The following is a 55,024-nucleotide window of genomic DNA, read 5'->3' on the forward strand; positions in this document are numbered from 1 at the left end:
GCCCACGCCCCTGACTACGGCGGCCGTCGTGGCGACCTGTGGGGGGCCAAAGCCGGAGCACCGTGCGCAACGTGGGACGATATCCCCCATGTCGACGACCGCCCCCCGCCCCGATGAGCGCGCAGACGCGCGCTACTCGCGGCCCGACGCGTCGATGTCGCTGCTCACGAACGTGGTGGAGCACAGCCTCGACGACGGCTATGCCGACGAGGCGCGGCGAACCGGCCGCTACGGGAGCAGCCGTCTTCCGACGACGTTGCGCGGCAAGCTGGTCCTCGGGCTGGGGATCGCCCTGGTGGCGACGATCCTGTCCATGGGCGTCAGCCAGGTCCAGCAGAACGCTCCGGTCGCCGCGAAGCAGCGGCAGGAGTTGATCGACCGGATCAACCAGACCACCACGACGGCGGACGGGGTCCAGCAGCAGGTCGGCCAGCTGGAGTCGCAGCTGGACCAGGCCAGGAGGAACGCGGTCAGCGCGCCGGACACGGCGCAGCTCGACGAGCTGGAGCTCGTCGTGGGGACGACGCCCGTGTCGGGGCCCGGGATCCAGGTGTCGGTCGACGACGCTGCCTCGGCCGGCACGGATCTGAACAACGCGAGCCCGCGGGCCGGGGCCGGGTTCTCGAACACCGGGCGGGTGCGCGACAGTGACCTGCAGCTCGTGGTCAACGCGCTGTGGCAGTCCGGCGCCGAGGCGATCGCGATCAACGGCCAGCGCCTGACCAACCTCTCGGCGATCCGGGCGGCGGGAGACGCGATACTGGTCAACGACCACCCGCTCACGCTGCCGTACGTGCTGCAGGCCATCGGCGGGCCGGGACTGGAGCAGTCGTTCCAGAACAACGCGTACGGCGGGCTGTATCTGGGTCAGTTGAAGCAGAACTACCAGATCCGTTATGGCGTCTCCGCTCAGGGCGGCCTCTCGCTGCCGGCGGCGAGTGTCGGTCCGCTGCTCAATGCTCACCCGTCTCCGTCGGAAGGGACCAAGCGACCGTGATCGCCGTACTCGGGCTGGTGCTCGGAGTCGTCGTCGGGCTGTTCGTGCAGCCGGACATCCCTGCTGCCTGGGTTCCGTACCTGCCCATCGCCATCGTGGCCGCGCTCGACGCGGTCTTCGGGGGCGTGCGCGCGATGCTGGACGGGATCTTCTCCGACAAGGTCTTCGTGGTCTCCTTCCTGTCCAACGTCGTCGTGGCGGCGCTGATCGTCTTCCTGGGCGACCAGCTCGGCGTCGGTTCGCAGCTGTCGACGGGCGTGATCGTGGTCCTCGGCATCCGGATCTTCTCCAACGCCGCCGCGATCAGACGCCATCTGTTCAGGGCCTAGGCCCGGACGTGGTGTCCGTGACGTTCTGTGACAGAACCGGAGTGCAGTGACCGAATACCGGGGTAGTACGGATGGCAGGATGATCGGCACAAGCCGACAGGCAGGTACGCGAGCGGCAGGAGCAGTACGGTGAGCAGCGACGAGGCACCCCGGGGTCCGGAGGACCGGGAGCCCGAGCGCGCGCCCGAACCGGAGACCGCCGCGGAGCACGCCGGAGAGGGCGTCGGCGGGGACATGCCTGAGACCCCCGCGCACGCCGACGAGGCCGACGCGTCCGCTGATTCCGACGAGTCGGAGGAGTCCGTCGAGCCCTCGCCCGAGGCGAAGCCGGAGCCGGCGCTCAGCGGACGCCAGCGCCTGGCCGCCGCGCTGTGGCCGCCTCGGGTCAACCGGGCCCAGCTCGTGGTCGCCCTGCTGCTGTTCGCCCTCGGTCTGGGCGTCGCCTTCCAGGTGCGGGCGAACACCACCCAGAACCAGATCCGCGGTGCGCGCCAGGACGACCTGGTCCGCATCCTCGACGAGGTCGACGCCCGGCAGCAGCGCCTGGATCAGGAACGCACGCAGCTGCAGCAGTCGTTGACCCAGTTGCAGACCAGCTCGAACCAGGCCAAGGAGGCGCAGGCCCAGATCCAGCTGAAGGAGCAGCAGCTCGGCGTGCTCGCCGGGACGGTCGCCGCGACCGGCCCGGGGGTGACGCTGACCATCAAGGACCCGGGCGGGAACGTCCAGGCGGCTATGCTGCTCAACACGCTGGAGGAGCTGCGCGCGGCAGGGGCGGAGGCGGTACAGATCAACAATGTCCGGGTGGTGGCGGGTACCTGGTTCTCGGATGCGAACCGGGGGACGGTGACGATCAGCGGCACGACGGTCTCCGAGCCGTACGTCTTCACGGCCATCGGCAACCCGCAGGATCTCGATACGGCGCTCAACATCCCGGGTGGTGTGGTGCAGTCCGTGGCCAGCGACAAGGGGACGGCGACGGTGAAGCGATCGCAGTCGCTGGACGTGACTGCCTTGATCCCTTTGAGCACGCCCGACTACGCTCACACGACGCATCCATGACGTTCACGACGTTCACGTTCCGACCAGATCCAGCCGCACCAGTCCTGTCCACGATGGCTCCACCTCGCCCCACGGGCGGGTCCGTGTCACGCAAGGGGTATCGCCCGTGAGTCTGTTCTCGAAGCTGTTCGGCCGGAAGTCCCGCGAGGGCGCCGCGGTCGAGGCGCCCACCGCCCGCCACCGCCGGGCGGACGCCGAGTACGGGGCCGGTGTCCCGGGCATGCGTGCCCCCGAGGCCGACAACTACACGCCGGCCGGTGAACGACCGCTCTTCCGTGACGAGGACGGCCGACACGCGGGCGTGCCCAGTGGCGGTCCTATAGCCTCCCAGCCGGTACCCTCAAGCTCAGGTGGAGGGTTTGCGGCCGATCCGTATTCCCAAGGCCAGTCAGGCGATCCGCGACAGGAGGCCGCAGGCGTGTCGTTGTGCACCCGATGCGGATACAACAACCCCGAGTCCGCCCGCTTCTGCTCCAACTGCGGCGCCCCGCTGCGGGCTCGTACGGGCGGGGCCGAGCGTCCCTCGGAGACGACGTCCACGATCTCGATCTCGGGTCTGGAGGCTTACGAGCCCGAGACGGCCACCCAGGTCCCCGGCCTCTCGCCGGAGGCGCAGGCGGCCGTCGACGCGCTGCCGCCGGGCTCGGCCCTGCTGGTGGTGCGCCGTGGTCCGAACTCGGGCAGCCGGTTCCTGCTGGACACCGACCTGACCACGGCCGGTCGCCACCCGGAGAGCGACATCTTCCTCGACGACATCACCGTCTCCCGGCGCCACGTGGAGTTCCGGCGCCACCAGGGCGGTGCGTTCACCGTGGCCGACGTCGGCAGCCTGAACGGCACCTACGTCAACCGGGAGCAGATCGACGAGGTGCCGCTGAACACCGGCGACGAGGTGCAGATCGGGAAGTACCGGCTGGTCTTCTTCGCCGCCCGCCCGGGGTACTGAGACGCGGTGCCCCGCCCCTGGGAGGAGTGAGTCAACCGTCGTGCAAGCTGACAGCGGTATCCCCGGGGCGGTGGCGCCCTTCGTCCCCACCGGCCGTCGGGCCGGAGCGGTCGCCCTGCGGCCGCAACTGCTCAGCATCGGCGCGGTTCTGACCGAGCTGCAGGCGGAGTTCCCCGAGGTCACCATCTCCAAGATCCGGTTCCTGGAGGCGGAGCGGCTGGTCGAGCCGCAGCGGACGCCCTCGGGGTACCGCAAGTTCAGCGCCGCGGACGTGGAGCGGCTGGCGTATGTGCTGCGCATGCAGCGGGACCACTACCTGCCGCTGCGCGTCATCCGCGAGCACCTCGCCGCACTCGACCGCGGCGAGAACCCGCCCGCGTTGCCCGGCCCGGGCGGACCCGGCGGCCAGGGCGGCCATGGCGGTGCGGGGGAGGAGCCGCAGGACACGGTGACCACGCCCGGTCCCTCGGTCTCGGGCCCCCGGCTGGGGCGTGCCGAGTTGTTGGCCGCCGCCGGGATCACCGAGCAGCAGCTGACCGACTGGGAGTCCTACGGGCTGGTCGCCGCGGAGGGGGACGGCGGCTTCGACGGCGAGATGCTGCAAGTGGCGCGCCTCATCGCGGAGTTGGGCCGCTTCGGCCTGGAGCCGCGGCATCTGAGGGCGGTGAAGGCCGCCGCGGACCGCGAGGTGGGCCTGGTCGAGCAGGTCGTCGCCCCGCTGCGGCGGCACCGTAATCCGCAGACCCGCGCGCACGCCGCGGCGATGGCCCGCGAGCTGGCCAACCTCTCGGTGCGCCTGCACGCCGCCCTCGTCCAGGTCGGCCTGCGCGCACGGCCATGACTGTTGCGCTCCCCTAGCGAAGTGCGGCTTCTCGCTTGCGTCCCCGAACCATGGAGCAACTGGCCTATCGGCCCAGCGCGCCCTAGGGTTGCATTGTGAACGAGCTAGACGTCGTGGGCGTCCGGGTGGAGATGCCGTCGAACCAGCCGATCGTGCTGCTGCGCGAGGTCGGCGGGGACCGCTACCTGCCCATCTGGATCGGGCCCGGCGAGGCCACCGCCATCGCCTTCGCGCAGCAGGGCATGACACCCGTGCGTCCGCTCACGCACGACCTCTTCCGCAACGTGCTGGAAGCGGTCGGGCAGCGCCTCACCGCCGTGCGGATCACGGACCTGCGGGAGGGCGTGTTCTACGCGGAGCTGGTCTTCGCCAGCGGCGTCGAGGTCAGCGCGCGTCCGTCGGACGCGATAGCGCTGGCGCTGCGGACGGGTACGCCGATCTACGGCGCGGAGGACGTGCTCGACGAGGCCGGCATCGCGATCCCGGACGAGCAGGAGGACGAGGTCGAGCGGTTCCGCGAGTTCCTCGACCAGATCTCCCCGGAGGACTTCGGCAGTTCCGGCTCTCAGTGACTTCAGTAAGGGGAGGGTTTGAGCCGCTCCATTCGAGCGGAGATACCCGGCTCGGGGACACGCAAAACCACCCACGAGGCTGACGTCACCCGCCATGCCGAGCGTGGCGATCGTTGACGCGCTCTTGCCTACTGCCTACCTTCGACTGTGAACGTCCCGGGTGTGCCACCCCGCACCCCCGCTGCGGCGGTTCCGGAGTCGACAGGACGGAGGGTCGTGTTGAGCAGCACGGGTGACAGAACAGCCACAAGCGGCTCATGCCCCATCCATACCCCGGTCCGGACGCTGCCGCGTGCGGCGCGGTCCGGGTGGGAGGGGATGCCGACGGTGCCGCTGCCGGCGGAACCACAGGACGACGTGCTGCCCAGTGCCGAGCTGATCGGCTACCGCGGACCGACCGCCTGCGCGGCGGCGGGGATCACCTATCGCCAGCTGGACTACTGGGCCCGCACCGGCCTGGTCGAGCCGAGCGTGCGCCCGGCCCAGGGCTCCGGGACGCAGCGGCTCTACGCGGTCCGCGACATCCTCGTGCTCAAGGTGGTCAAGCGGCTGCTCGACGCGGGCGTCTCGTTGCAGAGCATCCGGACGGCCGTCGACCATCTGGCCCAGCGGCCGGAGGAGGCGCTGCCCGGCATCACGCTGATGAGCGACGGCGCGACGGTCTACGAGTGCAGTTCCGCGCACCAGGTCGTCGAGCTGCTCCAGCGCGGGCAGGGGATCTTCGGCATCGCCGTCGGAGCGGTGGCGCGCGAGGTGGAGTCCTCGCTCAGCCGACTGCACGGCGAGCGCGCCGACACCGGGGAGAACGTCCTCGGCTTCGACCCGGCCGACGAACTCGCCCGGCGCCGCAACCGCGCGGTCTGAGCCGCGCGTCCGCTCCGTCGAAGAGGGAAACGATCGACGGCGGGTGGGGGACGTATGCGGGTGGGGCTGCCACGGTTGCGCCGGTGGGGCTGGTTGCGCCCGGTGCGCTGGCACGAGCGCAGGACCCGGCGCAGGGCGTTCCAGCTGCTCTGCGCGGCGGCGCTGGCGGTGCTGGTGCCGACGGGCGTGGTCTGGTTGCAGGGCGGCCCGAGACTGCGGACCGTCGCGGACGCCCCCGCCGAGCCGGTCGTGATGGTCTTCGGCGCGGGGCTCGACGGTGGCAGGCCGTCCCCGTACCTGGCGCACCGGCTCGACGCCGCACTCGCGCTCTACCGTGAGGGCCGGGTCCGCGCGGTGCTGGTGACCGGCGACAACAGCCGGGTCAGCTACGACGAGCCCGACGCGATGCGCGCCTACCTCGTGCAGCACGGAGTGCCGGCCGACCGGGTCGTGCGGGACTACGCGGGGTTCAACACCTGGGACTCCTGCAGCCGCGCGCACCGCATCTTCGGGGTCACCCGGGCGCTGCTGGTCAACCAGGGCTACGCGGTCCGGCGCGCGGTCGCGCTGTGCGAGGCGGCGGGCATCGACGCGTACGGCATCGGCGTCGAGGAGCCGCACGACGTGACCTGGCAGGCGGGCGTGGTGCGGGAGATCGCGTCCATGGACAAGGCCGTGCTGCTCGACGAGCTGTTCGATCCGAATCCGCACCTGCTCGGGCCCAAGGAGACCTCGCTGGCCTCGGCGGAGGCCGCGGCGCACTGACGGAGGGTCGGGCGGCGGCGTCGCCGCGGCTCCGTTGTCGTACCTGTGCGCGATGATCGGGCTATGCGTCCCGTGCCGTCGATCCTGCACCTCGACATGGACGCCTTCTTCGCCTCGGTGGAGCAGGCGTCCAAGCCGAGCCTGCGCGGGAAGCCGGTGATCGTCGGCGGCCTGGGCGCGCGGGGCGTCGTCTCGACGGCCTCCTACGAGGCGCGGCGCTTCGGGGTGCACTCGGCCATGGCGATGGCGCAGGCACGTCGACTGGCGCCCAACGCCGCCTACCTGATCCCGCGCTTCGAGCTGTACCGGCAGGTCAGCGACGAGGTGATGGCGCTGCTGCGGGAGCTGTCCCCGCTGGTCGAGCCGCTGAGCCTGGACGAGGCCTTCGTCGACCTCGCGGCGGGCCCGTACGGGGAGGCGCTGGCGACGGAGGGTGCGGAGCTGGCCCGTGCGGTGGCGGAGGACCTGCGGGAGGACATCCGCACCAAGGTGGGCCTCACCGCCTCGGTGGGCCTGTCGACGACGAAGTTCCTCGCCAAGATCGCCTCCGAGCAGGCCAAACCCGACGGTCTGGTGCTGATCGAGGCCGGGCGGGAGCGGGAGGTGCTGGACACGCTCTCCGTCCGCGCGCTGCCGGGGGTCGGCCCGGCCACGGAGGAGACGCTGCGGCGCGCGGGTCTGACGCAGATCCGGGAGGTGGCTGCTCTCCCACAGGAGGAGCTGGTGCACCTGCTCGGCCGCGCGCACGGCGCGGGCGTCCACGCGCTGGCGCTCGGGCTCGACGACCGCCCCGTGGTGGCGGAGCGGGACGCCAAGTCGGTCTCCGTCGAGGACACCTTCGAGGTGGACCTGCTCGACCGCGACCACATCGTCACCGAGTTGGAGCGGCTGGCCGACCGCTGCGTGCGCCGGCTGCGGGCCGCCGGGCGGTCGGGCCGGACGGTCGTCGTCAAGATCCGCCGCTTCGACTTCAGCACGCTGACCCGGAGCGAGACGCTGCCCGCGCCGACGGACGACTCGCTGGTCATCGCGCAGATGGCCCGTCGCCTGCTGGACTCGGTGGAGCTGCTGGGCGGCATCCGGCTGCTCGGCGTCGGCGTGACGGGGCTCGCCGACTGGACGCAGGAGGACCTCTTCGCCCAGGCGCTGCGGGAGGGCCTGGAGGAGGACGCGGCGGACGAGGCCGCAGGCGAGGCTGCGGGCGAGGAGGAGGCGCGGGAGGACGCGGCGTACGGAGGCCCGGCCGGTCCGCGTGCCTTCCACCCGGGCGGGGAGCCGAAGGCCCGGCGCTGGGCGCCGGGACAGGACGTGGAGCACACGGAGTTCGGGCACGGCTGGGTGCAGGGCAGCGGCGTGGGCCGGGTCACCGTCCGCTTCGAGACCCCGAACTCGCCGATCGGCCGCGTGCGGACCTTCGCCGTCGACGATCCGGCCCTGAGCACGGCCGGGGCCCTGCCGCTGCTGGGCGGCGTGTAGCCGCAACAGGTGGACGACCCGCGTCGTGCCCCCGGCCGGAGGCCGGAGGCCGGGGGCACGTGGCGCTTTGGCCTTCCGGGCCGGGATCAGGCGCCGAGGGCGTGGCCGGGGAGGTCCGGGTTGCGGCTCGGCCCCATCGGGGTCGCCGTGCGGAGGGGGCCGCCGGACGACTGGCCGAGTGAGGGCTGCGCGTGCGACGGCTGGGATCCCGAGGAGTGGCCCCCGTTGGCCCCGGTGCCGGCCGGGGTGACCGGCGTGCCCGCCGGCTTGCTGCCGTCCTGGACCTGGATGTGCTCGCGGTGGAGCTGTTCGCGGACGACCTCCTCCTCGGTGACGCGCTCGGTGACCAGCCGGATGCGCTCGACGGGGACGACGGTCTTCTTCACCACCAGCCGCTCCTCGTGGAGGGTCACCTCCTCCACGCTCTCCGCGATCTCGGCCTCGGTCAGCTGCGCGCGCTCCTCCGCGCTGACGGGCACGCGCTCGACGCGGATGCGCTCGCGCACGACCGGCACCCGGCGCTCCACCTGCTCGCTCGTCACGTACTTGCGCAGCCGCGCCCGGCCGAGGACGTGCCACTCGGTGGTGATGTCGAGGCGCTCCTCCCGGCAGACGATCTCGAGGGGCTCCGGCACCGGGCCCTTCGAGCCGGCAGAGGCGGCCCCGGCAGCCGGGAGACCGAGACCCGGCAGCGGGTCGGTCAGCGGATCGGGGCGGCGCTGGGTCTGCGGCTCGGAGGCGGCCGAGGTTCCGGTCACGGCGCCCATGCCCACGCCCATCCCGGCGCCGCCGGCCGGGAACGGTGCGGGAGGCGGCGTCTGCACGGCGGGCGTCTGGACGGTGGGCGCGCTCGGCGAGGACACCGCGGCCGCGGCCGGAGCCGCCGCCACGGCCTGACCCGCCGTGCCCGGCTGCTGGGACGAGCCGGCGTGCGACGTCGGGGCCGTGCCGGTCATGAAGGAGGAGGTGCGGCCGTTGGCCAGGGGCTGGACCGTCGGCGTGGTCAGGGTCTGCTCGACCGGCTTCTCGTGCTCCGGCTTGTCATGACGTCCCGCCGCCATCCCGGCGGCCGCGCCGCCCGCAGCCCCTGCCGCACCGGCGCTTGCGACGACGGTGGCCGGGGCCCCGTTCGAGCCCGCCGTGCCCATGCCCGGCTTCCCGCCCGTCTTCTCACCGGCCTTCACGCCCGGCTCCGCCGCGTGCTGACCGGTGCCGGTCGGGACCTCGAGGCCGTAGTAGCGGTACAGCTGCAGCTCCTGCGCGGGGGAGAGGTGCTGGCCCACCCCGAAGTCGGGCGAGTCCTTGACCAGTGCCTTCTCGTACGGCACCCGTAGCTCGTCCGAGATGAACTCGCTCGTCGTGAGCGGCACGAAGGCGTCGCGGCCGAAGAGTCCGGTGCGCACGGCGGCCCACTCCGGCTGACCGGTGGCGTCGTCGAGGTAGACCTCGTCCACCGTGCCGATCTTCTCGCCGTTCTTGTCGACGGCCTTGTGCCCGATCAGATCCCTGGGGTCGATCTCGGTCTGCACGTGTTCCACTCCTCCATCGACCGCACCGGGTCTGCTCAAAAGACGAACGTGCTCAAGTCATACGAAAAGGCACATTGATGTCTTTGTCGAACGCTTGCGACTCTCCCGGTGTGTCGCTGCGCCGTACGGGTTGCCCCGGACCCGTCGGACGGATGATCCGCGCTGGTACCCTGGCGATTGACCGTCGAGCACGTGCGGGAGAGTCCGATCGCCCCGGAGGGCGTCGGCGCCGAAGGAGCAACTCCTCCCCGGAATCTCTCAGGCCGAAGTACCGCACTGGCGAGGTCGACTCTGGAAAGCAGGGCCGTGCCACCGGAACTCCACGGGGTTCCCCGGAACGGCGCTCACCGACGGTGAAAGCCGATCTCGAGTGGATCGGTGAAGCTCTCAGGTTCCATGACAGAGGGGGAGGCCGCCCGGGCGCCCCAGCGCGCTCACCCGGTCCGACCAGGAGGCCAGACTCCCCATGACGTCGTCGCTTTTCGAGCTGGAGCATGCCAGCCCCTTCGAGAACCGCCACATCGGCCCGACCGCCGAGGCGCAGGCCAAGATGCTGGCGCAGGTGGGCTACGGCTCCCTGGACGAGCTGACCGCGGCCGCCGTCCCGGACGCGATCCGCAGCCTGACCGCGCTGGACCTGCCCGGGGCCCGCTCCGAGGCCGAGGTCCTGGACGAGCTGCGTGAGCTGGCCGGCCGCAACCAGGTGCTGCGTTCCATGATTGGCCTGGGCTACTACGGCACCTTCACCCCGCCGGTGATCCTGCGCAACGTGCTGGAGAACCCGGCCTGGTACACCGCCTACACGCCCTACCAGCCGGAGATCTCCCAGGGCCGCCTGGAGGCCCTGATCAACTTCCAGACCGTGGTCACCGACCTGACCGGCCTGCCGACCGCCGGCGCCTCGCTCCTGGACGAGGGCACCGCCGCCGCCGAGGCCGTGGCGCTGGCCCGCCGCATGGGCAAGGTCAAGGGCGGCGTCTTCGTCATCGACGCCGACACCCTGCCGCAGACCACCGCCGTCATCGAGACCCGTTGCGTCCCGACTGGTGTGGAGACCGTCGTCGCGGACCTCAGCGAGGGCATCCCGGCCGAGATCGCCGAGCGTGGCGTCTTCGGCGTGCTGCTGCAGTACCCGGGCGCCTCCGGCGCGGTGCGCGACCTGGCCCCGGTCATCGCGCAGGCCAAGGAGCTCGGCGCGGTCGTCGCGGTCGCCGCCGACCTGCTGGCGCTGACCCTGCTGAAGTCCCCGGGCGAGCTCGGCGCGGACATCGCCGTCGGCACCACCCAGCGCTTCGGCGTCCCGATGGGCTTCGGCGGCCCGCACGCCGGCTACATGGCCGTGCGCGCCGAGTACGCGCGCAGCCTGCCCGGCCGCCTGGTCGGCGTCTCCGTCGACGCCGACGGCAACCGCGCCTACCGCTTGGCACTGCAGACCCGCGAGCAGCACATCCGCCGCGAGAAGGCCACCTCCAACATCTGCACCGCCCAGGTGCTGCTGGCGGTCATGGCCTCCATGTACGCCGTCTACCACGGCCCGGACGGCCTGGCGCAGATCGCCGCGCGCACCCACCGCTACGCCGCCGTGCTGGCCGAGGGCTTGCGCCGCGGCGGCGTCGAGGTCGCGCACGGCGCGTTCTTCGACACCGTCACCGCCCGCGTCGAGGGCCGTGCCGCCGAGGTCGTCGCGGCTGCTGCCGCCGCTGGTGTCAACCTGCGCCAGGACGGTGCCGACCTGGTCGGCATCGCCTGCGACGAGACCACGACCCGCGCCGACCTGGCCGCCGTCTGGGGCGCGTTCGGCGTCCCGGCCGACCTCGACGTGGACGCGCTGGACGCCGAGGCGGGCGCCTCCCTGCCGGATGCGCTGCTGCGCACCGACGAGTACCTGACCCACCCGACCTTCCACGCGCACCGCTCCGAGACCGCGATGCTGCGCTACCTGCGCTCGCTCGCCGACAAGGACTACGCGCTGGACCGCGGCATGATCCCGCTCGGCTCCTGCACCATGAAGCTGAACGCCACCACCGAGATGGAGGCGATCACCTGGCCGGAGTTCGCGAACGTGCACCCGTTCGCCCCGGTCGAGCAGGCCGCGGGCTACCTGCAGCTGATCAACGAGCTCGAGGACCGCCTGGCCGAGGTCACCGGCTACGACAAGGTGTCCATCCAGCCCAACGCCGGTTCCCAGGGCGAGCTGGCCGGCCTGCTGGCCGTCCGCGCCTACCACCTGTCGAACGGCGACACCGGCCGCGACGTCTGCCTGATCCCCTCCTCGGCTCACGGCACCAACGCCGCCTCCGCCGTCATGGCGGGCATGCGCGTCGTCGTCGTCAAGACGCTGCCGGACGGCGACGTCGACGTCGACGACCTGCGCGCCAAGATCGAGCAGCACCGCGACTCGCTGGCCGTGCTGATGGTGACTTACCCGTCCACGCACGGCGTGTACGAGGAGAACATCGGCGACATCTGCGCCGCGGTCCACGATGCGGGGGGCCAGGTCTACGTCGACGGCGCCAACCTGAACGCACTCGTCGGCCTGGCGAAGCCGGGCAAGTTCGGCGCGGACGTCTCGCACCTGAACCTGCACAAGACCTTCTGCATCCCGCACGGCGGCGGCGGCCCCGGCGTCGGCCCGGTCGCGGTCCGTGCGCACCTCGCGCCGTTCCTGCCGAACCACCCGCTGCAGCCGACGGCCGGCCCTGAGACGGGCGTCGGCCCGATCTCCGCCGCGCCGTGGGGCTCGGCCGCGATCCTGCCGATCTCCTGGTCGTACGTCCGCCTGATGGGCGGCGAGGGCCTCAAGCGCGCCACGCAGGTGGCGGTGCTGAACGCGAACTACATCGCGAAGCGCCTGGCCCCCTACTACCCGGTGCTGTTCACCGGCCCCGGCGGCCTCGTCGCGCACGAGTGCATCATCGATCTGCGGCCGCTGGCGAAGTCGGCGGGCGTCTCCGTGGACGACGTGGCCAAGCGCCTGATCGACTACGGCTTCCACGCCCCGACGATGTCGTTCCCGGTGGCCGGCACGCTGATGATCGAGCCCACTGAGAGCGAAGATCTGACCGAAATCGATCGCTTCTGCACGGCGATGATTGCTATCCGTGCGGAAATTGACAAGGTTGGCTCCGGAGAGTGGCCGGCGGAGGACAACCCGCTGCACAACGCCCCGCACACGGCTTCCGCGCTGGCGGGCGAGTGGGACCACGCCTACACCCGCGCCGAGGCGGTCTTCCCGGCGGGCGTGAACCCGACGACGAAGTACTGGCCCCCGGTCCGCCGCATCGACGGCGCGTTCGGTGACCGCAACCTCGTCTGCAGCTGCCCGCCGCTGGACGACTACGAGGGCTGAGGGCGCGTAGCGCCCAAGTAGGGGCGCGCGGAACTGCGCGACAAGCCACCAATAAGCAGACGGTCCCGATGGAACAGGGCCAACCGCTCAGGGTGGGTTGCTCACGCAGTTCCCCGCGCCCCTTGGTGTTGCAACGAGCCCCTGTGCGGAACTACGCGGCCCCGGCCAGGGCACGCCTCGGGGCAACCGCGCGGCCGTCGGGGAGGATCTCGCCGGTGTCCTCGAAGACGAGGACGCCGTTGCACAACAGGTTCCACCCCTGCTCCGGGTGGCTCGCGACGATCACGGCCGCTTCGCGGTCCGGCGAGTCGGCGGACGGGCACTCAGGACGGTGCTGGCACATAGCTCGTACCCTCGTTTCGGAAACCAGAGCCGCGGTTGCGGGCGCGGAGGTGTGAAGTGCCTTCTCGCCGGGTAGGACGTTGGGCTTGTTCCGCTGGTTCACAGTCTCCGCGTCCCGAGACCGAACCGCAGCCATTTGGTGACATGCGTCACGTCCGATCGGACCCGAACAGCAGAAACCACCCGTTGTGACCATGTGCCAAGTGGTCACAACGGGTGGTGCCAGGTGGTGCCGCGGGGTCAGCGTGTGCTGGTGAGCAGTGCTGCCGCGCCGGAGCCGCCCCCGGCCTTCGTCTTGGGCTCGCCCGGCTCGCCGCCGGTGAGCGCGAGCAGCGCCAGCAGTTCCTCCGCGTGGTGGGGGATGTGGGCGGTCACCCCGAGCGGAGCCGGGACCAAGGGGATCAGCAGGTCCGGCGTCGGCGTGGCGGTCAGCACGGGGTGCAGCCACAACGCGGTCATGTAGTGGGCCGGCACGGACAGCAGGCGCGGCATGTAGGTGGTGGGGGTGCCGGCCGTGTGCAGGCGGGCCTGCTGCAGGGCACGGAGCGTCGCCGCCGGGTAGGGGCCCTCGGCGAAGTGCGAGAAGACGTGCGGCTCGCCCGCGCCCAGCTCGTCGGGGCCGCGTTCGACGGTGACCGCGGCGGCGACGACCTCCTCGCCGTCCTGGATCAGGAAGCGCCAGCCGGTGCGTCGAGCGCCGGTCAACTGTGCCACGGCGTCGCCCCGAGCCGGAGCCGACATCGGGTCGAGAAGATGGAGCGGGAGCGGCAGGGCGGGGGTGAGCGGTCCGATGCAGCGTCGCATCGCCGAGGAGCGGACGGGCAGAGCGCCGGGGGCGTCCGGGTCGTCCAAGGCGTCGAGAACGGCGCGCAGGGCGGCGGCGGGCGGCTGGGGTAGCTGCAGGGACATGTCGGTTCGCCTCTCGTGGCAGCAGAGACAGGCGGGACGGGGAATGAGCGTGCGGAGCGAGACGCAGCGCGCAGGCTGAGGGCCCGCGCGGTGCGGGTGACAGCAGATCGTGAGGCAGGGCAGGCCTCTGGGGCCGGGCGTCCCGGCGGCATCGGGCCATGCGTACCTGTATCTCGCGATTCTATATGAACGGGTGCACGGCGTGACTCTTCTACTACGCTGCGTGCACGCCCGCAAGGGAGATTTCGGGCAGTTCGTATACCAGGCGCCGTTTTGGCACATGCCTTTTCGCGCATGTGGTCGGAGTGTCGATCACCCCTTCGGGGCATGCTCCCCGATACCGCCGATCGAGGGAGGGATGGGCGCCCATGGGGGAGAAGGTGGTCGTCGCCGGCTCAGACCTGGCAGACCGTCAGCTCTACCGGCACAAACTGCGCCAGTGCGTGGACGCGTTGGAGAGACTCCTCGCCGAGGAGCGCTTCGACCGACCCCGGGCGATGATGGGCCTGGAGATCGAGATCAACCTCGCCGACGAGGCGGGGCTGCCTGCCATGCGCAACGAGGCCGTCCTGGAGGAGATCGCGAGTGGGGACTTCCAGACCGAGCTCGGTCGGTTCAACATCGAGGTCAACATCGCCCCGCACCGGCTCGGCGGGCGCGTCTTCGAGGAGCTGCGCGAGGAGCTCGCGGTCGGCCTCGCCTACGCAGACCGGCGTGCCCAGCGCGCCGGGGCGCGGATCGTCACGGTCGGCATCCTGCCGACGCTGACCGTCGACCACGCCGTCCTGGACAACATCTCCGCAGGTGACCGCTACCGGCTGCTGAACGACCGCATCCTGGCCGCGCGCGGGGAGGACATCAACCTCGACATCGACGGGGTCGAACGGCTGCGGGTCGACGCGGTCTCCATCGTCGCCGAGGCCGCCTGCACCTCGCTCCAGCTGCACCTGCAGGTGACGCCGCGGCGCTTCGCCAAGCTGTGGAACGCGGCGCAGGCGCTGACCGGCGTGCAGCTCGCGCTGGGGGCGAACGCGCCGTTCCTGTTCGGGCGGGAGCTGTGGCGGGAGACCCGCCCGGTCCTGTTCGAGCAGGCCTGCGACACCCGTCCCGCGGAGCTCAAGGCGCAGGGCGTGCGGCCGATCACCTGGTTCGGCGAGCGCTGGATCGACTCGGTCACCGATCTCTTCGAGGAGAACCTGCGCTACTTCCCATCGCTGCTGCCGATCTGCGACGAGGAGGACCCGCTCAAGACGCTCGCTGCCGGAGGCGTCCCCACCTTGCGTGAGCTGCGGCTGCACAACGGGACGATCTACCGCTGGAACCGTCCCGTGTACGACGTCGCCGACGGCGTCCCGCACCTGCGCGTGGAGAACCGGGCCCTGCCGGCCGGTCCGACCGTGGTGGACACCCTCGCCAACGCCGCCTTCTACTACGGGCTGGTGCGCACCCTCGCCGACCAGCCGCGTCCGGTCTGGCAGCGGATGTCGTTCGAACTGGCCACCGAGAACTTCCACGCCGGGGCCCGGCACGGCATCGACGCCGAGCTGTGGTGGCCGCGTGGCGGTGGACGCCGGGGCGGGGGCGTGGTGCGGGTCCCGGCGCGGGAGCTGGTGCAGCGGGAGCTCTTGCCGATGGCTTATCAGGGCCTTGACGCCTGGGGTGTCGACGCGGTCGACCGGGACCGGTACCTCGGGATCATCGAGGGCCGGTGCCGCACCGGGATCAACGGTGCGGCATGGCAGAGCGCGGTCTTCCATGACCAGATGGCACGGCACGGCCTCGACCGCGGCCCCGCGCTGCAGGCGATGACGCGCCGCTACATGGAGCTGTCGCGGGCGGGCGAGCCGGTGCACACCTGGCCGCTGCGGTGAGGCGGCCCGACGGGAGACGGGCGGGGTGAGTGCGGCAGGTGAGGCGATGGTGAGAGGCGGCGGCTGACACAGCCCGCTGTGCGATGATCGGGCCAACCCACCCGATCATCGCCACCACCGTCGTCGGAGTCATCCCGTGAGCAGCACCGAGACGCTCCCCACCCTCCCGCAGCCGGTCCGCCTGACCCGCCGCCTGCTCGGTCAGGAGCTGTTGATCGTCCTCGGCCTCTCGCTCGGCGCGAGCGGCGTCTCCGCGGTGATCAGCTTCGTCGGCTCCCTGACCGCGCACAAGTCGCTCGAGTCGCAGCAGGCGACCCTGAACGGCTCGATCACGCCCGGCCGTCCCTGGCTGGACCTCACCTGGCACCTGTTCGACATCGCGACCGCGCTGGTGCCGGTCTTCCTCGTCGCCTACCTGCTGCTGCGAGAGGGCTCGTCCCTGCGCGCCTTCGGCTTCGACCTCTCGCAGAAGTGGCGCGACCTCGGCAAGGGCGCGGTCGTGGCCGCCGTCATCGGCGGCTCCGGTCTGGCCCTGTACCTGGGGGCGCGCGCCTCCGGCGCGAACCTCACCGTCGTGCCGAGCGGCCTGCCGGACGTCTGGTGGCGCATCCCCGTGCTGATCCTCTCCGCCGCGCAGAACGCCGTGGTCGAGGAGGTCATCGTGGTCGGCTACATGCTGCGCCGGCTGAACCAGCTGGGCTGGTCCTGGCCGGCCATGGTCGCGGCCAGCGCGCTGCTGCGCGGTTCCTACCACCTCTACCAGGGCGTCGGCGGCTTCGTCGGCAACGTGGTGATGGGCGTCATCTTCTGCTACCTGTACCGGCGCTGGGGTCGGGTCGCGCCGCTGGCGATCGCGCACACGCTGATCGACACGGTCGCCTTCGTGGGCTTCGTGCTGCTGGCGGGTCACGTCAGCTGGCTGCCGACGTGACCCGGCTCGGCGCGCGTCAGGGCCGGGCGGCCTCGCTCAGCGTGCCGTCGAGCACGGTGACCGCCCTGCCGGTGAGCAGCACCCGGTCGCCCTCCAGGTGCAGCCTGATCGTCCCGCCGCGTCGGGACACCTGACGGCCGACGAGGGTGTCGCGGTTCAGGTGTGCGGCCCACAGGGGCGTGAGCGCGGTGTGCGCGCTGCCCGTCACCGGGTCCTCGCCGACGTCGACGCCGGTGCCGAACCAGCGTGAGACGAAGTCGTAGCCGCTCGCCTCCGGATCGTCGGCGCGGGCGGTGACGATGACGCCGCGCGGGATGCCGACGTCGACCAGCGCCGCCAGGCGGGTGTGGTCGGGGCGCAGTGCGCGCACCGAGGCCTCGTCGATGAACTCGAGCATCAGGTCGCCGAGCGCGCCGGTCTCCCACACGCCGATCCACGCGTCCGAGCCGAGCGCCTCCGCGAGCGCCTGGGGAGCGCGGCCCGGCTTGGGCGGGTTCGCGGGGAAGTCGAGGGTGATGCCGCCGTCCGCGGCGATCCGCGCGCGCAGCGGCCCGCTGTGGGAGTCGAACACCGCCTCCCCGCCGACCGCGACCAGGCCGTCGGCGGCCAGCGCGTGGGCGGCCGCCAGCGTCGCGTGCCCGCACAGGTCCACCTCGACGGCGGGCGTGAACCAGCGGATCGCCCACCGGCCCGCCTCGACGGGGCGCACGAACGCGGTCTCCGACAGGTTCATCTCCGTGCCCAGCCGCGCCATCCAGCCCTCGTCCGGCCACGGCCCCTGCGGCAGCAGGCAGACGGCGGCGGGGTTGCCCGCGAAGGGGGCGTCGGTGAACGCGTCGATGATCCTGATTCGCATGCCGGGAGCCTATCGAGCGCAGCCGGTGCGCCTTTCGGTGTCAGGCCCCGCGTCAGGCCTCCGCAGCGACGGAGGCGCTGGAGGCTCCGCGCAGGGCCGGGGTGGCGACGGCCACCGCGGCGACCGCGGCGACGCAGAGCAGGCCGCCGCTGACGAGGGAGAACGTCCCCGACGTCGCCTCGGCGAGCAGGCCACCGCGGAGGTTGCCCAGCTCCGGACCGGCCTGACCGACCAACTGCTCGGCGGCCGAGACCCGCCCGAGCAGCCCGGGCGGCGTGTGCAGCTGGATGATCGTGCTGCGCGACACCACCGAGACGGTGTCCGCCGCTCCGGCCAGCACCAGGCAGCCGAGGCCCGCCCAGGCCCCGGGGACGGTGCCGAAGAGGATCAGCGCGCCGCCCCAGGCCGCCGAGCCCGCCGGCATCACCACCCCGGGCCGCGGCAGGCGCGTGAACGTCCCGGAGAGCGCGGACGCGCCGACGCCGCCCACCGCGATCGCGGTCAGGAAGAGGCCGAGGGTGCGCGGGGCGCCGCCGAACCGTTCGGCGTTCACCAGGGGGAACAGGCTGATCGGGAACGACAGCAGGGTCGCCGCCAGGTCCGTCAGCAGCGCGCCGCGGACCACCGGCGTGCGGACCAGGAACGCCAGCCCGTCCGCCACGCCGCGCAGCCCAGGCCGCGCGGGCGTCTCGCCGGGCGGCAGCAGCGGCAGGCCGAAGGCGCCGTAGAGGGAGGCCGCGAAGGTGAGCGCGTCGACGAGGTAGCAGGCGCCGACCCCGAAGCCGCCGACGACCAGGCCGCCGAGCGCCGGTCCCAGCAGCATCGCGGCCTGCCCGGCGATCCGCTTCAGCGCCAGCCCGGCCGCGAGCTCCCCGGGCGGCAGCAGCACCGGCAGGAACGTCCGCGAGGCGGGACCGCTGCCGGCGCTGAAGCAGGACTGCACCGCGACCAACCCCAGCACGCCGGCTGTGGGGAAGGTGCCCAGCCCTCCCTGCGCCGCGAGCAGGAACGAGCAGACCGCCTGCGCGGCGGTGGTCAGCAGGTAGAAGCGGCGGCGCTCCACCCGATCGACGAGCGACCCCGTGAACATCCCGAGGGCGACCAGCGGCAGTGCCTGCGCCAGACCGACCGCACCGGTCCACGCCGTGCTGCCGGTCTGCTGCCATACCTGGGCCATCACGGCGATGAGCGTCATCTGCCCGCCCAGGGCGGAGAACGCCTGTCCGAGCCAGAGCCGCCGGAACCGCGGCGAGGACCGTATCGGCCCGGTGTCCAGCAGCGCGAGGCTCATCCCCATGCCGGGTCCTCGGCGAGCTTCGCCGCGATGCGGTCGTGGAAGCTGCGGCGCGCCAGCGCCTCCTGGAGATCCGCGACCACGCGGGAGAGCGGGTAGGGGATCTCCGCCTCCAGCTCCGCCAGGGCCGCCTCGGTGGCCCGCCACTCGGCGGCCAGCCGGCCGACGACGGCGCGGCCCTGCTCGGTCAGCGCGACCTTCTTGCTCCGTGCGTCGTCGCCGGGCACGGTCTCGACCCACCCGGCCGCGCGCATCGCGGCGACCTTCTGGCTGAGCGCGGAGTGGGTCCGCTGGACGGACTCCGCGAGCTCGGTGATGGTCATCGGCCCGCGGGCGTGCAGGCGCAGCAGTTCCATGACGAAGCTGGGCTTGAGGCCCTCGATCCGGTGGTCCTCGTAGAGGCGGCCGATGTCGGCGTCCATTTCGGCCTGGAGCAGTCGCAGGGGGCGCCACAGACTCTGCTCGCTCGGGTCGTCGGGGAGCGGTGAGGCGGGGTGGGGAGTCGTCATGCGGGGATTGTAACAGCGCTTATATAAGTGCTGTCATGTTTTCCCTGGCATGTTTCTCGTCGTCATGTTCGTCCGCGGGGTTCGGGGAGAATGGGCGGCGGTCGGACCGGGGTGGCGGTTCAGGTCGGCGACGGCGAGGGGACGGCGGCAGGCATGGCGGACGAACGCGGTGACACCGGTGGCACGGGTCCGGTGACGCTCCAGGACCTCGCCCGGGAGCTCGGCCTGCACGTCTCGACCGTCTCCCGCGTGCTGAACGGCTCCACCGGGGCGGGCGCCCGGGCCGCGGCCCCGCAGACGGCGCAGCGCATCCGCGAGTTGGCCGACCGGCTCGGCTACCGTCCCGACCCTTACGCCGCCAGTCTGCGGACCCGCCGCAGCAACCTCCTCGGGGTGCTCTTCCCGCGCCTGTCCGAGATCGTGGTGGCCACCATCTACGAGGGCATCGAGGAGGAGGCCGCGGAGCACGGCCTGTCCGTCTTCGTCACCAACACCCGCGACGACCCGGACACCCAGCGGCAGCGCATCGCGATGGTGCTCGGACGCCGGGTCGACGGCGTGGTCATCGGCGACGCGCATCTCGACGGCGCCGCGCTGGACCACCCGATGCTGCGCGGCACCCCGTACGTCCTGGTCAACCGCCACGCCGGCGCCGAGCACCCGGCCGTCACCTGCGACGACCTGCTCGGCGGCCGGCTCGCCGCCGAGCGGCTGCTCGCGCTCGGCCACCGCGACGTGGCCGTCGTGGCCGGCGAGTCCTTCGCCAGCACCGGCGCGGACCGGGCACGCGGCTTCGCGGACCGCTACCGCGAGGCCGGTCTGCCCCTGCCCGCCCACCGCGTCCGCCCCTGCCGGTTCGACACCGCGGGCGGCCGCGAGGCCGCGACCGCCCTGCTCGGCGGGCCCGGCCCGCGGCCCACCGCTCTCTTCGCCGTCAACGACCTCGCCGCCATCGGCGCGATGGGCGCGGCCCGCGACCTCGGCCTGCGTCTGGGCGAGGACCTGGCCCTGGTCGGCTACAACGACACCCCGGTCGCCGCGGAGCTGCCGGTCGCCCTGACCACGGTCCGCTCGCCGATGGCGGAGCAGGGCCGCGTCGCCGTCCGCGAGCTGCTGCGCACCATCTCCGGCGGTAGGGCCGAGTCCCGGCTGCTCCGCCCGGAGCTCGTCGTCCGCGCCTCCTGCGGCGGACCCGTCGGGCCCTCACTCGCGTCCGCCCCCGCCCGTTCCTGACGACTCGTCCAGGCCCCGCCCACGCCACGGCGGGGCGCGGAGCTGACCGTCGTCAGTGCGCGGAGGGGAGGCTGCCGAAGTCGCCGGAGGTCACCGGGTTGATCTCGAGGCTTGAGCAGATGCCCTGGCGGCCCATCCGGGGCCGGCTCAGGAGGACCGTGTTCGTGGTGCCCGGCGCGGTGACCTCGAAGACCCCGGTGCCCGCCGGGTAGCAGCCGTGGCCCTCGTTCAGGCGCCACTCGACCACGGCGTAGGCGGTCCCACCGGGGTGCAGGGTGACCAGCGGCGGGCTGCTCAGCGGCGGCTGGTCACCTCTGAAGCCGTTCAGCACACGGGTCGCGTCGATCACCGTCCCGCTGTCCGCGATCGCCACGCCCGGATAGCCCCGCAGGGTGCACGCGTGCCCGCCGACGTCCTTGAAGACCACCGCTGACGCCTGGAGCGGCTGGCCCATACCTCCGTATCCCCAGCTGGTCAGCAGATCGCCGTTCCCGCAGGGCGCAGGACCTTTGGCGACCGCAGGCGCGGCGACGCTCGGCCTGCCGGGCGACGGCGATGCCATGGTCACGGTCGGTGACGCGGTGGGTGCGGCGGCAGGGCTGTGCGTCGCCTGCCCTGCCGGTCCGGTGGCCGCGTCGGCGGAGCTGTGGGCGCCGCCGGTGCAGCCGGCCAGTGCCGTGCAGGTGACGGCCAGCAGAGCCGCGCCGGAGACGAACGTACGGGTGACAGCCACGGCGGTGCCTTTCGCGCGGAACGGAGCGGACACCGGTGCGCTGCCCGCACAGGCAAGCACGCGGCGCCGGGGGCTGTCGGTTGCCGAGCGCGTGTAACAGGTGGCGCTACGTGATGGTCGAGGGAATGCCATGTTCCGTTGCCGAACGGTCTTGCTCGACGACAGTTACCGATATATCGTTGATGCATCGAGATAGTCGCAAGACTGTCGGCGATGTACGTTTCATCCATGTCTCACGAAGGAGTTCGATCATGCGAACCCGACACCACTTCGATCCGAGGAACAACAACGGAAGGACCCCTGGTCGGCCCGCGTTCGGCGAGTTCGGCCCGCCCGGGTTCGGGGGGCCGGGAGGACCGGGGCCGTTCGGGCCCGGGTTCGGGCCCTGGGGGCACAAGGGCCGCGGCGGCCGCGGGCGAGGCCCCGGTGGCCGGGCGCGGCGCGGGGATGTTCGCGCGTCGCTGCTCGCGCTGCTCAAGGAGCGCCCGATGCACGGCTACGAGATGATCCGCGAGATCGCGGAGCGCTCCGGCGGCAGCTGGCGGCCGAGCCCCGGTTCGGTCTACCCCACGCTGCAGATGCTCGACGAGGAGGGCCTGATCACCAGTGAGGAGAGCGGCGGCAAGAAGCTGTTCTCGCTCACCGAGGCCGGCCGCGCCGAGGCCGAGCAGGGGCCGGAGGCTCCCTGGGAGGAGGCCGGACAGGGCGAACACTGGGAGACCATCCGGGAGTTCGGCCGGGCCGGCGGCGCGGTCAAGGACGCCCTGCGCCAGGTCGTGATGACCGGCACGCCCGAGCAGCGGGCCAAGGCGCTGGCCGTCCTCGCGGACACGCGCAAGCGGCTCTACCTCATCCTGGCCGACGCGGACTCGGAGCCGACTCCGACGGACGCGGCCCCGGAGGACCGGAGCTGACGCGCGCGGCCCGCGGTGGCCGTGACAGCAGCCGGTCCACGTGGCGACGGCGCAGGCCCTGCCCCGGCTCGACCGGCAACAACAGCACATCGCTGCGGTCCGCGTAGCGGCGCAGCAGGCGCGGCGGGATCAGGTCGTCCACCCAGGCGAACGGCCGTCCCGCCGCGTGCCGCATGATCGGCGCGAAATCCCCTTCCGGTGCACCGGAGTTGACGCCCCCGCAGGCGACCCACGGCAGGTCGGGGAGCCCGAGCAGCGGCGCGATGCACCGGTTGGCCCACGCCTCCCAGGTGCTCGCCCACGCCAGTTCGTAGACCTCGGACAGCTCCCGCAGCCATCCGCCGTGCGCCGAACTCAGCAGCACCTCGCTGCGCAGCAGCCGATGCCGCGTGTAACCGCTGCCCGGCCGTGGACAGACGGGGTTCAGCACGCCGTCCACGTCGAGGTAGAGCAGCGGCTTGGCAGGCGGGGGTGCGGAGGTCAGCTGACGGCTCCTGGGTCGCTTCGGAGTGCTGGGATCGGTGGCTCGTCCGTGGTGCGCGGAACGGGTGATGACTCCGTGACATGTTCGACGGCCCGGAGGCCGAGGAGGTTGCAGCCGGACGGGATTGCCGACGGGGAGCGCACGCCTGCGGACACTCCTGCGCGCCCCGTGGCACGCGCCCCACACGCCCCGAGCGTCGACCCTGGTCAGCCGTCCGGGGTGGCGCGGGGTGGCGCGCGGGTGGCGCGTCCGCCTGGCCTGGCGATGGGAAGATCGTATCTGTGGGTTGACGAATGGTCACCCTGCGCAGCAGACTTCCCGGGCGGCCCCTCATCGGACCACGCCCCGGATCCCGCCCGATCGCTGGATCCGACCTGAGCTGCGCACCAACTGCTGCAACGGCCCGTTCCGGCCGTTCGAGGCCCCTCGCCGGGCCGTGTCGTCCTTCCGCTCGACCTCGTGGTGGAGACCTGTTGCGTCCAGAACCCCTCCGCGCCGCCGTGACCTCGGCGTTCGCGCACCGGGAGGAACCCGCCCTCGTCGGCACGCTCGCCGTGGTGGCGGCGCGCGCCCGACGGCGAGCGCTGCGCGCGGGGGACCCGGAGGTCGACACCGGCCACCTGCTGCACGCGCTGCTGGAGACCGACGACTCCACGCTGGGCGTTGCGGCGCCGCTGCCGATGCAGGCGACGCGGCTCATGGGATATCTGGTCCAGCGCAGCATCGGCTTCGGGCGGCTGTGGCGCGTCGGCGAGGGGGTCGCCGACCGCGAGCGCGAGCGTTCGGCGGGGCTGGCCTGGAGCGCGACCGCCGCGGGCGCGCTCGGGCGCGCGGCGCGAGGCACCGGCGGGTCGGTGCTCGATCTGCTGCGCGAGCTGGCCACGGTCGCGGACTCCCGGGCGGCGGAGATCCTGCGGGGTGCGGGGATCGACCCCTCGGCGGTGGTCCAGCGCTGCTCCACGCAGGGCGCGGAACGCGCGGGCAACTGGTAGGGCAGCTGGTGACGGGTCACTCGTAGGCGAGCAACAGCCGCGGGCCGGCGCCGTCGGAAGGCCGGCCGGGGAACGACGGAGCCCCGCCGCCTCGGGTCGTAGGACCGCGAGGCGGCGGGGCTCCGCCGTGGCCGTCAGGTTGGCTGGCCGCCGTCCGCCGGGGGCGTCTGGTCGTCGACGCCGAGTTGCTCCTTGGCCTGGTCCTGGGCCTTGTCGACCTGGCTGGCGTACTTGCCGCCGGTCTTGTCGTCGATCAGGTCGCCGGCTTTGTCCACGCCCTTCGAGGCCTGGCTCTCGTGGCCCTTGAGCATGCCTTTGACCTTGTCGAGAACGCTCATGGTGGAAACACTCCTCCCGGATGTGCGGTCCTCCCACCTTGCGACGGGCGGGAGGCCCCCGCCACTCGGGTGGCGGTGCGACCAGGTGCGACGCACCCTGTGCTCATGAGCGAAACAGAGCCTCCGGTGCAGGTCGGACCGTATGCGGACGACCACCAGTACCGGCTGATCTCCTTCTACGGAGCGCATCACGTCCCGATGTCGCGGCGTGAGTTCGAGGAACGGATGGAGGAGGACTATCCGGGCGAGGATCCGTACGACAGCGAGCTGGTCTCCTGGTTCGATCATCCCGGGCAGTGGCCGGGGGAGTGACGCGGTTCGCCTGACCCGATCCGTCTGAAATCCGGGTGGCGGCCGACGCGCGTCCGCTACCCTGTCCGTGTTCAGACAAAGCCTCACCGTCTTCAGGCAAAGGCAGCTGACGGACCGACAGCGAAGGACGCAGCGTGAGCCAGGACTTCCTCGACGCCAAGATCGGCTGGGGCTTCGACCACCTCGACGCCGACGGGGACGGGTGTCTCACCGAGGCGGACCACCGGATCATGGGCCGCTCCGTGGCGGCCTCCCTCGGGCATCCGGCCGGTGGGGCGGAGGAGGCCCGGATCGTCGACGCCTACCTCGCGATCTGGCGCGACCTCCACGCGCCGCACCTGCCCGACGGCGTGGACGCCATCACACGCGCGCAGTTCGTCGGCTCGACCGGAATGCTGGCCGACCAGCCGGACGCCGCGCGGGTGCTGCTCGGCGGGCTTGCCTTCGCCTTCCTGGCCATCGCCGACGAGAACGGCGACGGCCGGGTCGACCCCGAGGAGTACTTCCTCTTCCAGCGCGGCCACTTCGCCGGCTTCACCCGCGAGCAGGCGGGCGAGGCCTTCGCGAAGCTGGACCGCGACGGCGACGGAAGCCTGGACACCGACGAGTTCGTCGCCGCCATCGTGGAGTTCTGGACCAGCACCGACCCGGCCGCGCCGGGCAACTGGTGGGCGGGCGAGCCCCGCTTCTGAGGGCCCGCCCGAACCGTTCGCGGCGACCGCCGCGTCAGTGGCTCACTGCTCGCGCAGGCCCCACGGGGAGCCGTACTCGTTCAGCAGGTCCAGGAACGGGCGGGGCGGGAACGCCTCCGGGCCGAGCACACCCTGCCCCGACCAGACGCCGGCCGCCAGCAGCTCCAGGGCGACGACCGGGTTGATCGCCGTCTGCCAGACCACCGCCTGCGAGCCGTACTCGCGCATCGACCACTGGTTGTCGACCACGTGGTAGAGGTACACCTCGCGCGGGGCGCCGTCCTTGGTGCCCTTGACCCAGGTGCCGGCGCAGGTCTTGCCGTGCATGAGCTCGCCGAGCGTCGCCGGGTCCGGCAGCGCCGCGGCGACCACGTCGCGCGGGGAGATCTCGACCGTTCCCTGCGAGGAGCGGACGGCGAGGGGCTCGGTGCGGTCCAGGCCCAGGGCGTGCAGCGTCTTGAGCTTGGCGATGAAGTCCTCGCCGAGCCCGTACTTGAAGGTGACCCGCTTCGCCTCCACCCAGCGCGGGACCAGCAGCACCTCCTCGTGCTCGACGTTGACGCACTCCACCGGGCCGATGCCCTCGGGGAAGTCGAAGACCTCCGGCTCGCTGAACGGCGGCGTGGTGAACCAGCCCCGGTCCGCCTCGTAGACCACGGGCGGGTTCAGGCACTCCTCGATGGTGGTCCAGATGCTGAACGAGGGCGCGAACTCGTAGCCGTCGACGGTCAGGTTGGCGCCGTCGCGGATGCCGATCTCCTCGATCTCGTCGAAGAGCTCGTCGGCGGCGTAGCGGGCGAAGACGTCGGACAGGCCCGGCTCCACGCCGATGCCGACCAGGGCGAGCCGGCCGGCCTTCTCCCACGCCTCGGCGCGGGCGAACTGCTCGTCGCCCAGCTTGACGCCGGTGAGCGCGTGGGGCTGGTCCGGGTGCGGGCGGGACAGGGACATCGCCATGTCGAGGTAGTGCGCGTCGGCGGCGAGCGCCGCCTCGAACAGCGGCATCACGAAGCGCGGGTCGGTCGCGTTGAGCAGCACCTCGCAGCGCTCGGCGCGCAGCAGCGCGGCGACGGCCTCCTGGTCGCTCGCGTCGACGCGAGCGGCACTGAAGCGCTCCGCCTGGTCGGGGCCGAGAGCGGCGACCGCCGCCTCGGCGCGGGCGAGGTCGTAGTCGGCGACGACCATGTGGCGGAGGAAGGGACGGCGGGCGGCGATCCGCGTGATCGCGGTGCCGACGCCTCCGGCGCCGACGAGCAGCACACGCATGAGGGACTCCTCGGTGGTTCGGGCGTGCAGGGAACAGGGCGGTTGAGCGGCCGCTGACCTGATGAAACGCCGCCGCGCCGACAAACGTCAACCGCGTTGGCGTAAGGGCGGCGGCTTTGGCTAGGCTGGCGGCATGGCGAAGAACGCGGTCCCCGAGGAAGAGCGGCGCAGGCGCCGCCCCACCAAGCAGGGAACGGTGCTGACCCACGACCTGATCGTGGACACCGCGCTGCGGATGCTGCGCGAGCACGGCGCCCAGGGCTTCACGGCGCGCCGCCTCGGCCTCGCGCTGGGTGCGGACGCCAGTGCGCTCTACCGCTACTTCGCGGGCCTCGACGAACTCACCCGCGCGATCGCGGACGCGCTGATGCAGCGCGCCATGACGGGCTGGACCCCGGGCGGCGAATGGCGCGCCGACCTGCGCGACCTGGGCCTGCGGATCCACGCGGCCTACCTCGCCCACCCCCAGGCGGCCGTCCTCGCGGCGAGCCGCGTCAGCGGCCGCGCTCACGAGATCGCCGCCGACGAGGCCATCCTCGGCGTCCTGCGCCGGGCCGGCTTCGCGGACCCCGCGGCGGTCCGGATCTACCACGTCTTCGTCGACCAGGCCCTCGCCTTCGCGGCCCTGGACGCGGCCTCCCTGGCCCTCCCGGCGGACGCCCGCGAGGCGGACGAGGCGGTCTGGGACGCGACCTACGCCCGGCTGCCGGCCGAGACCCACCCCAACATCGCCGCCACGTCCCGGCTCCTCGCCGAACGCATGAACGCGAGCGCCTACCCCGCGGCCCTGGACCTCCTGCTCTCCGCGGCGGCGGCGGAGCGCGCTGCCACAGAGGCCCCGACTCAGCCCTGAGCCGGGGCCTGGTCGACCGTGTCGGCGGGGGTTTCGCCGAGGGCCTGCCGGAGTTCGCGCTGGGCCGCGTCGAGGTGGCGCCGGGCCACGGCCAGGCGGTCGGTGTCCGGCTCGTTGAGGTGCCAGCCGATTTCGTGCAGGGCTTCGACGACGCCGGCGAGGGCACGCAGCGCCGGACCGTTCGCGGCCATTGTCGTGCGGTCGGTGTTGAGCAGCAGCCAGTTCGACCCGGCGACGAGGTTGGTGAGGTAGATGCGCCGCCGCAGCGGCTCCTCGTCCTCGGGGGTGTCGTGGTGTTCGATTTCCTTGCTGCGGTGTGCGTCGTCGGTCATGACAGCACACCCTAGATCGATCCCGCCACCGGGCGGTGATCTTCTGCGTTCGCCCTTTCCGCGCAGGCGATTTGACGCACACTTGGGACATGGCGCAGACGACTCCGGACCCGGGCAAACCGTACGGCGGCCTGTGGACGCCACCTGAGAAGTACCTCGCGCCCGGTTGCAAGGGAGTGGAGCCGGGCGAGTCGCACACCTGCGCGGTCGGAGTCCGCGTGATCGGCGGCAAGCTGCACGGCTGTGAGCACGAGTGCCACGACGTGGAGGTGGCCCGGCTCAAGGACATCTCCCGCCGCTTCGGGGAGATCATCACCTGAACCGGCCTCAGCCCATCTCCTCCAGGGCCTTGCCCTTGGTCTCGCGGATGCAGAAGTAGACGAACGGGATCGACAGCAGCGCGAAGCAGGCGTAGATCACGTACGTCGCCGACAGGTTCCAGTCCGCCATGGTCGGGAAGCTCACCGTGACGAGCCAGTTGGCGAGCCACTGCGCGGACGCGGCCACCGAGAGGGCCAGTGCGCGGATCTTGTTGGGGAACATCTCGCCCAGCAGGACCCAGACCACCACGCCCCAGGAGAAGGCGAAGCAGAGCACGTAGAGGTGCGCGGCGACCAGCGCGACCGTCGCCTGTGTGTCGGCCAGGTACGCGGACGTGCCCGTGCCGACGCGGTAGGAGAAGGCCCAGGCGGCCATGCCCAGCGTCACCGCCATGCCGGCCGAGCCGACCAGCGCGAGCGGGCGGCGTCCGACGCGGTCGACCAGGACCACGGCGATCACCGTGCCCACGATGTTGACCAGTGAGGTGGACACCGAGATCAGCAGCGAGTTGCTCGCGTTGATGCCGACCGACTGCCACAGCAGCGACGAGTAGTAGAAGATCACGTTGATGCCGACGAACTGCTGGAACACCGAGGCGCCGATGCCGATCCAGACGATCGTCTGGAGCCCGAAGCGGCCGCCCAGCAGGTCCTTCAGCCGTGGTTTGTGCTCGGTCGCCATGACGTGCTGGATCTCGTTGATCCGGGCGTCGATGTCGACGCCGGGCGCCTCGACGTCGGTCAGCACCTTCTTGGCGCGCGGCAGGTCGCCGGAGGCGATCAGGTAGCGCGGGGACTCCGGGATGGCGAGCGACAGCAGGCCGTAGATGAGGGCCGGGATAGTCTCCGCGCCGAGCATCCACTGCCATGCCTGGATGCCGGCCAGATGGTCGTTGGGGTTGCCGCCGGCCGCCTGGTTCAGCGCGTAGTTGACGAGCTGTGAGATGAAGATGCCCAGCACGATCGCCGCCTGCTGGAACGAGGCCAGCCGCCCGCGCACGGCCGGCGGCGCGACCTCGGCGATGTAGGCGGGGGCGACCACGGACGCGATGCCGATGGCGATGCCGCCGACCACGCGCCAGGCGCCGAGGGCCACGATGTCCGGCGGGAACATGGTGCCGAGCCCGCTCGCGAAGAACAGGACGGCCGCCAGCTGCATCACCCTGATGCGACCGAGGTGGTCGGCCAGCCACCCGGCGCTGACGGCGCCGGCCGCCGAGCCGAGCAGCGCTGCCGAGACCACCAGCGAGGTCTCGCCGTTGCCGACGCCGAAGTGGTGTTGGATGCCGGTCACCGCGCCGTTGATGACGGCGCTGTCGTAGCCGAAGAGGAACCCGCCCATGGCGGCTGCCGCGGCGATGAAGACGACGTGCCCGAGATGGCCTTCGGCGGCGGCGGTCGAGGTCGGTCGCGTGTTGGACAGTGGGGGGCTCCCGAGGTGCGCGGCGCGGTGATGGTCCGTCTGGGCAGCCTAGGGAGCAGGGATGGAGATCCGGGGCAGGCGGAGCCCGCCCCGGTACGACAATCACCCGGCCGGCCCAGCCGCTCCCCCCGTGCGGCCGGGCCGGACGGGAGCTCAGTCGCGCCCCTCGCGTTCCAGGCGCGCCGCGACGGCGGCGTCCTGGGGGAGGGCGCGGTCGCGCAGGCCCTCCCGGACGCGGGCGACGAGGGCGTCGTCCTTGTGGTCGTCGTACTTGGCCTTCGCGCGCACCTCCTCGACGTCCAGGCGCAGGAACCGGATGGAGGAGAGCATCCGGCCGAAGGGCGGCTCGCCGGGCACGATCGGGCCCGCCGCCGACCGGGGCTGGAAGCGGGCGTACTGACGGCTCATCAGCGCCGCCTTCTCAGCCGGGTCGTCGATCACCGTCCCGGTGCCGAGCAGGTGCACCGAGGTGTAGTAGCTGGTCGGCACGCCATGGTCGGGGTCGGTCTCGGGGGCGGCCCGCCAGGTCCCGGGGACGAACGCGTAGTCGTCGGTGACGGCGAGGGTCAGCCGCGGGTCGGCGTCGAGCGCCTCCCAGAAGGGGTTCGGCCGGGCGAGGTGGAGGACGACCTGGTCGCCGCCCTCCTGCGTGTACAGGAAGTGGGTGGGGACCAGGAGGGGAGGGCCGCCGTCCACGCCGTTCGCGGCCAGGGTGCCGAAGTCGCGGGCCGCCAGCCACGGCCGCCAGGCGGACTCGTCGGCGAGGTCCCACGGATGGATCAGCATGGCGGCTCTCCCTGGCGGTGCGGAGTGGCTGGGCGGTGAGGAGTGGTGCGCGAGTTTGAACTAGTGCATAATTTCCTTTGTGCTAGGAGATTATCGGATCACGGCACGGCGTGCCAATGACATCGCGGCGGAGATCGAGACGCTGGTGGCCGACGGCGCACTCACGCCGGGCGCCGCGCTGCCGCCGCTGCGCGATCTCGCCGTCGAGCTCGGCGTGAACCCGAACACCGTCGCGGCCGCCTACCGCATGCTGCGCGAACGCGGCGTCATCGAGACGGCGGGACGTCGTGGCAGTCGCGTGCTGCCGCGTCCCGCGCTCACGCCGCGCGACTACGCGGCCCTGGAGGTCCCCGAGGGCGTGCGCGACCTCGCCGACGGCAACCCCGACGCCCGGCTGCTGCCCGATCCCGCGCCCGCCCTCGCCGCCGCGGGTCGCGGCCCGGATCCGGCGGCGGGACGGTACGGCGGGCCGGAGCTCGATCCGGGACTGCTCGCCGTCGCGCGCCGGTCCCTCGCGGAAGACGGGGTGCCCGTCGACGCCGTCGGCGTCGCCTCGGGCGCGCTGGACGCGCAGGAGCGGATCTTCCAGGCGTGGTTGCGGCCGGGCGACGCGGTGGCGGTGGAGGACCCCGGCTGGGGCAGCCTCTTCGACCTGCTGCCGGCCCTCGGGCTCAGGCTCCAGCCGATGCCGGTCGACGACGAGGGCCCCACGGTGGACGGCCTGCGCGCGGCGCTGGCGGCCGGCGTCCGCGCGGTCGTGGTCACCGTGCGCGCCCAGAACCCGACCGGGGCGGTGGTCGGCGCGGAGCGGGCGTCGCAGTTGCGAGCGGTGCTCGCGGAACACCCGGACGTGCTGCTGGTCGAGGACGACCACGGGCACGGGATCGTCGACCAGCCGTACCCCGCGCTGTGCGTCGAGCCGGGGCGCGAGGGGTCCGTCGTGCGGCACTGGGCCGTGGTGCGGTCGGTCGCGAAGTCCCTCGGCCCGGACCTGCGGGTCGCCGTCTTCGCCGGGGACCGGGAGACGGTCGACCGCGTCCGCGGACGCCAGCGGCTCGGTGCGGGCTGGGTCAGTCACCTGCTCCAGCGCACCGCCGCCGCGCTGTGGGAGGCGTTCGACCCGGCCCCGACCGCCGCCTCCTACCGTGCCCGGCGTGAGGCTCTGCTCTCGGGCCTGGCCCGCCACGGCATCGCTGCGCACGGCCGCAGCGGACTCTACGTCTGGATCCCCGTCGCGGACGAGACGTCGGCGGTCGCCGGTCTGCTGCAGCGCGGGTGGGCCGTGTCTCCGGGGGCGCGGTATCGCCTGCAGACCGGCCCCGGCCTGCGACTCACCGTCTCCGGGCTGGATCTGGAGGACTGCCCGCGCCTGGTGGACGACGTCGCCGCGGTGCTCCGGCGCCGGTCGGCGACGGCGCGCGGAGCCTAAGCCCCCAGCGACCCCGCCGGGTGGGGCGGGGCTTCGGCTCTTGTGTACCCGACCGACCGTTCGGTAGCCTGAAGGCACCACGGACCCGGAGGGGTGGCTGCCATGACCGTTACCGACGGCGCGGGCGGGTCGGACAGCGCGACCGCACTGCCCGAGCTCTCCGCGCATTTCGACGCGACGATCGCGCACGACCAGCGCATCGAGCCGCGCGACTGGATGCCCGAGGGCTACCGCGCCACGCTGGTGCGGCAGATCGCCCAGCACGCGCACTCCGAGATCATCGGCATGCAGCCGGAGGGGGAGTGGATCACCAAAGCCCCCTCCCTGCGCCGTAAGGCGATCCTCTTCGCCAAGGTGCAGGACGAGGCCGGCCACGGTCTCTACCTCTACTCCGCCGCCGAGACCCTCGGCATCGACCGAACCGAGCTGACCGAGCGGCTGCTCGCCGGGCGGCAGAAGTACTCCTCGATCTTCAACTACCCGACCCTGAGCTTCGCCGACGTCGGCGTCATCGGGTGGTTCGTCGACGGCGCCGCCATCTGCAACCAGGTGCCGCTGTGCCGCTCCAGCTTCGGGCCCTACGCCCGCGCGATGGTGCGGATCTGCAAGGAGGAGTCCTTCCACCAGCGCCAGGGCTACGAGCTGCTGCTGACGATGATGCGCGGCACCGAGGCCCAGCGTGCCCAGGTGCAGGACGCCGTGGACCGCTGGTGGTGGCCGTCGCTGATGATGTTCGGCCCGCCGGACGACGACTCGCCCAACAGCGCGCAGTCCATGGCCTGGAAGATCAAGCGCCACAGCAACGACGAACTGCGGCAGCGCTTCGTCGACATGACCGTCCCTCAGGCCGAGCGTCTGGGCGTCACGCTGCCCGACCCGGAGCTGCGCTGGAACGAGGAGCGCGGCCGCCACGACTTCGGCACCCCTGACTTCGCCGAGCTGATGCGGGTCATCAAGGGCGACGGTCCGTGCAACGCGCAGCGGATGGAGCGGCGCACCAAGGCCCACGAGGACGGCGCCTGGGTCCGCGAGGCCGCCGCGGCACACGCGGCCAAGAACCACGCACGTCCTGAAAAGGAAGGAACGGCGGCATGAGCACCGAAGCGCCGCGCGGCAGCGCGGGTTGGCCCCTGTACGAGGTGTTCGTGCGCGGCAAGCGCGGCCTCAACCACGTGCACGTCGGCTCGCTGCACGCGGCCGACGAGCGGATGGCCCTGACCAACGCCCGCGACCTGTACACCCGCCGCAACGAGGGCGTCAGCATCTGGGTGGTCCGCTCCGACGCGATCACCGCCTCCACGCCGGACGAGAAGGACCCGTTCTTCTCCCCGAGCGGCGACAAGGTCTATCGCCACCCGACCTTCTACGCCATCCCCGACGACGTCCCGCACATCTAGTAGGAGCCGGAACTTCCATGAGCAGCGACGACGACCACGTCTACCTCTCGCTCGCCGAGGGGCACGGCGACGACGCGCGTTGGGCCTTCGGGACCGGCTTCGAGGACCCGCTGCACGGCGTCGACACGACCCTGCCCGAGGACGTCGAGGCCGGGGCGCACGCCGCGTTCTGCCTCGCGCTCGCCGACGACGCGCTCGTCGCGGCCCAGCGACTGGCCCAGTGGATCACGCTGGCACCGGAGTTGGAGGAGGAGGTGGCGCTCGCCAACATCGGCCTCGACCTGCTCGGCCAGGCCCGCCTGCTCTACGCCCGCGCCGGGCAGGCGGAGGGCGCCGGCCGCGACGAGGACGCGCTCGCCTACTTCCGCGACCCGGCGGAGTTCCGCAACGTCATCCTCGCCGAGCTCCCCAACGGCGACTTCGCGCACAGCATGGTCAAGCTGCTGCTGCTGTCCAGCTGGCGGCTCGCGCAGCTGACCCGGCTGGCCGAGCACCCCGACCCGGTCCTCGCCGCCGTCGCCCGCAAGGGCGTCAGCGAGCTGACCTACCACCGCGACCACGCCGCGCAGTGGGCGATCCGCCTCGGTGACGGCACCGAGGAGTCGGCCCGCCGGATGCGCGAGGCGCTCGCCGAGCTGTGGCCCTACCGGGCCGAGCTGTACGCGGCGGCCCCGGAGACGCGCGACGAGGTCGAGGCCGTGCTCGCCCAGGTGCTGGACGCCGCCCGGCTGGAGGCTCCCGCCGAGACGCCCGTCTCGATGGGACGCGGCCGCGACGGCCAGCACACCGAGCACCTCGCCGAGCTGCTCGCGGAGCTGCAGAGCGTCGCCCGCGCGGACCCGGAGGCGACGTGGTGAGCGCCGTGACCGCCCTCGACCCGCGGCTGGGCGCGGCGCGCGCTGCGGCGGCGGCCGTGCGCGACCCCGAGCTGCCCATGCTGACCCTCGCCGACCTCGGCGTGCTGCGCGAGGTTCGGGTGGGCGAGGACGGCGTCACGGCGGTGCTCACCCCCACCTACACCGGCTGCCCGGCCCTGGCCGAGATGCGCGCCGACGTCGCCGCGGCGCTGCGCGAGGCGGGCTTCGGCGAGGGGCAGGTGCACGTCGAGACGCAGCTGAGCCCCGCCTGGAGCACGGACGACATCACCGCCGAGGGCCGTCGCAGGCTCGTCGAGGCCGGTATCGCCCCGCCCGGCGCCGCGCCGAAGCGCGCCGCGGGCCCCGTCCCGCTGACGCTCGGCCCGACCAGGTCCGCCGTCGTCCACTGCCCGCACTGCGGCTCCGCCGACACCGAGGAGACGAGCCGCTTCGGCGCCACCGCCTGCAAGGCGCTGCGCCGCTGTCGTGCCTGCCGCGAACCCTTCGAGCAGGTCAAGGAGATCTAGTGCTGCGCACCAGCTTCCATCCGCTGACGGTGGCCTCCGTCGAGCCGCTGTGCGACGACGCCGCGGCGATCACCTTCGCCGTCCCGGACGAGCTCGCGGAGCGCTACGCCTTCCGGGCCGGCCAGTCCCTCACGCTGCGCCGTCTGGTCGACGGCCGCGACGAGCGCCGCTCGTACTCGCTGTGCGCGCCCGAGGGCGGCCCGCTGCGGATCGGCGTCCGTGAGGTCCCCGACGGCCTCTTCTCCTCCTGGCTGGTCCGCGACCTGCGGCCCGGCGACGTCGTGGAGACCCTCCCGCCGCTCGGCACCTTCGTCCCCGACCTCTCCGCCCCCGCGCACCACGCGCTGATCGGCGCGGGCTCGGGCATCACGCCGCTGCTGTCCATCGCGGCGACGGCCCTGGCCGACCCCAAGGCGCGGGTGACCCTGCTGTACGGCAACCGCCGCAGCGACTCCGTCATGTTCGTCGACGAGCTGGCGGACCTGAAGGACCGTTACCCCGACCGCTTCCACCTCGTCCACGTGCTCTCCCGCGAGCCGCGCGAGAGCGAGCTGCTGAGCTGCCGCCTGGATGCGGAGCATCTGCGCGCGGTGCTGAGCGGGCTGGTCGACGTGCCCGGCGTGGACCACTGGTGGCTCTGCGGCCCGCTGGGCATGACGGAGGACGCGCGCTCGGTGCTGACCTCGTTCGGGGTCCCCGCGGAGCGGGTGCACCGCGAGCTCTTCTACGCCGAGGACGAGGAGCCGCCGACGCCCGTGACGCACGCGGACGCGTCCGTCGACGGCCCCAGCGCGGAGGTCGAGCTGACGCTCGACGGCCGCGTCACCACCCTCACCATGCCGCTGAGCGGCACCACCGTCCTCGACGCGGCGCAGCGCGCCCGCCCGGACCTCCCCTTCGCCTGCAAGGGCGGCGTCTGCGGCACCTGCCGCGCCCTCGTCTGCGACGGCGAGGTCCGCATGCGCCGCAACTTCGCCCTCGAGGACTCGGAACTCTCCGCCGGCTACGTCCTCACCTGCCAGTCGGAACCGGTCACGGAACGAGTCGCCCTCGACTTCGACTCGTAGAGCACCCGCAGGCCGTTGCACGACTCAGGGGCGCGGGGAACGGCGCGAAAATCCCCGGCCTTCGGCCGGGAGGTACCCCCGTCCGGTGAGCGGATGGTCCTCAATGAGCAGGGCCATCCGCACGCCGGTGGGTTCTCGCGCAGTTCCCCGCGCCCCTGGTGGTGCAACTGGCTGGGGGAGCGGACCGCCTGGCTTGTCAGCCGCTCTTGCGGCGGAAGCTGCGTTGGCCGCCGGACTTGCCGTGGGTGCCGTGGATCTTGGACGGGTCCGTCCCTCTGCCGGAGGCGCCTTCGGACTGGGGACCGCGGCGGCGGGCCAGCGCCTCGCGGAACTTGCGCTTGAGGTCGTCCTCGGGGCCGCTGTGTTCGGCGTCGGCCGGCTGGCCGGGCTCGCCTTCGGGGGACGCGGCTTGGTCCGCCATGAGTGCCTCCATCGGGTGTGAGGTGCGATGACAGTGTGTCATGGCACGGGCCGCCCCCGCGATCAACATTCCTGTGCGACCCCCGCCGCGTCCAGCCGGTCCGTCAGGCGGCCCAGCAGGCCGCGCAGTTCCCGCATCTCGGCGACGTCGAATCCGGTCCGGCGGGCGACCTCCAGCGGCACCTCCGTGGCCTGCTCGCGCAGCGCCGCGCCGCTCGCGGTCGCGCTGACCAGGACCGAGCGCTCGTCCTGCGCGCTGCGCTCCCGCTTGACCAGGCCCGCAGCCTCCAGTCGTTTCAGCAGCGGCGACAGCGTGCCCGAGTCGAGGCGGAGCAGTTCGCCGAGGCGCTTGACGCTGAGCTCGCCGTGCTCCCACAGCGCCAGCATCGCCAGGTACTGGGGGTAGGTGAGCCCCAGGTCCTTCAGGGCGTCGCGGTAGATCGCGCCGAACGCGCGGCTCGCGTTGTGCAGGGCGAAGCAGACCTGGTGCTCCAGGCGGAGCAGGTTCTCGGCGTCGGTCGGCTGCGAGGTGGCGGTCATGCCGACAAGTCTACTACTGAGTTGTGCGCAACTGAATTGTGTGCTCTTATATTGCTTGTCGGAGTTCACGACCAACGGAACGAACGAGACGAGGCATCGCACTCATGAACGCTCTGTACACCGCCGTCGCCACCGCCAACGGCCGCGAGGGCCGCGCTGTCAGCTCGGACGGCCTCCTCGACGTCACCCTCGCGCCGCCTGCCGCGCTCGGTGGCAGCGGCGCCGGCACCAACCCCGAGCAGCTCTTCGCCGCCGGCTACGCCGCCTGCTTCGCGAGCGCGCTGGGCGTCGTCGGCCGCGGTGCCAAGATCGACACCAGCGAGACCTCGGTGACCGCCGAGGTGAGCCTGGGCGCCAACGGCGAAGGCGGCTACGGCCTCGCCGTCGTCCTGCGGGTCGAGCTGCCGGACGCGCTGCAGAACGAGACCGGCCACGGCCTGGTCGAGCGCGCGCACCAGGTGTGCCCGTACTCCAACGCGACCCGCGGCAACATCGACGTCCAGCTCGTCGTCGAGTAGCACACCGGAAGTCGCGGAACGGCGACGGAACGCGAAAACGACTGGTCGCGCAGCACCGATCCGCAGACAGTGCGCATGTAGGGTGGGGCCCGCAGCATTGCGGGCCCCGTGCGTTTCGGGCGCGGTCGCCCGCCCGGTCTCTCGAGGGAAGCGGCCCCGATGGAACTCGCGTACATCCCCAGCCCGTCGCAGGGCGTCTGGCACCTGGGTCCGGTGCCGATCCGCGCGTACGCGCTGTGCATCCTGGCCGGGATCGCGGCCGCCCTCTGGCTGACCCGCAAGCGGTGGATCAAGCTCGGCGGCAACCCCGAGGACGTCTTCGACGTCGCTCTGTGGGCCGTCCCCTTCGGGATCGTCGGCGGCCGGCTCTACCACGTGATCACCGACCCGGAGCTGTACTTCAAGGCCGGTGAGCAGCCCATCCGGGCCCTCTACATCTGGGACGGCGGCCTCGGCATCTGGGGCGCGGTCGCGCTCGGCGCCGTCGGCGCGTGGATCGGCTGCCGCCGCAAGGGCATCCCGCTTTCCGGCTTCGCCGACGCGTTGGCACCCGGCCTGATCCTGGCTCAGGCGATCGGCCGCTGGGGCAACTGGTTCAACCAGGAGCTCTACGGCAACCCGACCAAGCTGCCCTGGGGCCTGGAGATCAACAAGATCAACGCGGACGGCAGCGTCGTCCACGGCGTCTTCCAGCCGACCTTCCTGTACGAGTCGCTGTGGGACCTGATGCTGGTCTTCGTGCTGCTCTACGCGGACCGCCGCTGGAGCATGCACAACGGGCGCCTGTTCGCCCTCTACGTCTCCGGCTACACCCTCGGCCGCTTCTGGATCGAGGCGCTGCGCAGCGACCACGCCAACCGCTTCCTCGGCCTGCGCCTCAACGACTGGACGTCGCTGCTGCTCTTCGTGGCCGGTGTGGTCTACCTCTACGTGACCCGGAACAAGCCCGCCCCGGACAACCCCATCGGGGCCTCCCGGATCGAGCCTCCGGCGGTCGACGGGGAGAACCCGGCCGAGCCGGGCGCGCCGACCGCACCGGTTGACGAGGACGCCGAGACCGGCGCTGTCGCGGAGACCGCCGAGTCGGCGGAGGACGTCCGGAGCGAGGACACCGCTGAGGACGCGGTCCGGGCCGCGGGCCCGGAGGCTGTCCGACGCCGCGCAGCCAACGGCTCCACGGCCAGCGGCTCCGCGAACGCGGGCCCCAAGCAGCGCGCCTGACAACAGCGGAGACGTTTTTTGCAGCGGAAGTTCCGGCCTTCCGCTGGGTAGCATGCCCACAGGAGCCGATCAATCGGTTCGGCCGGCGTCCAGCCGGTGGCGGGGGCGGAACCGTGGGAGCGACGTGTCTGTGACGGCGGTGCTGTCGGTGGTGTTCGCGGTGTGCGCCGCGATCAGCAACGCCATGGGCACCGTGCTGCAGCGGCGGGCGGCGCTGATCGTGCCGCGCTCGCAGGGCTTCCGCATCGGGCTGATGTGGGATCTGCTGCGCACGCCCGTGTGGCTCTTCGGGATACTCGGCGTCGTCTTCGCCGCCGCCTTCCAGGGCCTGGCGCTCGCCACCGGTCCGCTGGCGGTCGTCCAGCCGATCTTCGTTCTGGAGCTCCCGGCCGCGCTGATGATCGGCGGCATGGTCTTCCACCGCCGGATGCCGACGTTGGCCTGGATCTGGGTGGCCTGCCTCGTCGGGGGCCTCGGTCTCGCACTCGGCGCGGCGGCACCGAGCGGAGGATCGCTCCAACCCGGCGTCGGCCTGTGGGTGCTCGCGCTGGCCAGCTGCGGCGGAGCGATGGTGCTGCTCTGCCTCGCCGCGCTGCGCCGCGGCGTCGGCGGCGCCCGCGCCGTCTGCCTCGGCCTCGCGGCGGCGATCGGCTACGCGCTGACCGCGGCGCTGATGAAGTCGGCGACCGACACCCTCGACCACCAGGGCGTGGCGGCGTTCTTCACCTCCTGGCAGACCTACGGCTTCGCCGCCGTCGGCGTGTGCGCACTGTTCCTGCTGGAGAACGCCATGCAGGCCGGCCCGCTGGTCGCCTCGCAGCCGGCGCTGACCCTCGGTGACGCGCTGGTCAGCCTCTCGCTGGGCGTGACGCTCTACAACGAGACCGTCCGGACGGGATGGTGGCTGGTCCCGGAGATCATCGGCGTGCTGCTCGTCGCGCTCGGCGCGATCGGGCTGTCGCGGTTGCAGATGCGACCGCAGGAGGGCGAGCACGGCAAGGGCCGCGACCAGGATCCGGTGCCGGGGTCCGGTGCGAGCCCGAGTTCGGGCTTCGGTCCCGACGACGGCGGTCCCCGCGGCGGCGCTCCCGCACGAACGGCGGCACCGCCGAAGGGCTGACCGGGGCGGCGGCACCCCGCGCGCGCATCGCAGCGCCGCGGAACCGCTGAACGGCGGGGCGGAGCCGCGCTTCCGGGGCCGGGTCGCTGCGAGCTTCGGCGCCGGTGACGGCGACTGCCGGGGCGCGCCCGCCTGCATCGCGGCAGCAACCTCGCCTTCGCGGACGCGTTCCTCGCGCGGAGTTCCGTCGCGCTGGCCCTTGGCGGTGACGAGCGTGCACAGCCCCGGCCTGCGCGCGGCCTGCGACGCCCGGCCCGCTGATCTGCCGAGCAGCGCGGCGGAGACGGCGGCCGGGACTTCGCCGTGCCACCCGCCCAACGGCCCTGCCGGCCAGGCGGCTCGGCCGCAGGGTTCAGTGGGCGGAGGCGAGAGCCGCCGGCGCTGCGGTCGACGTGAGGTAGCGGTCGACGGCGACGGCCGCCGCGCGGCCGGCGCGGTTGGCGCCGATGGTGCTGGCCGACGGGCCGTAGCCGACGAGGTGGATGCGTGGGTCGCGGGCGGCCTGGGTGCCGTCCATGCGGATGCCGCCGCCCGCCTCGCGCAGTCCCAGCGGGGCGAGGTGGCCGATGGCGGCGCGGAAGCCCGTGGCCCAGACGATCACGTCGACGAGCTCTTCGTGGCCGTCGGGCCAGACCACGCCGTGCTCCGTGATGTGTTCGAACATCGGCAGCCGGTGCAGCGCGTCGCGCTCGCGCGCCAGCAGCAGCGCCGGGGAGGGCGGCAGGCCCGTCACCGACACCACGCTCCTCGGCGGCAGGCCCGCGCGCACGCGCTCCTCGACCATGGCGACGGCGGCGCGGCCCAGCTCCTCGGGGACGAAGGGGTCGTCGCGGAAGACCGGCGGGCGCCTGGTGACCCAGAGCGTCCGGGCGACGGCGGCTGTCTCCGCGAGGATCTGGACGGCCGACGCGCCGCCGCCCACGACCAGGACGGTGCCCGTGCCGCCGAACTCCTCGGGGCCCCGGTAGGCGGAGCTGTGCAGCATCCGGCCGCGGAAGCGCTCCGCACCGGGGTAGCGCGGAACGAACGGACGGGTCCACGTTCCCGTCGCGTTGATCAGGGCCCGCGTGGACCACACCCGACCGCCGTCGCCCTGTACCAGCAGCCGCGCGTGCGGGTCGGCCGACTCGGACCGCACGGAGGTGACGGTGACCGGGCGCAGGACGGGCAGCTCGTGGTCGCGCTCGTAGGCGGCGAAGTAGTCGGGCAGCACGTCCCGTGCGGGGAGCTGCGGGGCGAGCGGAGGCAGCGGGGAGTCGGGCAGTTCGTGGAAGCCGTGGACCATCGCCATGGTCAGCGATGACGGCCGGTGCTGCCAGGCGCCTCCCGGTGCGGGGTCGGCGTCGAGAACGACGAAGTCGTCGAACGGCCGCAGCCCACGCCGCCGCAGGTGGTGGGCGGCGGACAGCCCTGCCTGCCCCGCGCCGATGACGACCACGTCGACCTCTGTTGTTGCAGTCTCAACACTCACATACGTGAAACATCCGCGCGGAGCCCGGACTTCCCCGGAACCCTGGCCCGCGCGTGTTGCAGCCGGTCGGCCGCCGGAGGGGATGAGAGCGTGGCCATGCGTGGACGAACAGGGAGGAGGGCCCATGGCTCAGAGCGGCGGGCGCGCGCCCGACGTGATCGTGGTGGGCGTGGACGGCTCGCAGCACGCCGGTGAGGCGTTGCGGGCCGCGATCCGGCAGGCGGAGCTCACGGACAGCCTGGTGCACGCGGTGCTGGCGTGGGAGTGGCCGAGCATCTTCTCCGTGCCGGAGCCGGTGCCCGGGCAGGAGGGGCTCACCTTCGAGGAGCAGGCGCAGCTCCGACTCGACGCGGCCGTCGAGGCCGTCGCGGGGCCGGGTCCGCACCCGCGGATCCGCAAGCGGGCGCTGCAGGGGAGTCCGACGCAGGTGCTGCTCGACGCCGCCCGGGACGCCGTGCTGCTGGTCGTCGGCAGCCGTGGCTACGGCGGCTTCAAGGGGATCATGCTCGGTTCGGTCAGCCACCACCTGGCGCAGTACGCGCCGTGCTCGGTGCTGATCGTCCGTGCCGACGAGACGCGCTGAGGCCCGCGCCCGGCGGGTCCTCAGGCCTGGCCGGTCTCGAAGCGGCGGACGTGGCCGTCCTCGACGTCGAAGCGCCAGACGGTGCTCATCTCCCCCCAGGTGTCGTTGCGGAACCTCGCCAGCAGGGTCTGCCCGCCGTTGGACTCCTTCTGGACGTCCATCCGGCCGCCCGCGTCGAAGATCTCGCGGTCGATCCATTCCTGGAGGTTCCGGTCCGAGCCGTCGTCCGACATGGTCGCGTCCGAGGTGAGCAGCCCGAGGAAGGCGTCACGGTCGTGGGCGTTGATCGCCTCGACCATGCGGCGGACGACGGGGTCGGAGAGTTTGGCGGTGGCAATCGTCATGCCCTCCAGCGAACACCGGGGCGTCCGGCGTCGCACCGCACGGGCCGCCGTTCAGGGTACGGCGGCCGCGGGCGCACGGGAGAAGAAGGTGCACCGGCTGGGCGAGCCGGTGCTCAGCCCTGCGCCGATCCTTGGACGCCGCCCGCCCGCGCGTCCGCGCGGCGAAGTGCGTCCGCGACGATGTCGTTGAGGCCGTCCTGGTGGGCGCCGCGCCAGTAGGCACGGCCGCAGGCGGTGCAGAGCGCGAAGGTGTCGTAGGAGCGTTCCGTCCCGGGGCGCAGCTGCGGGCGGACCTCGTCCAGCGTCGCCGGGCGCAGCTCTCCGTTGCAGGCGGTGCAGCGGGTCCACGGCGCGAGCGGCGGCGCGAAGCGCTCCAGCACGTCGGTCAGCTGCTCCTCCGGGCGGTGGCTGTAGACGTACGCCCCGGCCCACAGCTCCCGGCGGTGCAGCAGGCCCCGGTCGCGCGACAGAATGACCCGCTGCTCGCGGGCGGACTGTGCGGCCAGCGCCGCGTCGCCGATGTCCAGCCGCTCGTAGGCCGCGTCCACGCCGAGCAGCCGCAGGCGGCGGGCGAGGGTGCCCAGGTGCACGTCGAGCAGGAAGCGCGGGGGGCCGGGCAGCGGCTGCGGCCGGGTGACGGGGGAGACGTGGATGCGCTCGTCGGCCGTCGGCACGTGCGAGGCCTCGCTCGCGCGTCCGTCCACGGTCAGGCTGCCGACCTCGGTCAGCGGCACGCCGAGGGACTCCACGACGTGGCCCAGCGAGGACGCGCCGTCGGTCCGCACCCGGGCGCCCTCCTCGGCGCGCCGCGCCGCGGCGACGAAGACGTGCAAGTCGGGGTCGAAGCTGACGATGATCTCCGGTCCGTCCACGCGGTCAGCATGTCACCGGCGCGTTGTCCGAGGCCAGCGGTTTCCGACCGGTCGCGATCGCTTGTGCGGTTCCGACCCGGTTGTCGGTGGCGGGGGCTAGCGTGTGGCCATGCGAACCAACGGCACGTTCTCGGTCGTCTCCATGCAGCCCGTCTCGGCCGAGGAGTTCTCCGGCAAGGTGGGCACGGGCCTCACCACGGGCGTCGCGACCATGGAGAAGCACTTCGCCGGGGCCGTCGAGGGCCGCTCCGAGACGCTGTTCACCTCTGCCTACGACATCGGGCGCGGGGTCGGCACGTACGTCGCCATGGAGTCCTTCGAGGGCACGGTCGACGGCTGCTCCGGCACGTTCAACTTCGCGCACTCGGCCACGACGGACGGCGACAACCGGCGGGACGAGTTCTTCGTCCTCGTGCCCGGCAGCGGCACGGGCGAGCTCGCGGGCATAGCCGGCACGGGCGGGCTGACCGTCGAGCCCGACGGCACCCACCGGATCTGGCTCGACTACACGCTGGGCTGAGTCTTCTTCCCGTTCCCGCCGGGCGCGCCGTCCTTCTCGGTCATCTCGAACCAGACGAGCTTGCCCTCGCCGCTCGGGCGCACACCCCAGCGGTCGGCGAGCAGGTCCAGCAGGACCAGGCCGCGCCCGGAGGAGGCCATCTCGCCCGGGGAGCGGAGGTGTGGCAGCTCGTCGCTGCCGTCCGAGACCTCGATGCGCAGCCGGCGTTCGCCGGGCGGCCCGGAGAGCTCCGCCAGCAGCGCGCCCTCCTGGTCGGTGTGCAGCAGCACGTTGGTGAGCAGTTCGGAGACGAGCAACACGGCGGCGTCGGCGTCGTCGGGGCAGTTCCAGTCCTGGAGGATGCCGCGCAGTTCGCGGCGGGCGGAGGCGACGCGCGCGGGTTGCCCCTGGCCGACGGTCACGACGAGGCGGCGGCCGACGGGCCTGGGCGCGCCGTCGATCGGGTCACGGCGGAGCAGCAGCAGGGCGATGTCGTCCTCGCGGCGGTCGGCCAGCCGCCCGGCGCCGGCGTGCGAGCCGGGTCCGTGCACGGCGCGGATCAGCGCGTCGGCCATGCCTTCCAGGTCGGAGGCGGGGCCGGGGGCCACCACGTCCCGCACCCGGACCCAGCCGCTGAACATGTCGTGCCCGCCGGTCTCGATCAGGCCGTCGGTGCAGACCATCAGCACCTCGCCGACCTGGAGCTCCAGCGCGGTGACGGGGTAGTCCTCGCCCTCGGGGGCGAGGCCGAGCGGCAGGCCGCCGTCGACGTGGCGGATGACGGTGGTGCCGTCGGTCATCCGCAGCACCGGGTGCGGGTGGCCGGCGCGCGCGATCTCGAGGCGTCCACGCGCGGGGTCGGCCTCGATGTAGAGGCAGGTGGCGAAGCGGTCCGCGTCGAGGCTGGCCAGAAAGCGGGAGGCCCGGGCCATGACGGCGTCGGGCCGGTGGCCCTCGACGGCGTACGCGTGCACGGCCGTGCGCAGCCGGGACATCACTCCGGCGGCGTGCACGTCGTGGCCCTGCACGTCGCCGACGACCAAGGCGATCCGGCCGCCGGGCAGGTCGACGACGTCGTACCAGTCGCCGCCGACGAGCAGTCCGCCGCCGGTGGGGATGTAGCGGGCGGTCATGGTCAGACCGTCGATCTCGCGCGCCGAGTCGCCCATGCTGCGGCGCAGGCCGCGCGAGAGGGCCCGCTCCGCCTCGTTGGTGTGCGCGCGCTCAAGGGCCTGGGAGAGCATCCGGGCCACAGTGGAGAGCACCGCTCGCTCGTCCGGGGTGAACGCGACGGTCGTCTCGAACGCGGCCAGCCAGGTGCCGGTGGTGCGGCCCGCGGTCACCAGCGGCAGAAAGGCCCACGACCGGCGGTGGAACGGCTCGGCGAGGGGCCAGGTCGCGGGGAAGTGCCGCTGGTACTCGGCAGGGGAGGACAGGTAGATCGGTCGGCCGGTCCGCACCACCTGCGCCGCCGGGTACTCGGTGTCCAGCGGCATCTCGAAGGCGCCGGTCTGCGTGGGGGTGTGTCCGTGCTGGCCGACGACGGTGAGCTTGGTGCCCTTCACCCCGAACACGGCCTGGGCGTCAGGGGAGAAGCCCGGCATGGCCAGAGTCGCGGCGACCCGCAGCACCTCGCTGGTGGTGCCCGCCTCGGCCAGGGCCCGGCCCGCGTCCAGCAGGAAGGCCTCGCGCGAGCGGCGCAGGTCGGCGGCGGGCAGCCGCGGCGCGGTCGTGGGCAGCGTGTTGAGCTCGTGGATCTGGCGGCGTTCGCGTTCCGCGTCGGCGGCGTGAGCCGCCGGTTGGGCGGCGGCAGCGGGCTGGGGAGGCCGCGCCTCGCGTGGGGCGGCGCCGTCGTCGGCGTCGTCGACCGGCGGGTGCGGCGCGGCGTTCGGGTCGGGGCCCGGCACGCGGCTGCGGCCGTCGAGGACGGTCCCTTGCAGGCTGTACGGGCTGTTCGCCGGGCCGGGGGATATCTGGAGGTGGAGTGTGCGCAGCAGGCGGCCGTCCGGGGTCACCACCCGGACGCGGACCTCGCCCGGGCGGGCCTCGCTCGCGATCAGCTGGGAGAGCGCACTGAGGCGCACGAAGTCCTCGCCGTGCAGGCGGGCGCGGATCGTGGCGGCGTTCGGCATCGGCCCGTCGAGGGGGAGGCCGAGGAGTTCGCGGGTGCGGGCGTCGGCCTCGACGATCCCCCGGGCGCGGTTCCAGCGCCACACGCCGATGCCGGCGGAGCCGAGGACGGCCGCGCTGAGCTCGTCGGGGGTGAGCTCGCCGGGGGTGAGCTCGCCGGTGAGGTCGGCCGGTCCGGGTTCGGCGGTCGCGCGGCCGTTGCCGGTGGGCTCGTCGGCCGGCCCGGGGGAGCCGGGGCGCGCGGCCGATCGCGTGGCCGAGGGCGAGCCCGCCTGCGCTGCCGGAGGCGCGGCTGCTGAGCGCGCGACCGGGTCTGATGCGCTGGCCATCGGCGGGGCCCCTTCGACTACGGATTTATGTGATCACCCTACGGCCCGATGCCCCCTCAGGTCGCGACGACAATCAAGATCATCCGTGCTTTTGCCTCTGGGGCAAGAAACTTGCCTACCTGGCCGCAGCGGGTGTCCACTGGGGTCATGGACGCAGACGCCACCGGAACGGGGCTCGGGCCCGAGGACCTCCCGGGCCTGGGAGCCCGCCTCCGCGAGCGCCGCCTGCGCAGCGGCCTGACCCTCGAGGCCGCCGCCGCGCGCGTCGGTCTCTCCCCGGCCCACCTCTCCCGGCTGGAGACCGCCAAACGGCAGCCCTCCTTGCCGTTGTTGCTGGGCCTGTCCCGAGCTTACGCCGTTCCCCTCGACGTACTGCTCGGGGAGGCCCCCGCGGCGCCGACCGCAGTGATCCGCGGCGGCGCCGCGGAGCCCAGCCTCGCCGGAGGCTGGACCTACCGGGCCGCGGGAGCGCCCGGCCGGGCGATGCAGGCGCTGCGCGTGCACGTACCGCCGGACATCCAGGACGCGGTCGTGCGGGTACACCCCGGCGAGGAATGGCTGTACGTGCTCAGCGGCCGTCTCGTACTGACCCTCGACCGCGAGCGCCACCTGCTGGAGCCGGGCGACTCCGCCCACTTCGACTCCATGCGTCCCCACCGCCTGGCGGCGGACACGCCGACCGGCACCGATCTGCTCTTCCTGCACACGCTGCTGCAGAGCCCGACCTCGGAGTTGTGCCTTGGCTGACCACATCCACACCCTGCCCGCCGGTCCCCTCCCCACGGCCCCCGCCGCGGAGTACGTCCCCGCCGGCCCCGTCGAGGACGGCGCGAAGCGGACGGCGCGCCGCGTCAACATCCGCGTCTTCATCTACGTGATCGGCCTGCACGTCTTCGCGGGCTTCGCCATGCTCCTCTTCTACGCCGCCGGCCACCGCAGCTGACCGCCCCTCGCCCGCGGCCCCCCAGGGCTCACGGCAGGCGGGCGATCAGCTCCGCCGAGGTCTGCGGAGTCGAGAACATCGGGAAGTCGTAGGTGATGGCGTTCTCGTGCTCCTCCTTGGAGACCGCGGCCGTGCAGTCCGTCAGGGTGATCACCCGGTAGCCGTTCTCGTAGCCCGTGCGCATCGTCGACTCCACGCAGCAGTTGGTGAGGAAGCCGCCGATGACCAGCGTGGTGATGCCCTTGCTGCGCAGGATGAAGTCCAGGTTGGTGCTGGCGAAGGTGTCCAGCCCGCGCTTGCCCTCCACCACGATGTCGCCCGCCTGCGGGGCCAGCACGTCCGCGATCTCCGCGCCCCAGGTGCCCTTGACGAACGCGTTGCCGTCCACGACGCCCTTGAGGATGCCGTAGGGGTGGCGGGTGATCTCGTGGTAGCCCGGCGCGAAGGAGATCGGGGCGTGCACGACCGTCACCCCCGCCCGGCGGGCGGCCGCGACCAGCTGCCGGGTGTTGTCCAGCATGCCGGTGGCCTCCATGACCGGGCGCACGGCCTCGTGCAGCACCCCGCCGTCGGAGACGAACTCGTTCTGAAACTCGATCAGGAGCAGCGCCGTGGTGCCGGGATCCAGAGTCGTCATGGCACTCACTCAAGCACGCGCCACCCACCCTGACGAGACCGCCTACGGGTGACACGCGTCCGGGCCGGGGCGGCGTCAGGTCTGCGGCACGCCCTCCTCGCGCAGCAGCCGGAGGAACGCCCGGATGCCGTTGATGACCTCCTGGTTGTCGGTCAGGCTGCCGAGGGTGTCCTCGAACTTGCGGCCCAGCGCGTGGATGCGCGCCTCCAGCTGGTCGTCGCGCCGGCGCGCCAGCACCGCGAGGCGGTCCAGCTCCTGAGCCAGGCGACGGGTCTCCGCGTCCAGGCCCGCGACACCGGCCTCCGCGGTGTCGAGACGGTCCTTGAGGGCGATGATGTCGTCGCGGGGGAAGCTCGCCTCCTCGCGCAGCACGCCGATCCGGGTACGCAGATGGCGCAACCAGGCCTCGGCGGGGCGCAGCACGGTGGCGATCAGGTAGAACGCGCAGAACCAGTAGCCGACGGCCTGCCCCGACACCGCCGCGACCACCCCGATGACGAGGGCCGAGACCAGGTGCGCACCGACCGCGGACCGCAGCAGGCGGGCCGCGATCCGCTCCGCGTCCAGCTCACGGCCCGCGGCGATGTCGAGCCCGGCCGCCCGGCCCTCGGCGATCTCCTGACGTGCCGTGTGCGCCTGGAAGTACAGGTTCCATGGCACCGTCAGCAGCACGGCCAGCCACATCAGACAGACCGCGCCCGCACCGAACCCGAGCAACACCGACGTCGACACGTGCGCGACGAAGTGCAGCAGCACGCCGAGGACGGCGGCGCCGACCACGACGATCCCCAAGAAAGCACCCATGACTCGATCTTGGAGCGACGGGGCGCGGCGGACCAGGGTGTTCCTACTCAGGACCGTCTGGGGGAATCAGCCTGGTGCGCACCAGGGCGGACGAGTTCCCGCCGACCCGGCCCCGACGACGAGGGCTCACCCGTTCGCGCGGGGGTGGCTCGGTTCGTAGAGGGCCAGGTCGCCCCCGCCCGGCAGGCGCAGGCCGGTGAGCAGCCCCCAGGCGAGCTGCTCCACGGGGCGGGTGAACTCCACGCCCTTCGCCTGCAGTTCGGCCATGGTCCCGATCAGGTCCTCGCACATCAGCATCAGTTCGTGCGAGTGGACGGACGTGGCCGGGTGGAAGGCGATCTCCGCGGGCGGGGCCTTGAAGATCAGCCAGCCGCGACCGGCGTCGACGCAGGGCATGCCGAGCACGTCGCGGAAGAAGACACGGTCGGCCTCGGCGTCGCTGCTGTAGATGACCACATGCGCACCATTGATCACGATTCGACGCTACGGCGCTCCGGCCCCGGCGGCAATCCCGGACGGGCGGGAGACGGACAGCGCCACCACCGCGCCCGGCCGGAGCACCGCGCCGGCCACCGGGTCCTGGGAGCAGACGGTGTGCGGCGCGGCCTTGGTCCCCGTGCAGGAGCCGAAGGAGAGGTGGCCGATCCGGAGGCCGGCTGCCTGCAGTTCGCGTCTGGCGCGGGCGAGGCTCTGACCTGTCAGCTGCGGCACAGCGTGGGTTCCGGCGCCGGGCGCCGCGTGGCCGGAGGCGAGCCAGCCGCCGACCGAGACCACGCCGGCCACCGCGACAGTCACCACGGTCGCGCCCACGAGCCGTCGCCGTCCGCGTCGCCGGGGACGGGGCCGGGAGTCCCCGCTCGGCTCGGCCCCGTTTTCGGGTTCCGTCTCGGCTGCGGTCGCGGAGTCGGCAGCGGCCCAGCTGCCGGATGCGCCCGACGTGCCCGACGTGGCTGAGGGGGAGCGCAGCGGCAGGGTCGCGTCCGTGCCGGGCCAGGGCGACGGGGGCAGTTCGGCGAGCGTGGGAGCGTACCCCACCGGGGTGTGCGGCGTCGCCGCAGCAGGTTCGGCGTCCAGGACCGCGCGCAGCGCCGCGCCCATCGCGGCGGAGTCCGGGTAACGCTCGGAGGGCTGGCGGGACAGCGCGCGCAGCACGAGCGCGTCCACCTCGGGGGCGAGTGACGGCGCGAGCAGCGACGGCGGCTCGGGGTCCTCGTGCAGGCGACGCCAGACCGTGTTCAGCGGGGTGTCCGCGGTCAGCGGCAGGAGGCCCGTCAGCAGCTCGTGCAGCAGGCAGCCGACCGCGTACAGGTCGCTGCGCGCGTCGGCGGCCTCGCCGCGCGCCTGCTCGGGGGAGAGGTAGTCGGCGGTGCCGATGACCGTCCCGGCGGCCGTCAGCGCCTGCTCGGCGGCTGCCTCGCCCCGGCCGAAGCTGCGCGCGATGCCGAAGTCCATCAGCTTGACCGCGACGGTGCCGTCCTCGACGACCATCACGTTGGCCGGCTTGACGTCGCGGTGGACCATGCCGTGCCGGTGCGCGTGGTCGAGGGCGTCCAGGATCTCCGCGACGACGCGCAGCGCCTGACGCGCGGGCAGCGGCCCGTCGTCGGCGAGGACCTGCGCCAGGGTCCGGCCCGGCAGGTACTCCATCACCAGGTAGGGCAGGTCGAGGTGCGGTCCGGCCCCCTCGCCCGAGTCGAAGACGGCGACGATGCCCGGGTGGTTGAGCGAGGCGGCGGCGCGCGCCTCGCGGCCGAAGCGCACGCGCTGCACCGGGTCGGCGGCCAGCTCGGGCCGTAGCACCTTGACCGCCACGGCGCGGTCCAGCCGCAGGTCGCGGGCACGGTAGACCTCGGCCATGCCGCCGCTGCCGAGCAGTTCGCACAGCAGGTAGCGGTCGCCGAGGGCGGGAGGCTGCAGGGTGTCCACGACGCGATGCTGGCCCGGTTCTTTGTGGGAATCATGTGATCCCCACAGAAGAACCGGGCCAGGGCGCCGGCCTGATCGTGGGAATCATGTGATCCCCACAGAAGAACCGGGCCAGGGCGCCGGCCTGACCGTGGGAGTCAGGCGCGGCCGGAGGACTTCTGCGTGCGGCGGGACAGCGAGTCGACGACCACCGCGGCCAGAAGCACGCCACCAGTGATCATGTACTGGATGTCCAGGGTCAGGCCGAGCATGAACAGCCCGGCGTTGATCGACTCGATGACCAGGATGCCGAGGAGGGCGGACCAGACCCGGCCGCGGCCACCGAAGAGCGAGGTGCCGCCGATGACGGCCGCGGCGATGGCCATCATCAGGTTGTTGGGGTCCGCGCCCGCCTGCCCGGCGGCGTTGGTGGTGGCCGCGATGGCCAGACCGCCGAGCGCGGCGAAGGTCCCGGAGATCGCGTAGACCGAGATCCGCACCATCGGGACGCTGATACCGGCACGCCGGCTCGCCTCGATGTTGCCGCCGACCGCGAACACCTTGCGGCCGTAGGTGGTGCGGCGCAGCACGAAGTCGCAGATCACCAGCAGGGCCAGGAAGATGACCACGTTGTTCGGCACGCCCGAGGCCCGGTTGAGGATCCACGCGACCAGGAACGCCCCGACGGCCAGCACCACCGTGCGCGCGATCAGCTCGGCGGTGGGGCGGGCCGGCACGCCGGCCGCCTTCCGTCGGCGCTGCTCCAGGAAGCCGCTGGCCGCGAAGCCGACCACCGCGATGCCGGCCAGGATGTAGGCGCCGGCGATGTCGCCGCCCAGGAAGTACGAGTTGCCGGAGAACAGCGCGTTCAGCGCCTTCGGTTCCAGGTTGATCGTGCCGGTCGAGCCGAGCAGCCAGAGCATGACACCCTGCCAGGCCAGGAAGCCGGCCAGGGTGACCACGAAGGCCGGCACACCGATCTTGGCGAAGATCCAGCCCTGCGCCGCGCCGATCGCCATGCCCGAGAGCAGCGTGACGATGACCGCCAGCCAGGCGTTCCAGTTGTGCTCGACGGACAGCACCGCGTAGATCGCCGCCGCCAGGCCGCTCACCGAACCGACCGACAGGTCGATCTCGCCGAGCAGCAGCACGAAGACCAGGCCGACGGCGAGCATGCCGAGGCCGACCATGTAGTAGACGATGAACTCGGCGTTGGCGGCGCTGAAGTACTGGCTGTTCTGCAGACTGAAGATCAGCCAGATGATGATCAGGCCGATGACGACCGGCAGCGAGCCCAGCTCACCGCCGCGCACCTTGCGCTTGAACTCGTCGACATAGCCCCGCAGGCCCTCCTGGCGGACCAGCAGGCGCGGGTCGACGGGCGGCGCGATGGCGGCCGACGGCGTCGGGTCGAGGCCCGGCGGCGGCTCCAGCGGGTTGAACCCGCCCAGCGGATCGGACGGGTCGGGGGAGCCGGAGGGACGAGTGGGGGGTGTGCTCACGCCTCTCCTTCCGGACGCGGCCAGGTGGCGCGCGCCGCGCGCCGGGTGACCGCGTTGTCGGTGGCGCCGGTGATCGCGGCGATGATCGTCTCCTGGGTGGTGCCGGCCATCGGGAACGTGCCGTTGTTCCGCCCGAGCCGAAGCACCGCGACGGTGTCGGCCACCGCGGCCACGTCGACCATGTTGTGACTGATCAGGATGACGCCGAGGTCCCGGCCGCGCAGCCGCTCGACCAGGTCCAGGACCTGCGCGGTCTGCTCGACGCCGAGGGCGGCCGTCGGCTCGTCCAGGATGACGACCTTCGGGTCGCCGATCAGCGAGCGGGCGATGGCGACCACCTGCCGCTGACCACCCGACAGGCTCGCCACCGGGATGCGCACGCTCGGGATGCGGATCGACAGCGTGTCCAGCAGCTCCTGGGCGCGCTTCTCCATGGCCACCTCGTCGAGGGTGCCGTGCGTCGTCAGCTCACGGCCGAGGAAGAGGTTCGCGACCACGTCGAGGTTGTCCGCGAGCGCGAGGTCCTGGTAGACGGTCGCGATGCCCAGGTGCTGGGCGTCCTGCGGCCGGTGGACGGAGACCGGCCGCCCCTCCCACTCGATCTGGCCGTCGTCGATGGTGTGCACCCCGGCGATGGACTTGACCAGGGTGGACTTGCCGGCGCCGTTGTCGCCGACCAGCGCCACCACCTCGCCCTGGTGGACCTCCAACTCCACGTCGGTCAGGGCCTGCACGGCGCCGAAGCGCTTGGAGATGCCGCGCAGGGCCAGGACCGGTTCGCCGTCGGCCAGGGCCGAGGCGTAGGAACGGGAGACGGGGTCGGTCACGTCAGCCCCGCGGACTTGCAGGCGGCCTCGTACTGCGGGGTGCAGATCTGCGCGACGGTGTAGAGGCCGTCGGCGACGACCGTCTGCTTGATGTTGCTCGTGTTGACCAGGACCGGGGTCAGCAGGTCGGACGAGACGGTGTTGCCGGAGCCGTTCACCTTGGTCGAGCTCGCGATCGAGGTGATCGGCGCCCCGGTGAGCAGGTTCACGGCGATCTGGGCCGCGGCGTCGGCCTCGGGCTTGTAGGCCTTGTAGATCGTGAAGGACTGGGTGCCGGACACGATCCGCTGGATCGCGTCGAGCTGGGCGTCCTGGCCGGTGAGCGGCAGGTGGCTGAGCCCGGCGTTCTTCATCGAGGTCGCGATACCGGCGGCCATGCCGTCGTTGGCGGAGTAGAAGGCCGCGATGTTCGACGCGCCGAGCTGGTTGATCGCGGCGGTGGCCTTCTGGGCGGCGACGTCGGGCTTCCACAGGCCCGAGGCGTCGTAGGCGATGTCGACGTGGCCCTTGACCGCGCTCTGGAAGCCGGCCTTGAAGTCGCCGGCGTTGGGGTCGGCCGAGTCGCCGTCGATCTCGACGATCTTCGCGGACGGCGTGGCCTTGGAGCCCATGACGGCGAGCAGCCCGGTGCCCTGGAGGTGGCCGACCTTGACGTTGTCGAACGACACGTAGGCGTCGACCGGGCCCTGCGCGAGGCGGTCGTAGGCGACGACCTTGATGCCCTTGGCCTTGGCGGCCTCGACCGAGGACTTGATCTGCGCGGAGTCCTGCGCGTCGACGACGAGCACCTTGACGCCGGAGTTGATCATCGTGGTGGCCTGCTGTGCCTGCGTCTGGGCGCTGCCGCCCGCGTTGGCGTACTTGACGGTGACGTTGGGCGCGAGCGCCTTGACCTCGGCCTCGAACAGCGGCTTGTCGAACTGCTCGTAGCGGGTCGTGGTGTTCTCCGGCAGCAGCAGGCCGATGCTTCCGGTCGCGTTGGCCGCCGCCGCCGTACCCCCGGCCCCCGAGGCTGCGGGGGAGGACGAAGAAGAGGAGGAGCTCCCCGCCTTCCCGCACGCCGCCGCGGCCAGAACCAGCGAGACGACAGCGGTGGCGGTGACGGCGCTCTTGAGAGGGTGCTTGTTCACGTGACGGCCTTCCTGGAACGGACTGCTTGATCTGAAACGCAGTACGGCCTTCCGATTGAAAGCCTCGCGCGCGAGGGCCCCTTCCGACACGCCCGGGCACGGGGTGATATTCGCCCGTTCGGCGTATTCATGTTCATGGCGACGTGTGCTTCCACCCTGGTGAAGGCCTTGATCGACGTCATCCAGCTCTGAAGGAGCCCACTCGGGGCCGCTCGCGGGCCGCCCGAGGCCGTCGGCCTCCGGGCGGGACGGGCGACGCGTCGGGAGCCTTCCCCGGCGCGCCGCCGGGGCTCGGGGGTGTGCGCCGGATCCCCTGCGGGGCATCCCTGACGTGACGCCAGATTTTCCCTCATGGGTCGTCAAAGGCCGCAGAATCTCCGGTCGAAGGCCGTCTGCGCCATAGACATGACACCTGTCGGGCCGTTAGTTTCCGGGTGGCCACGTCGTGGCTGGACTCCAGGTGACTGACCCCCGAGGGGATCACTGTGCACATACGCATGTCCGGAAACGTCGTCCGCGGCCTCGTCGCCCTCTCGCTCGCCGCCCTCGGCGCGGCCGGCCTCGCGACCGGAGCCGACGCGGCGCCCGCCCCCACGGCCCACGCGGCCGCCCCGCACCTCGGCATGAAGCCGATCGCCAAGGGATCCGTGCGCGTCGCCGCGAAGGCGAGCAGCTCGAACACCCTCACCGTGCGCTCCGCCGGCACTCAGGGCGTGGTCTCCCCGACGCCGCAGGTGTACCTGGTCTTCTGGGGTTCTCAGTGGGCCAGTGACCCGGCGGGCGTCGCGCCGGACCTCCAGGCGATGTTCAAGGGCCTGTACGGCAGCGCCGACACCTGGGGGACGATCCTCACCCAGTACTGCGAGGGCGTCGCGAAGGGCACCGCCACCTGCGGCAGCGGCGGCACCCACATCACCCACCCCGCCACCAGTCCGCTCGCCGGCGTCTGGTTCGACAACGCCAGCGCCGAGCCGTCCAGCCCGACCGCCGCGCAGATCGCCTCCGAGGCCGGCAAGGCCGCCGCGCACTTCGGCAACACGACGCAGACGCCGAACCTCAACGCGCAGTACGTCGTCGTCTCCGCGACCGGCACCCACCCGGACGGCTTCCCGAACTCGGGCTTCTGCGCCTGGCACGACAAGACGTCGAGCAGCTACGGAAACCTGGCCTACACCAATCTCCCCTACGTGCCCGACCTGGGCGTCGACGCGTGCACCACGCTCACGGACGGCCGCATGCTCTCCGGCATCGAGTCGACCGAGACCCACGAGTACGCGGAGACCGTCACCGACTTCTGGCCCAGCATCGGCTGGAACGGAAGGAACGGGGAGGTCGGCGACGAGTGCGAGAACATGGACGCCTTCGTCCCGCTCAGCACCGGCAGCTTCGACCTGCAGGGCCTCTGGTCCAACAAGGCCAACGCCTGTGTGACCAAGGGCTGATCCCGGGCTGATCCCGGCGCCGGGCCCATGCGCTCGAGCGCGTGGACGCACGGACATGCGGGGGAGACTCTGGGCCATTCAGAGTCTCCCTGCGGCTCTCTAGCGTGGATCGGGTCGACGGAACGGACCGTCGGCCCGACTCCCGGGGAGAGAACGATGCGTGCAGTGATCCAGCAGTCCTTCGGCGGTCCCGAGGTGCTCCGCGTGGTGGAGACCGAGCGGCCGAAGCCGCGCTCGGGCGAGGTTCTGGTGCGGGTGCGGGCCAGCTCCGTCAACCCCGTCGACCTCGCGGTGCGTTCCGGCGCCTTCCCGTTGCTCGGCGAGCCGCCCTTCGGCGTCGGCTGGGACGTCTCCGGCGAGGTCGTCGAGGCCGGGCCCGGCGCCCGTTAC

Annotated in this window: 60 protein-coding genes and 2 riboswitches (1 of these 62 cut by a window edge); of the genes, 34 read left to right on the forward strand and 26 right to left on the reverse strand. The window is 72.5% G+C overall.

From position 1 onward, the window contains the following. Positions 1–88: 88 nt before the first annotated feature. The 9 genes from TR49_RS28865 (at position 89) to TR49_RS28905 (ending at position 7,852) form a co-directional block, all read left to right on the forward strand. Entirely contained in the window at positions 89–997 is a 909-nt protein-coding gene (locus TR49_RS28865; protein ID WP_042386875.1) for a DUF881 domain-containing protein, read from the forward strand. Next, positions 994–1,326, forward strand: coding sequence for a small basic family protein (locus TR49_RS28870; RefSeq protein WP_042371085.1), 333 nt, complete (start codon positions 994–996; stop codon positions 1,324–1,326). Before TR49_RS28865 ends, TR49_RS28870 begins: the two co-directional genes overlap by 4 nt. Before the next feature lie 129 nt (positions 1,327–1,455). Then, complete coding sequence (locus TR49_RS28875; RefSeq protein ID WP_042386877.1) at positions 1,456–2,388, forward strand: DUF881 domain-containing protein; 933 nt, start codon at positions 1,456–1,458, stop codon at positions 2,386–2,388. Positions 2,389–2,494: 106 nt separating this feature from the next. Continuing rightward, complete coding sequence (locus TR49_RS41805; protein WP_084725564.1) at positions 2,495–3,334, forward strand: zinc-ribbon and FHA domain-containing protein; 840 nt, start codon at positions 2,495–2,497, stop codon at positions 3,332–3,334. Positions 3,335–3,404: 70 nt separating this feature from the next. Beyond that, entirely contained in the window at positions 3,405–4,175 is a 771-nt protein-coding gene (gene ftsR, locus TR49_RS28885) for a transcriptional regulator FtsR (RefSeq protein WP_063770198.1), read from the forward strand. Positions 4,176–4,270: 95 nt separating this feature from the next. After that, the gene (locus TR49_RS28890) at positions 4,271–4,747 is read left to right on the forward strand and encodes a bifunctional nuclease family protein (RefSeq protein ID WP_042371098.1); all 477 of its coding nucleotides are present in this window, start codon (positions 4,271–4,273) and stop codon (positions 4,745–4,747) included. 219 nt (positions 4,748–4,966) lie between these two features. Continuing rightward, positions 4,967–5,611, forward strand: a complete 645-nt coding sequence (locus tag TR49_RS28895; protein WP_084725565.1) for a MerR family transcriptional regulator — start codon at positions 4,967–4,969, stop codon at positions 5,609–5,611. Between the two features lie 54 nt (positions 5,612–5,665). Next, complete coding sequence (locus tag TR49_RS28900; RefSeq protein ID WP_042386881.1) at positions 5,666–6,376, forward strand: SanA/YdcF family protein; 711 nt, start codon at positions 5,666–5,668, stop codon at positions 6,374–6,376. Between the two features lie 63 nt (positions 6,377–6,439). Continuing rightward, positions 6,440–7,852, forward strand: a complete 1,413-nt coding sequence (locus tag TR49_RS28905; protein WP_042386884.1) for a DNA polymerase IV — start codon at positions 6,440–6,442, stop codon at positions 7,850–7,852. Between the two features lie 86 nt (positions 7,853–7,938). On the opposite strand, the gene TR49_RS41810 is transcribed toward TR49_RS28905, so the two are convergent. Further along, positions 7,939–9,381 (reverse strand): PRC and DUF2382 domain-containing protein, encoded by a 1,443-nt coding sequence (locus TR49_RS41810; RefSeq protein WP_084725566.1) that lies wholly within the window; start codon positions 9,379–9,381, stop codon positions 7,939–7,941. A gap of 185 nt (positions 9,382–9,566) precedes the next feature. Next, a riboswitch (glycine riboswitch) is annotated at positions 9,567–9,665 on the forward strand. Position 9,666: 1 nt separating this feature from the next. After that, positions 9,667–9,794: riboswitch (glycine riboswitch) on the forward strand. A gap of 53 nt (positions 9,795–9,847) precedes the next feature. Here TR49_RS41810 and gcvP point away from each other — a divergent pair. Beyond that, positions 9,848–12,730: an aminomethyl-transferring glycine dehydrogenase gene (gene gcvP, locus TR49_RS28915; protein ID WP_042386886.1), complete on the forward strand. Its 2,883-nt coding sequence runs from the start codon at positions 9,848–9,850 to the stop codon at positions 12,728–12,730. A gap of 151 nt (positions 12,731–12,881) precedes the next feature. Here gcvP and TR49_RS28920 read toward each other — a convergent pair whose 3' ends face one another. Then, positions 12,882–13,073 (reverse strand): DUF5999 family protein, encoded by a 192-nt coding sequence (locus TR49_RS28920; protein WP_042386888.1) that lies wholly within the window; start codon positions 13,071–13,073, stop codon positions 12,882–12,884. A gap of 239 nt (positions 13,074–13,312) precedes the next feature. Then, complete coding sequence (locus tag TR49_RS28925; protein ID WP_052434732.1) at positions 13,313–13,981, reverse strand: hypothetical protein; 669 nt, start codon at positions 13,979–13,981, stop codon at positions 13,313–13,315. Between the two features lie 368 nt (positions 13,982–14,349). Here TR49_RS28925 and TR49_RS28930 point away from each other — a divergent pair, with 368 nt between their 5' ends. Continuing rightward, positions 14,350–15,852, forward strand: coding sequence for a glutamate-cysteine ligase family protein (locus TR49_RS28930; protein ID WP_042386889.1), 1,503 nt, complete (start codon positions 14,350–14,352; stop codon positions 15,850–15,852). 136 nt (positions 15,853–15,988) lie between these two features. Then, positions 15,989–16,783, forward strand: coding sequence for a CPBP family intramembrane glutamic endopeptidase (locus tag TR49_RS28935; protein WP_042386891.1), 795 nt, complete (start codon positions 15,989–15,991; stop codon positions 16,781–16,783). Between the two features lie 16 nt (positions 16,784–16,799). Here TR49_RS28935 and TR49_RS28940 read toward each other — a convergent pair whose 3' ends face one another. From TR49_RS28940 to TR49_RS28950, 3 genes are read right to left on the reverse strand one after another with little or no spacing between them, the layout of a single operon-like run. Next, positions 16,800–17,639 (reverse strand): PhzF family phenazine biosynthesis protein, encoded by an 840-nt coding sequence (locus TR49_RS28940; RefSeq protein WP_042386894.1) that lies wholly within the window; start codon positions 17,637–17,639, stop codon positions 16,800–16,802. A gap of 52 nt (positions 17,640–17,691) precedes the next feature. After that, the gene (locus TR49_RS28945; protein WP_042386895.1) at positions 17,692–18,936 is read right to left on the reverse strand and encodes an MFS transporter; all 1,245 of its coding nucleotides are present in this window, start codon (positions 18,934–18,936) and stop codon (positions 17,692–17,694) included. Beyond that, a complete protein-coding gene (locus tag TR49_RS28950) occupies positions 18,927–19,442 on the reverse strand; it encodes a MarR family winged helix-turn-helix transcriptional regulator (RefSeq protein WP_042386896.1) in 516 nt (171 codons plus the stop codon). The genes TR49_RS28945 and TR49_RS28950 overlap by 10 nt, the downstream gene beginning before the upstream one ends. 111 nt (positions 19,443–19,553) lie before the next feature. Here TR49_RS28950 and TR49_RS28955 point away from each other — a divergent pair, with 111 nt between their 5' ends. Then, positions 19,554–20,675, forward strand: coding sequence for a LacI family DNA-binding transcriptional regulator (locus TR49_RS28955; RefSeq protein ID WP_236653574.1), 1,122 nt, complete (start codon positions 19,554–19,556; stop codon positions 20,673–20,675). Positions 20,676–20,727: 52 nt separating this feature from the next. On the opposite strand, the gene TR49_RS41815 is transcribed toward TR49_RS28955, so the two are convergent. Further along, complete coding sequence (locus tag TR49_RS41815; protein ID WP_160311651.1) at positions 20,728–21,408, reverse strand: DUF4232 domain-containing protein; 681 nt, start codon at positions 21,406–21,408, stop codon at positions 20,728–20,730. A gap of 251 nt (positions 21,409–21,659) precedes the next feature. Between TR49_RS41815 and TR49_RS41820 the strand changes: the two genes are divergently transcribed. Next, positions 21,660–22,322, forward strand: a complete 663-nt coding sequence (locus TR49_RS41820; protein ID WP_084725568.1) for a PadR family transcriptional regulator — start codon at positions 21,660–21,662, stop codon at positions 22,320–22,322. Here the strand turns inward: TR49_RS41820 and TR49_RS28975 are convergent. Then, on the reverse strand, positions 22,258–22,761 hold the full coding sequence (locus TR49_RS28975) for an HAD domain-containing protein (protein ID WP_063770200.1): 504 nt from the start codon (positions 22,759–22,761) through the stop codon (positions 22,258–22,260). The two genes, TR49_RS41820 and TR49_RS28975, sit on opposite strands and share 65 nt — an antisense overlap. Positions 22,762–23,279: 518 nt before the next feature. Here TR49_RS28975 and TR49_RS28980 point away from each other — a divergent pair. Then, positions 23,280–23,798: a Clp protease N-terminal domain-containing protein gene (locus tag TR49_RS28980; protein WP_160311652.1), complete on the forward strand. Its 519-nt coding sequence runs from the start codon at positions 23,280–23,282 to the stop codon at positions 23,796–23,798. 134 nt (positions 23,799–23,932) lie between these two features. On the opposite strand, the gene TR49_RS28985 is transcribed toward TR49_RS28980, so the two are convergent. After that, positions 23,933–24,136 (reverse strand): antitoxin, encoded by a 204-nt coding sequence (locus TR49_RS28985; RefSeq protein WP_042386903.1) that lies wholly within the window; start codon positions 24,134–24,136, stop codon positions 23,933–23,935. A gap of 105 nt (positions 24,137–24,241) precedes the next feature. On the opposite strand from TR49_RS28985, the gene TR49_RS28990 reads away from it, so the two are divergent. Then, positions 24,242–24,448, forward strand: coding sequence for a hypothetical protein (locus tag TR49_RS28990; RefSeq protein WP_042386971.1), 207 nt, complete (start codon positions 24,242–24,244; stop codon positions 24,446–24,448). A 134-nt stretch (positions 24,449–24,582) separates the two neighbouring features. Next, positions 24,583–25,140: an EF-hand domain-containing protein gene (locus tag TR49_RS28995; protein WP_042386905.1), complete on the forward strand. Its 558-nt coding sequence runs from the start codon at positions 24,583–24,585 to the stop codon at positions 25,138–25,140. A 42-nt stretch (positions 25,141–25,182) separates the two neighbouring features. On the opposite strand, the gene TR49_RS29000 is transcribed toward TR49_RS28995, so the two are convergent. Then, the gene (locus tag TR49_RS29000) at positions 25,183–26,406 is read right to left on the reverse strand and encodes a saccharopine dehydrogenase family protein (RefSeq protein WP_042386906.1); all 1,224 of its coding nucleotides are present in this window, start codon (positions 26,404–26,406) and stop codon (positions 25,183–25,185) included. A 133-nt stretch (positions 26,407–26,539) separates the two neighbouring features. Here TR49_RS29000 and TR49_RS29005 point away from each other — a divergent pair, with 133 nt between their 5' ends. Beyond that, entirely contained in the window at positions 26,540–27,259 is a 720-nt protein-coding gene (locus TR49_RS29005; RefSeq protein WP_042386908.1) for a TetR/AcrR family transcriptional regulator, read from the forward strand. Here the strand turns inward: TR49_RS29005 and TR49_RS29010 are convergent. Next, the gene (locus TR49_RS29010) at positions 27,250–27,591 is read right to left on the reverse strand and encodes a hypothetical protein (RefSeq protein ID WP_042386909.1); all 342 of its coding nucleotides are present in this window, start codon (positions 27,589–27,591) and stop codon (positions 27,250–27,252) included. The genes TR49_RS29005 and TR49_RS29010 overlap by 10 nt on opposite strands. Positions 27,592–27,680: 89 nt before the next feature. Here TR49_RS29010 and TR49_RS43145 point away from each other — a divergent pair, with 89 nt between their 5' ends. Next, positions 27,681–27,911: a hypothetical protein gene (locus TR49_RS43145; protein ID WP_152627508.1), complete on the forward strand. Its 231-nt coding sequence runs from the start codon at positions 27,681–27,683 to the stop codon at positions 27,909–27,911. Between the two features lie 7 nt (positions 27,912–27,918). Here TR49_RS43145 and TR49_RS29015 read toward each other — a convergent pair whose 3' ends face one another. Then, positions 27,919–29,334, reverse strand: coding sequence for a sugar porter family MFS transporter (locus tag TR49_RS29015; RefSeq protein ID WP_042386911.1), 1,416 nt, complete (start codon positions 29,332–29,334; stop codon positions 27,919–27,921). A 153-nt stretch (positions 29,335–29,487) separates the two neighbouring features. After that, positions 29,488–30,120, reverse strand: a complete 633-nt coding sequence (locus TR49_RS29020; RefSeq protein WP_042386913.1) for an FMN-binding negative transcriptional regulator — start codon at positions 30,118–30,120, stop codon at positions 29,488–29,490. A 79-nt stretch (positions 30,121–30,199) separates the two neighbouring features. Here TR49_RS29020 and TR49_RS29025 point away from each other — a divergent pair, with 79 nt between their 5' ends. The 6 genes from TR49_RS29025 (at position 30,200) to paaE (ending at position 35,397) form a co-directional block, all read left to right on the forward strand. After that, complete coding sequence (locus TR49_RS29025) at positions 30,200–31,549, forward strand: aminotransferase class I/II-fold pyridoxal phosphate-dependent enzyme (protein ID WP_042386914.1); 1,350 nt, start codon at positions 30,200–30,202, stop codon at positions 31,547–31,549. Between the two features lie 102 nt (positions 31,550–31,651). Next, a complete protein-coding gene (gene paaA / locus TR49_RS29030; protein ID WP_042386916.1) occupies positions 31,652–32,644 on the forward strand; it encodes a 1,2-phenylacetyl-CoA epoxidase subunit PaaA in 993 nt (330 codons plus the stop codon). Next, positions 32,641–32,946, forward strand: a complete 306-nt coding sequence (gene paaB / locus TR49_RS29035) for a 1,2-phenylacetyl-CoA epoxidase subunit PaaB (protein ID WP_042386917.1) — start codon at positions 32,641–32,643, stop codon at positions 32,944–32,946. The genes paaA and paaB overlap by 4 nt, the downstream gene beginning before the upstream one ends. Positions 32,947–32,963: 17 nt before the next feature. Beyond that, positions 32,964–33,803, forward strand: a complete 840-nt coding sequence (gene paaC / locus TR49_RS29040) for a 1,2-phenylacetyl-CoA epoxidase subunit PaaC (RefSeq protein ID WP_042386918.1) — start codon at positions 32,964–32,966, stop codon at positions 33,801–33,803. Further along, positions 33,800–34,330, forward strand: coding sequence for a 1,2-phenylacetyl-CoA epoxidase subunit PaaD (gene paaD, locus TR49_RS29045; protein WP_152627510.1), 531 nt, complete (start codon positions 33,800–33,802; stop codon positions 34,328–34,330). Before paaC ends, paaD begins: the two co-directional genes overlap by 4 nt. Then, on the forward strand, positions 34,330–35,397 hold the full coding sequence (gene paaE, locus TR49_RS29050; protein ID WP_084725570.1) for a 1,2-phenylacetyl-CoA epoxidase subunit PaaE: 1,068 nt from the start codon (positions 34,330–34,332) through the stop codon (positions 35,395–35,397). The genes paaD and paaE overlap by 1 nt, the downstream gene beginning before the upstream one ends. A gap of 196 nt (positions 35,398–35,593) precedes the next feature. Here the strand turns inward: paaE and TR49_RS29055 are convergent, their stop codons facing one another. Then, positions 35,594–35,818, reverse strand: coding sequence for a DUF5302 domain-containing protein (locus tag TR49_RS29055; RefSeq protein ID WP_042386920.1), 225 nt, complete (start codon positions 35,816–35,818; stop codon positions 35,594–35,596). A gap of 62 nt (positions 35,819–35,880) precedes the next feature. Then, a complete protein-coding gene (locus TR49_RS29060; protein WP_042386921.1) occupies positions 35,881–36,357 on the reverse strand; it encodes a MarR family winged helix-turn-helix transcriptional regulator in 477 nt (158 codons plus the stop codon). A 104-nt stretch (positions 36,358–36,461) separates the two neighbouring features. On the opposite strand from TR49_RS29060, the gene TR49_RS29065 reads away from it, so the two are divergent. The 3 genes from TR49_RS29065 (at position 36,462) to TR49_RS29075 (ending at position 39,216) form a co-directional block, all read left to right on the forward strand. Continuing rightward, the gene (locus tag TR49_RS29065; protein ID WP_042386922.1) at positions 36,462–36,875 is read left to right on the forward strand and encodes an organic hydroperoxide resistance protein; all 414 of its coding nucleotides are present in this window, start codon (positions 36,462–36,464) and stop codon (positions 36,873–36,875) included. 159 nt (positions 36,876–37,034) lie between these two features. After that, positions 37,035–38,096 carry a prolipoprotein diacylglyceryl transferase gene (gene lgt, locus TR49_RS29070; RefSeq protein ID WP_063770201.1) on the forward strand — a complete coding sequence of 354 codons (1,062 nt, stop codon included), beginning with the start codon at positions 37,035–37,037 and terminating at the stop codon, positions 38,094–38,096. A 130-nt stretch (positions 38,097–38,226) separates the two neighbouring features. After that, positions 38,227–39,216 carry a DMT family transporter gene (locus TR49_RS29075; RefSeq protein ID WP_063770202.1) on the forward strand — a complete coding sequence of 330 codons (990 nt, stop codon included), beginning with the start codon at positions 38,227–38,229 and terminating at the stop codon, positions 39,214–39,216. Positions 39,217–39,568: 352 nt separating this feature from the next. On the opposite strand, the gene TR49_RS29080 is transcribed toward TR49_RS29075, so the two are convergent. Beyond that, entirely contained in the window at positions 39,569–40,687 is a 1,119-nt protein-coding gene (locus TR49_RS29080; protein ID WP_042386923.1) for an FAD-dependent oxidoreductase, read from the reverse strand. 124 nt (positions 40,688–40,811) lie between these two features. On the opposite strand from TR49_RS29080, the gene TR49_RS29085 reads away from it, so the two are divergent. Next, the gene (locus TR49_RS29085) at positions 40,812–41,270 is read left to right on the forward strand and encodes a universal stress protein (protein ID WP_042386924.1); all 459 of its coding nucleotides are present in this window, start codon (positions 40,812–40,814) and stop codon (positions 41,268–41,270) included. Positions 41,271–41,290: 20 nt separating this feature from the next. Here the strand turns inward: TR49_RS29085 and TR49_RS29090 are convergent, their stop codons facing one another. Beyond that, on the reverse strand, positions 41,291–41,614 hold the full coding sequence (locus tag TR49_RS29090) for a nuclear transport factor 2 family protein (protein WP_042386925.1): 324 nt from the start codon (positions 41,612–41,614) through the stop codon (positions 41,291–41,293). Positions 41,615–41,727: 113 nt separating this feature from the next. After that, positions 41,728–42,486, reverse strand: a complete 759-nt coding sequence (locus TR49_RS29095; RefSeq protein ID WP_042386926.1) for a Mut7-C RNAse domain-containing protein — start codon at positions 42,484–42,486, stop codon at positions 41,728–41,730. Positions 42,487–42,595: 109 nt separating this feature from the next. On the opposite strand from TR49_RS29095, the gene TR49_RS29100 reads away from it, so the two are divergent. Continuing rightward, a complete protein-coding gene (locus TR49_RS29100) occupies positions 42,596–43,006 on the forward strand; it encodes a DUF3224 domain-containing protein (protein ID WP_042386927.1) in 411 nt (136 codons plus the stop codon). Here the strand turns inward: TR49_RS29100 and TR49_RS29105 are convergent. Then, positions 42,991–45,444: an ATP-binding SpoIIE family protein phosphatase gene (locus TR49_RS29105; protein ID WP_063770203.1), complete on the reverse strand. Its 2,454-nt coding sequence runs from the start codon at positions 45,442–45,444 to the stop codon at positions 42,991–42,993. The two genes, TR49_RS29100 and TR49_RS29105, sit on opposite strands and share 16 nt — an antisense overlap. 147 nt (positions 45,445–45,591) lie before the next feature. On the opposite strand from TR49_RS29105, the gene TR49_RS29110 reads away from it, so the two are divergent. Both TR49_RS29110 and TR49_RS29115 read left to right on the forward strand, forming a co-directional pair. Next, complete coding sequence (locus TR49_RS29110) at positions 45,592–46,191, forward strand: helix-turn-helix domain-containing protein (RefSeq protein WP_042386928.1); 600 nt, start codon at positions 45,592–45,594, stop codon at positions 46,189–46,191. Further along, a complete protein-coding gene (locus TR49_RS29115; RefSeq protein WP_042386929.1) occupies positions 46,184–46,387 on the forward strand; it encodes a DUF6126 family protein in 204 nt (67 codons plus the stop codon). The genes TR49_RS29110 and TR49_RS29115 overlap by 8 nt, the downstream gene beginning before the upstream one ends. Before the next feature lie 28 nt (positions 46,388–46,415). Here the strand turns inward: TR49_RS29115 and TR49_RS29120 are convergent, their stop codons facing one another. The 7 genes from TR49_RS29120 to TR49_RS29150 all read right to left on the reverse strand — a co-directional run bounded on the left by TR49_RS29120 (position 46,416) and on the right by TR49_RS29150 (position 53,192). Next, on the reverse strand, positions 46,416–47,024 hold the full coding sequence (locus tag TR49_RS29120; RefSeq protein WP_174501619.1) for a cysteine hydrolase family protein: 609 nt from the start codon (positions 47,022–47,024) through the stop codon (positions 46,416–46,418). 75 nt (positions 47,025–47,099) lie between these two features. Further along, entirely contained in the window at positions 47,100–47,828 is a 729-nt protein-coding gene (locus TR49_RS29125) for a hypothetical protein (protein WP_042386931.1), read from the reverse strand. A 126-nt stretch (positions 47,829–47,954) separates the two neighbouring features. Further along, entirely contained in the window at positions 47,955–48,302 is a 348-nt protein-coding gene (locus TR49_RS29130; RefSeq protein WP_042386933.1) for a VOC family protein, read from the reverse strand. A gap of 9 nt (positions 48,303–48,311) precedes the next feature. Beyond that, positions 48,312–49,754 carry a protein kinase domain-containing protein gene (locus TR49_RS29135; protein WP_052434735.1) on the reverse strand — a complete coding sequence of 481 codons (1,443 nt, stop codon included), beginning with the start codon at positions 49,752–49,754 and terminating at the stop codon, positions 48,312–48,314. A 137-nt stretch (positions 49,755–49,891) separates the two neighbouring features. Further along, positions 49,892–51,184, reverse strand: a complete 1,293-nt coding sequence (locus TR49_RS29140) for a sugar ABC transporter permease (protein ID WP_042386979.1) — start codon at positions 51,182–51,184, stop codon at positions 49,892–49,894. 47 nt (positions 51,185–51,231) lie between these two features. Continuing rightward, positions 51,232–52,062 (reverse strand): ATP-binding cassette domain-containing protein, encoded by an 831-nt coding sequence (locus TR49_RS29145; RefSeq protein ID WP_236653575.1) that lies wholly within the window; start codon positions 52,060–52,062, stop codon positions 51,232–51,234. Next, positions 52,059–53,192, reverse strand: coding sequence for a sugar ABC transporter substrate-binding protein (locus TR49_RS29150; protein WP_042386934.1), 1,134 nt, complete (start codon positions 53,190–53,192; stop codon positions 52,059–52,061). Before TR49_RS29150 ends, TR49_RS29145 begins: the two co-directional genes overlap by 4 nt. A gap of 497 nt (positions 53,193–53,689) precedes the next feature. On the opposite strand from TR49_RS29150, the gene TR49_RS29155 reads away from it, so the two are divergent. Both TR49_RS29155 and TR49_RS29160 read left to right on the forward strand, forming a co-directional pair. Continuing rightward, the gene (locus tag TR49_RS29155) at positions 53,690–54,634 is read left to right on the forward strand and encodes a hypothetical protein (RefSeq protein ID WP_052434737.1); all 945 of its coding nucleotides are present in this window, start codon (positions 53,690–53,692) and stop codon (positions 54,632–54,634) included. A 156-nt stretch (positions 54,635–54,790) separates the two neighbouring features. Continuing rightward, on the forward strand, positions 54,791–55,024 hold the 5' portion of the coding sequence (locus tag TR49_RS29160; protein ID WP_042386936.1) for an NADP-dependent oxidoreductase. It continues 690 nt past the right edge of the window; the window shows 234 of its 924 coding nt (coding positions 1–234); the start codon lies at positions 54,791–54,793; its stop codon lies beyond the right edge, outside the window.

The sequence above is a fragment of the Streptacidiphilus melanogenes genome, assembly GCF_000787835.1.
GTDB lineage: Bacteria > Actinomycetota > Actinomycetes > Streptomycetales > Streptomycetaceae > Streptacidiphilus > Streptacidiphilus melanogenes.

Coding starts and splice junctions, on each gene's coding strand:
- TR49_RS28865 (WP_042386875.1), top strand. CDS start 89: ATGTCGACGACCGCCCCCCGCCCCGATGAGCGCGCAGACGCGCGCTAC.
- TR49_RS28900 (WP_042386881.1), top strand. CDS start 5,666: ATGCGGGTGGGGCTGCCACGGTTGCGCCGGTGGGGCTGGTTGCGCCCG.
- TR49_RS28905 (WP_042386884.1), top strand. CDS start 6,440: ATGCGTCCCGTGCCGTCGATCCTGCACCTCGACATGGACGCCTTCTTC.
- gcvP (WP_042386886.1), top strand. CDS start 9,848: ATGACGTCGTCGCTTTTCGAGCTGGAGCATGCCAGCCCCTTCGAGAAC.
- TR49_RS28920 (WP_042386888.1), bottom strand. CDS start 13,073: ATGTGCCAGCACCGTCCTGAGTGCCCGTCCGCCGACTCGCCGGACCGC.
- TR49_RS28925 (WP_052434732.1), bottom strand. CDS start 13,981: ATGTCCCTGCAGCTACCCCAGCCGCCCGCCGCCGCCCTGCGCGCCGTT.
- TR49_RS28930 (WP_042386889.1), top strand. CDS start 14,350: ATGGGGGAGAAGGTGGTCGTCGCCGGCTCAGACCTGGCAGACCGTCAG.
- TR49_RS28940 (WP_042386894.1), bottom strand. CDS start 17,639: ATGCGAATCAGGATCATCGACGCGTTCACCGACGCCCCCTTCGCGGGC.
- TR49_RS28945 (WP_042386895.1), bottom strand. CDS start 18,936: ATGGGGATGAGCCTCGCGCTGCTGGACACCGGGCCGATACGGTCCTCG.
- TR49_RS28950 (WP_042386896.1), bottom strand. CDS start 19,442: ATGACGACTCCCCACCCCGCCTCACCGCTCCCCGACGACCCGAGCGAG.
- TR49_RS41820 (WP_084725568.1), top strand. CDS start 21,660: ATGCGAACCCGACACCACTTCGATCCGAGGAACAACAACGGAAGGACC.
- TR49_RS28985 (WP_042386903.1), bottom strand. CDS start 24,136: ATGAGCGTTCTCGACAAGGTCAAAGGCATGCTCAAGGGCCACGAGAGC.
- TR49_RS28990 (WP_042386971.1), top strand. CDS start 24,242: ATGAGCGAAACAGAGCCTCCGGTGCAGGTCGGACCGTATGCGGACGAC.
- TR49_RS29000 (WP_042386906.1), bottom strand. CDS start 26,406: ATGCGTGTGCTGCTCGTCGGCGCCGGAGGCGTCGGCACCGCGATCACG.
- TR49_RS29005 (WP_042386908.1), top strand. CDS start 26,540: ATGGCGAAGAACGCGGTCCCCGAGGAAGAGCGGCGCAGGCGCCGCCCC.
- TR49_RS29010 (WP_042386909.1), bottom strand. CDS start 27,591: ATGACCGACGACGCACACCGCAGCAAGGAAATCGAACACCACGACACC.
- TR49_RS43145 (WP_152627508.1), top strand. CDS start 27,681: ATGGCGCAGACGACTCCGGACCCGGGCAAACCGTACGGCGGCCTGTGG.
- TR49_RS29020 (WP_042386913.1), bottom strand. CDS start 30,120: ATGCTGATCCATCCGTGGGACCTCGCCGACGAGTCCGCCTGGCGGCCG.
- paaA (WP_042386916.1), top strand. CDS start 31,652: ATGACCGTTACCGACGGCGCGGGCGGGTCGGACAGCGCGACCGCACTG.
- paaB (WP_042386917.1), top strand. CDS start 32,641: ATGAGCACCGAAGCGCCGCGCGGCAGCGCGGGTTGGCCCCTGTACGAG.
- paaC (WP_042386918.1), top strand. CDS start 32,964: ATGAGCAGCGACGACGACCACGTCTACCTCTCGCTCGCCGAGGGGCAC.
- TR49_RS29055 (WP_042386920.1), bottom strand. CDS start 35,818: ATGGCGGACCAAGCCGCGTCCCCCGAAGGCGAGCCCGGCCAGCCGGCC.
- TR49_RS29060 (WP_042386921.1), bottom strand. CDS start 36,357: ATGACCGCCACCTCGCAGCCGACCGACGCCGAGAACCTGCTCCGCCTG.
- TR49_RS29065 (WP_042386922.1), top strand. CDS start 36,462: ATGAACGCTCTGTACACCGCCGTCGCCACCGCCAACGGCCGCGAGGGC.
- lgt (WP_063770201.1), top strand. CDS start 37,035: ATGGAACTCGCGTACATCCCCAGCCCGTCGCAGGGCGTCTGGCACCTG.
- TR49_RS29085 (WP_042386924.1), top strand. CDS start 40,812: ATGGCTCAGAGCGGCGGGCGCGCGCCCGACGTGATCGTGGTGGGCGTG.
- TR49_RS29090 (WP_042386925.1), bottom strand. CDS start 41,614: ATGACGATTGCCACCGCCAAACTCTCCGACCCCGTCGTCCGCCGCATG.
- TR49_RS29100 (WP_042386927.1), top strand. CDS start 42,596: ATGCGAACCAACGGCACGTTCTCGGTCGTCTCCATGCAGCCCGTCTCG.
- TR49_RS29105 (WP_063770203.1), bottom strand. CDS start 45,444: ATGGCCAGCGCATCAGACCCGGTCGCGCGCTCAGCAGCCGCGCCTCCG.
- TR49_RS29110 (WP_042386928.1), top strand. CDS start 45,592: ATGGACGCAGACGCCACCGGAACGGGGCTCGGGCCCGAGGACCTCCCG.
- TR49_RS29120 (WP_174501619.1), bottom strand. CDS start 47,024: ATGACGACTCTGGATCCCGGCACCACGGCGCTGCTCCTGATCGAGTTT.
- TR49_RS29125 (WP_042386931.1), bottom strand. CDS start 47,828: ATGGGTGCTTTCTTGGGGATCGTCGTGGTCGGCGCCGCCGTCCTCGGC.
- TR49_RS29155 (WP_052434737.1), top strand. CDS start 53,690: ATGTCCGGAAACGTCGTCCGCGGCCTCGTCGCCCTCTCGCTCGCCGCC.